We start from the raw sequence: 57,671 nt of genomic DNA on the forward strand, positions 1-57,671 counted from the left end.
CGACGAAGCCTCCCGCAAAATGGCCCTCGTCATCTCCGGCAAAGGCCGCGCCGCCGGCATGACCCGCACCACCACCTTCCACCCCCCGGAGGCCTGAAACCGGACCGACGGCAGGCGGGCCGGGCCGAGGGAACGCGAACCGGCGGCATGCGGGCCGAGGCGACGCGAACCGGCGGCATGCGGGCCGAGGCGACGCGAACCGGCGGCATGCGGGCCGAGGCGACGCGAACGGAACGGGACGCGGACCGAGGCGACGCGAACCGGCGGCATGCGGGCCGAGGCGACGCGAACGGAACGGGACGCGGACCGATGTGACGAGAAGCGACGAGGCGTGGCCCGACCGCGCCCGACCGGCCGTCCCACAGGGTCGTCCGGCCGTCTCCCGAGACTTGCCATAGTCAACACCTATGACAACCAAAGCCATATCAAGGATTTACTGATGACCTCGGGGCGGCATAGCGTGCCGGTGAACGGGCCGCGCGGGACCTGTCCCCCACACCTGTCGGTCCGGCATACCGGTGGGACGTGCCCGGTCACCCGTGAGCCCACCGATCACAGCGATGTCCGGCCTCGCCACGGCCGGGCCCGGCACGGCCGAGCGGTCCGTCCCCGGATACAAGGAGGAACTCCATGCGTGACGCCGTCATCGTCGATGCCGTGCGTACCGCGGTCGGCAAGCGAGACGGAGCACTGTCGCAGGTCCACTCCGCGTCTCTGTCCGCCCACGCCCTCAACGCGCTGGTGCGGCGCACCGGTCTGGACCCGGCCCTGGTCGACGATGTCGTCTGGGGGTGCACCGGCACGGTCGGCATGCAGGCCGGCTGTATCGCGCGGGCCGCCGTACTCGCCGCCGGCTGGCCCGAGTCGGTGCCGGGGGTGACCGTCGACCGGCAGTGCGGATCCTCCCAGCAGGCCGTGCACCAGGCAGCGGCGGGTGTGATCTCCGGCCAGTACGACATCGCGGTCGCGGGCGGTGTCGAGAACATGAGCCGGATCCCGCTCGGTTCGACCCGCGCCGACGAACGGTTCGGCCGCCCCTTCGGCCCGGACGTACTCAAGCGCTACAACGGCACGGTCTTCACCCAGTTCGCGGGTGCCCAGCTGATCGCCGAGGAGTACGGCATCTCCCGTACCGAGATGGATCAGCACGGCCTGGACTCCCACGCCCGTGCGGCCCGCGCGATCGACGAGGGGCGCTTCACCGGGCAGATCGAACCCATGACGGTCACCGGTGAGGACGGTACGGCCCGGGTCTTCGACACCGACGAGGGCGTACGCCGGGGGTCCGCCCTGGAGACCCTGGCCCAGCTCAAGCCGGTCACCGAGGGCAGCGACATCAGCGCGGGCAACGCCTCACAGGTCTCCGACGGGACCGGAGCGCTGCTGATCACCACCAGCGAGACCGCCGCGCGCAACGGCTGGACCCCGATGGCCCGTATCCACACGGCCGTTGTCGTCGGCTGCGACCCGGTCACCATGCTCAAGGGCCCGATCCCGGCGACCGCGAAGGCACTGAAGAAGGCCGGTCTGTCGATCGGCGACATCGGCGCGTTCGAGATCAACGAAGCCTTCGCCTCCGTGAGTCTCGCGTGGCTCAAGGAGACCGGCGCGGACTACGAGCGGATGAACCCCCTCGGCGGCGCGATGGCCCTCGGCCACCCCATCGGCGGCTCCGGCGCGCGACTGATGACCACGCTCGTCCACCACATGCGCGACAACGGCATCCGCTACGGCCTCCAGTCCATGTGCGAAGGCGGCGGCATGGCCAACGCCACCGTCCTCGAACTCCTCTGAGAACCCCTCCGCCCCGCCGGGACCGGCAGCCACGCGGGTGGCCGGTGCCGGGGACGGGGACCGTCGGCCGACCTGGAGCGTCCTTGCACCACACCACCACCGCCACCCCCGAACCGGAATCCGGCACCGCCGCGCCCCGGGACGGCGCCGCCCCGGGTCCGGGCCCGGGCCCGGCGGTAGACCCCGGCGCGGGCTCGGTCGGCCGGGCCTGCTCCGATCTGGCCGGCCTCCTCACCCTGGAACGGATCGACCGCGACCTCTTCCGCGGCTGGTGCCACGACGGCACACCGCTGCGGGCCTACGGCGGACAGGTGGCGGCCCAGGCGCTGACCGCCGCCGGCCACACCGTTCCCGGCGGACAGGTCGCGCACTCCCTGCACGGCTACTTCCTGCGCGCCGGGGACACCCGGCGGACGATCGACTACCAGGTGGAGCGCCTGCGGGACGGCCGCGGCTATGTCTCCCGCCGGGTCACCGCGCTCCAGGACGGCGAGGCGGTCTTCACCCTGTCCGCCTCGTTCAAACTCCCCGAGGACACCGACGACCGCCAGGTCGCCATGCCCGACGTACCGGGGCCCGAGAACCTGCCGAACGCTTTTCTCGCCTGGGCCGACGCCGACCCGGAGTCCCATCGGCGCTCCGGAGTGACACAGGCGCTCGACGTGCGGCTGATACCCGCCCCCGAGGCCGAGAAGGGCGGAACCGAACAGCGGCTGTGGCTCAGGTCGTACGCCTCCCTTCCCGACGACCCGATGCTCCACATGTGCGCGCTGGCCTACGCCTCCGATCTGCTGCTCGCTCCCGTGGCGGCGCTCGACCGGGAGACCCCCGGGCCGCTCGCCAAGGGGCCCGGAACCACCGAAACCTTCCTCACCTCGCTGGACCACGCGGTCTGGTTCCACCGGCCGTTCCGCGCGGACGACTGGCTCCTGGTGGTCCAGCGCAGCCCGTCCGCGGGCGACGGACGGGGCATCGTGCACGGGGAGTTCTGGAACCGGGACGGCCGTCTTGTCGCCTCGGTCGTCCAGGAGACCCTTCTGCGCCACCGCAAGCCGGGATGACGCCCACCGCGCCCGTCCGTCACCCACCGCGCGGCTCGCCCGCCGGCCGACTGCGTACGCTGGTGCGCGCCCGGGTCTGACAACACCCCACCGCGCGGCCGGTGCGGGATCGGGATCGGTGCCACAAACGGAGGCAGCAGTGAAGTGCCCTGACACATCGCACGGTGCACGTGTCACCGCCCATGGTGCCGTCTCCACATCCCTGGCCCTGCACAGCGATCGCGCACTGGGCGAACTGGTGGACACGGCCGTGCCGATCGGCTCCGGCATCGGCGGGACGTCGGCCCTGCTGGAGATCGCCGGAACCACGGTCTTCGTGAAGCGGGTGCCCCTCACCGATCCGGAGAGGCGGCCCGAGCACGTCCGGTCCACGGCGAACCTGTTCGAACTGCCGGTCTTCTGCCAGTACGGCGTCGGCACCATCGGCGGGCCGGGCTTCGGGGCCTGGAGAGAACTCGCCGTGCACACCATGACGACGAACTGGGTACTCGCCGGGGAGTACGAGGGCTTCCCCCTGATGTACCACTGGCGAGTGCTGCCGGACTCGACGCCCCTGCCCGAGGAACTGGCCGACGTCGAACGGGCCGTTGCCTACTGGGGCGGCGGACCGCAGGTACGCCGCCGGATCGAGGCTCTCCAGCAGTCCTCGGCGAGCGTCGCGCTGTTCCTGGAGTACATTCCACAGAATCTGCACCAGTGGCTCGGTGAGCAGATGGACGCGGGCGGCGAGGCCGCCGACCGGGCCTGCGTCATGGTCGAGGAGCACCTGGAGACGGGGACCTCGTTCATGAACAGCCGGGGCCTCCTGCACTTCGACGCCCACTTCGAGAACATCCTGACCGACGGCCGACGCCTCTTCTTCGCCGACTACGGCCTTGCCGTCTCCTCCCGGTTCGAGCTGTCGCGGGAAGAGGCCGCCTTCGTCGACCGCCATCAGACATACGACCGCTGCTACTCGGCCGCCTATCTGGTGAACTGGCTGGTCACCGACCTGTACGGGTACGGACGAGACGACCGCGAGGCGCAGGTGCGGGCGTATGCCCAGGGCGAGCGCCCCACAGGGATCCCGGAGGTGGCCGCGAGGATCCTCGCCCGCCATGCGCCGCTCACGGCGGTGATGGCGGACTTCTTCCGCACGTTCCGGAACGAGAGCCGGGAGACCCCGTACCCGCTGGAGGAGATCCGCCGGACCGGCCGTGTGTGAGGGGTCCTTCCCGCGCGGCTGACGGGCCGCCGCGGGGCATCGGGCGCCCCCACGGCGACGGATGGCCGCTCCTGCTCCTCCCGTCAGAGCCCGGGCGTTCCCGGCACACGGGCCCCATCATGGACACCGGTCCCCTTCGGCGGTACGCGCCGCCCGGACACCCTCGCGTCCAGTGCCACCCGTGAACGGTCCGAGGCGAAGCCGGGCGCCGGGCACCCGTGTTGCTCCCGGTACGGACAGAAGCGGCTCCTGGCGTCGAGGGAACGGCCCAGGCGTCCGCCCCCGCTCCGGCCACCCGGACGGGCCCGCCGAGCGCCTGCTCACACCCTGTCCCGGGGAAACGGTTTCCGAGGGACCACGGGCATCGCGGAGGGTGCGTACGGCTGGATCCAAGGGGCCTCACAGACCCCGGCCCCGGGTACGGATCGGCGGCAACCGAACGGTTCCATCCGGGCCCGTTGCGCGGCCGGCCGCCGGCCCCGAACGGGCGCGGGCGACGGCGAGTACCGGCCTCCGTCGCGATATGGACATGGCCAACTGGCGAGACTACTCTCTGACTTGGTCTAGACCAACGCTGCTCCGAGCTCACCATCCCCCCCATGTCTGCAGCGCCCCCCACACTCCCCCCAGGAGCGAAGCATGCGCAGAAAGATCACCTCGTCGCTGCTCGGCCTCGGCATCGCCGGGGTCACCCTCTTTGCCACCTCCGGCAGCGCGCAGAGCCACGGCTACGTCGACTCCCCCATCAGTCGCTCGCAGCTCTGCGGACTCGGCACCGTCCAGGACTGCGGCCAGATCGAATGGGAGTCCTGGAGCGTCGAGGGCCCCCAGGGCTTCCCCGGCCGCGGCCCCGCCGACGGCACGCTCTGCTCCGGCGGCAACGGCCGCTTCTCCGAACTCGACGATCCCCGTGGCGGAGCCTGGCCCGCGACCCCGGTCAGCAGCGGAGAGAACCACACCTTCACCTGGCGGATGGTCGCCCGGCACGCGACGACCGACTTCCGCTACTACATCACCAAGGACGGCTACGACCCCAGCAAGCCGCTGACCCGCTCCGACCTCGAACCCCAGCCGTTCCTGACGGTGCCGTTCGGCGGGCGCCAGCCCGACTACACCGTGACCCACACGGGCACCCTGCCCCAGAAGTCCGGCAAGCACCTGATCCTCGGCGTCTGGACGGTCGCGGACACCGACAACGCCTTCTACGCCTGCTCGGACGTCCAGTACTGAGCAGCGACCGGCTTCCCGCGCCGAGACCGGTCTCCCCCACCGGGACCTGAACGGGCGCCGGGTCATCACCGGGCGCCGGCGACGCCTCCCGTACCTCCGGGTACGGAACCGGCCTCCTCCGGAACCCGGCCGACCGGGTCCAGCCGCACCCCACCCCCTGCGGCTGGACCCGAGTCCACACCGTGCCCCCGCGCCTCCCTCCCCGCCGACGGGACACCAGGGCCTCTCGTTCGGATCTTGCCGGGCTCGCGTGCCCAGGCACCACGCCCCTCCCCGTAGCCTCCGGGTACGGGTGGTCCCCCGGCACCGGAGGACCCCGCTCCCTGCCCCAGCCCGACCGGACGAAAGCCCCCAGCCCTCCGCCCCGGCTCCCTGACCACCCCAACGGCCCCGGGCCGTCGCGCGGATGTACGCCATCGACCGGAGTAACCCCTACACTCCTGAACCCATCCGCGAAACGACGGGGGTTGCCTCATGGCACAGGACGGCAGCGCGAGGGACCGGATCGATACAGGGCGCGCGCACTCGGCGCGCGTGTACGACTACATCCTCGGTGGAAAAGACCACTACCCGGTGGATGCCGAGGCGGGCGACGCGATGGTGGCGGCTCTGCCGTCGCTGCCGGTGACCATGCGCCAGAACCGGCTGTTCATGCAGCGCGTGACGAGGTATCTCGCGAAAGAGGCGGGCATCCGCCAGTTCCTCGACATCGGAACGGGCCTGCCGACCTCCCCCAACCTCCATGAAGTCGCCCAGCGGGAACGCCCGGACGCGTCGGTCGTCTACGTGGACAACGACCCCATCGTCCTCGCCCACGCCCAGGCGCTCCTCACCAGCTCCCGCCAGGGCCGTACCGCCTATGTCGACGCCGACATACGGCGTCCGGAAACCCTCCTCGAATCCGAGGCGTTCCAGGAGCTGCTGGACCTGAAGGAGCCCGTCGGCCTCACGATCATCGCGATGCTGCACTTCCTGCAGATCCCCGAGGGCTACGCCCTGGTCCGGCGGCTGCTCGAACCGCTTCCGCCCGGGAGTTGTCTCGCCATCGCCACGGGGACGGCCGACTTCGCCCCGCCGGAGGCCGCCCGCAAGATGGTCGCCGAGTACGAGAGCCGGGGCATCCCCATGGTCGCCCGCAACCGTGACCAGGTCGCCGCCTTCTTCGACGGCCTGGAACTCGTCGAGCCGGGCCTGACGCAGGTTCACCGCTGGCGGCCCACCGAGGAACAGAAGTCCGTCGACGACCGCGAGGTCGCGATGTACGGGGCGGTGGGCCGCAAGCCCTGAGTCAGGGTGCCGGACCGGGCGAAGACGGCCGTCCCGGGACGGTCCGCCGCCTCGTCGGGACGACGCCTGCCGAGCGGGCAGCGGCACGGCGTCGTCGATGGCGGCTTCCCCGGTCCAGTGGCCCTCGCCGCTGTCCCGTGCGTCACCCCGCAGCTTCTCCAGGCGCCGCCGCCCGACGCCGCTGCCGGGCCCCTCCCACCGGGACGAACCGTGTCCCGCCACCCGGGCGTCACCCGGTCGGCGGGCGGTGACGGCGACCCGGTGCCCGGGGCCCGCCCCGGACCGGGGCGCGGGCGGGTGAGGCGGTCGGCCGTACCGCGTCGCCGGAGTCTCCCGGCGGACGGCGGATCCACTTCCGCGGGCGGGCGTCAGCGGGATCCGCGGTTCCGGGTGAGGGGGCCGGAGGCCCGGACACGGAGACGGCGTGTCGTGAGGAAGCCGAGCGCCAGGAGCACCGGACCGGCCACGACCGCCCAGCGCAGTTCCTGGACGCTTCCCTGGTCGAGGACCGCCAGGACCCCGGTGAGGGTGAGCAGGAGGCCGACGGCCAGGACGGCCCGGGCGCCGAATCCCTGGAGCCGTCGCAAGGAAAGCGGAAGCTCCCCGATCCGGCCGGCCGTCTTCCTGCTCTGTGGCCGGGGTCCGCACGGGGCCGCCGCCGGAGAGGGCCTCCGGAAGGTGACGGGCCTGGTGACACCGCCGGCTCCGACGACAAACCTCCGCAGCAGATAGTCGCCCGGCACGACGTACCAGCTCGTGCGCGGTGTGTGCACGGAGTAGAGACCGCCGTTCCGCAGGCTTTCGGCCGCGCGGGCGCAGTCCTCGTCCTCGCGCGCACGGGACTCCAGATACCGCTGGAGTTGGACCTGGGTCTCTCGTGAGGTGCCGAAGGTCCGGGCGTGGAAGGCAACCCTGAATCCGTACGGCGAGCGTGTGTCGGCCGTGACCTGTACCCAGCCCCAATCCCCCATGACCCCACCCCGATCGGTCCCGCCTCACCACCGCCCGCAGCGCGGAGCGGACTCCCGTGCCGGGCCCGGCCGCCGCGCCCTGTACCCGCACGGGCAGGCAGAGTGCGGGCCGGAGCCCGCCGGGGTCGTACCCCGGTACTACCCCTCCCACCCCATGAACCGTCCACGGTCCGACGTCCCGCCCCCGTTCGCGGACGAGTATCGGGAACGTGATCGAAGTACAGGGACTCACGAAGAGATACGGCAGGAGGACCGTCGTCGACGGCCTCGACTTCACCGTGGGCGCGGGCACCGTCACCGGCTTCCTCGGCCCCGACGGCGCCGGCAAGTTCACCACCATGCGCATGATCCTGGGACTGGACACGCCCACCCGGGGCCGGGCCACCGTCGGTGGCAGAGCGTATGCCGGCCACACCGCGCCGCTGACCGAGGCCGGCGCGCTGCTGGAGGCCCGCTCGGTCCATCCGGGACGAAGCGCGTACCACCATCTGATGACGCTGGCGCACACCCATGGCATCCCGCGCGGTCGCGTCGCCCAGGTGCTCGATCTGGCCGGGCTCACCTGCTTGTCGCGGCTGCCGTGCTGCTGAAACGGCGTGACGTGTGAACGTCCGCAGGCGAGGATGACCGGATGACCGAGCAGCCGAAGGAGAGCGGTGACCCCCGCGACCAGCGCGGATTCACGGCAACCCGTCCCGGGGGCCCGGGGGCGGTGACCCCGCCCGAGACCGTGCGGGCCGCCCGTTCCGGGGACTGGCAGCGGTCCGCCGGGGTGGGGCCGACGGTGGCACCTGTACCGGCCGGGGCGAGCCCTGTGCGGGCCGGGAGCGCGGGGGCTCAGCTCCGGGCCGGGGAGACGCGGGACTTCGTCCCGCGCGGGCAGGAGCCGGGGGGTGCGCCGGACGAGCAGACGCCCGGGGATCCGGACGCGCCGGCCGACGGTGCCCCGGCCGGGCACACGAGGACAGCGACCGGTGCCCCGGCCGGGAGCCCGTCTCCCGGAGCGCAGCCGCTGACCGGGTGGCTGAACCGGCTCACCCGGCGGATCCGTGCCTTCGACGCCCGGCGACCCCTGGTGTGGGATCTGCTGCTGACGACGTTCTGGGTGCTCGCGGCGCTCATCGATGTTCTGAGCACGGGCTGGCGCACGACCGCCCACCGTCCGGACACACCGGTCTGGCTGGTGACGGTGATGACCTTCGGCTTGGCGCTGCCCCTGCTCGTACGCCGTCGCCATCCGCTCGCCGCGCTGCTGGTCACCCTGCCGTTCGCCCTGGTCAACAACTGGTCCGGTGCCGTCCTCCAGGCCGCGCTCCTGCAGTTGGTCCCCGTCTTCCACATCGCCCTGCGGCTGCCGCTGCGGACCCTGGCCGTGGCGCTCGCGGTGGTGGCCGTGCCACGCGCGGTGGAGACGGTCCTCTATCCGGTGGGCGACGGCGACCCGCAGTTCCTCCCCACCCTCTACTCCTTCGCCATCGTCGCCCTGCTCGGCATCGCGGTCCGCTCCCGCCAGGAGTACACCGCCTCCCTCGTCGAACGCGCCCGCCGCCTCGAAGTCGAGCGCGACCAGCAGGCACGGCTCGCCGCCGCGGCGGAACGCACCCGGATCGCCCGCGAGATGCACGACATCATCGGCCACAACCTCTCCGTCATCACCGGCCTGGCGGACGGCGGGAGGTACGCGGCGGCCAAGTCGCCGGAGCGTGCGGCCCAGGCCCTTGACGCGATCTCCACCACCAGCAGGGCGGCCCTGGCCGAACTGCGGCGGCTGCTGGGTGTCCTGCGCGAGGAGTCGCCAGCCCGCCCGGATCGCGCCCCGCAGCCCACCCTCACCGACCTGGACCGGCTCGTCGAGGGTGTGCGGGCGGCCGGCCTCCCGGTCCTGATGACGACCAGCGGCCGCCCGGCACCGCTGCCGCCCGGCCAGGAGCTGACCGTGTACCGCGTGGTCCAGGAAGCACTGACCAACACGCTCAAGCATGCGGGTCAGGGCTCCCGCGCGGCGGTCGACCTCGCCCACACCCACGACGCGCTCACCGCGACCATCACCGACACGGGCCCGGGCAGCAGTACGCGCACGGGCACGGTTGTTGCCGGGAACTCCAGCGCCCGCCCGGGCCCAGGCGCGGGGGCTGCCGGGGACCACACACCGCCCGCCGAGGGCCGTGGCGTCACGGGGATGCGGGAACGCGCCGCCCTCTACGACGGCACCCTCGAATCCGGCCCGCTCCCCGGCGGCGGCTGGCGTGTCCGCCTCCGGCTCCCTCACCTTCCCCACCTCCCCACGACCGAGGACACCCCACAGTGACGACCGTGCTCATCACCGACGACCAGCCCCTGCAGCGCCTCGGCTTCCGGATGCTGCTGGAGAGCCAGGACGACCTGACGGTCGTGGGCGAGGCCGCCAACGGCGCCGAGGCGGTACGTCTGGTCGACCGGTTCCGCCCCGATGTCGTCCTGATGGACATCCGGATGCCCGGCCTCGACGGCATCGAGGCCACCCGGCGGATCGTCTCCGCCGGAGACCGCACACGAGTGCTGATCCTGACGACGTTCGACCTGGACGAGTACGCGTACGACGGTCTGCGCTCGGGCGCCTCCGGCTTTCTGATCAAGGAAGCGCTCCCCGAGGAACTGCTGGCCGGCATCCGCTCGGTCGCGTCGGGCGACGCCGTGGTGGCCCCGGCCCTGACCCGCCGGCTGCTGGACGCCTTCGCCCACCGTCTTCCGGCGGGAGCCACCCCGGCCCTTGCGCAGCAGGACAGGAGGATCGCCGCGCTCACCGAAAGGGAGAGGGAGATCCTGACCGTCGTCGGCCGGGGCTGGACGAACACCGAGATCGCGGAGCGTCTGCATCTCGCGGAATCGACGGTGAAGACGCATATGTCGAGGATCCTGGCGAAGACGGGCGCGCGGGACAGGGTGCAGGCGGTGATCCTCGCGTACGACACCCGGCTGGTACGCCCGAACTGAGGGACCACGGCGATCCGGAGCTGCCCCGCCGCGCCCGCCGGACGCGGGGCCCGGGCGCATCGGGATCATTCCCGCGCTCCGATGACATCCGCCGGCCTGCCGGCCAGACCGGCGCGGGCCGAGATCATCGTCGTGGCCAGCGCCAGGAACGCGGCGAACGCCACGATGCCCAGATAGGTGAGCGCCGGTGCATGAGGGGAAGCGCTGCCGGTCATCCCGACGGCGAACGCGGTCAGCGTCGCCCATGCGATCGACGTCCCCAGTACCACGGCCAGCAGCACGATCGTGAGCGACTCCATCCGGAGCATCCGCAGCACCTGACGCCGGGTCGTGCCGGCCAGCCGCAACAGCGCGAACTCGCGGACACGGCCGCTGGTGGACATCGCGAGGGTGTTGGCGACCGCGATGGCCGTGAAGGCGATGATCAGGCCCATCGCCACATAGTTGACGGCGGCATGGGACTGCTGCTGGCCGGCCTGGAGCGAATCCACCTGGTCGCGGTCGAGAACCTTGACACCCGGATAGCCCCGTACGGCTGCCGCCACGGCCGCCTTCGTCAGTTCGGTCCTGACGAGCACCGCCAAACCGAGCGGATTGTCGACATGCGCGGCGACCACGTCGTGGGCCATCGTCAGATCGCCGAAGCCGAGCCCCCGTTCGTACACCGCGACCACGGTGAGCGGCACACGGGTTCCGTCTCCCATGGTGACCCGGACCTTGCTGCCGACGCCGCCCAGGGCGCCGGCGGCCACATCGCTGACGGCCAGGCCGCCTGCGCCCAGGCCCTCCAGGGAGCCGGAGGTGACGTCCGGGTCGAGCGTCTCACGCAGCCCCTCGGGGGTGACGCCCTGGACCTGGTACTTGTCCAGGCCCACGCGCACCGTACTGCGGACGACCTCGGTGGCCGTGCTGACGCCGGGCAGGGCGCGCACCGCGTCAGCCGCCGGGCCGGGGACACCCGGCCCGGACGAGGCGATCGTGTAGGTCGCGATGTTCCCGGCTTTCGCCTGGCTTCGCGCCGCGTTCCCCAGGGTCGATTGGACGAAGACGATGGTGCACGCCATGGCGACGAGCAGGGTGAGGGGGGTGACCGCCCCGGCGAACCTCCGGGTGTTGGTACGGGTGTTGGCCAGGGCGAGGTATCCGCTGACGCGGGACAGCCGCAAGGGCGCCCCCAGTACGGTGGTGCCGATCCGAGCGATGACCGGTCCCAGCAGCGCCACCGCCGAGGAGAGCACGATCACACTCAGATAGGTGACGGGGGAAGCGGCCGGTTCCGTGCGCAGGGCGCTCAGCACTCCCACCAGGACGACGCCGGCGACCAGGAGGACCACCCCGGCGACCACCCGCCCGCGGGCGAGGCGCCCGGTCTCCGTCGCGGCCTCGGACAGTGCTTCGGCGGGACGGATCCGGGCCACGCGCCGCGCCGACACCCTGGCCGCCGCCCAGGCTCCGAGGACGGACGCGGCCACGGCGGCGAGCATCGGATAGGGGCTGAGCGACAGTTCCAGTGTGTCGGGGATGGTGCCGAAGCCGATGAACCTGCGATGCAGCCAGAAGGCGATCGGCACTCCGGCGACCGCGCCGACGGCACCGGCGAGGAGGCCGATGACGGCGGCTTCGCGGCCGATGAGGCCGCGGATCTGTCCGGGGGTGGCGGCCACGGCGCGCAGCAAAGCCAGTTCGCGGTAGCGCTGCTGGATGGAGAGCGCGAAGGTCCCGACCACGACCAGGACCGCCACCAGCAGGGAGATCGCCGCGATGGCTCCGCCCATGCTGATCAACTGGACCCGTGCCTTGCCTGCGTCGAGGAACTCCACGGCTCCCCGGTCCCCGGGGCCGTGCACCTGTGCCGTCGTACCGGCGAGGGCGCGGGTGAGAGCGCTGTGAAGCTCTCCGGGGTCGGCGCCGCGGTCGGCGATGACGCCGATGACGGCCACCCGGCCCGCCCGTCCGCTCAGTCGCTCCGCCTCCCGGTCCGAGAAGAACAGGGACGACTGCTCCCTCAGGTCACCGTCGCGGGGCGCGGCGATACCGGACACACGATAAGAGGTGGGTGCGCCCGTGGACTGCACGGTGATCCGGTCGCCTGTGCCGACGCCGGCCCGGGAGGCGAGGTCCCGGTCGAGCACCACCTCGCCGGCCGCGCCCGGGGCCCGGCCCGCGACCAGGGTGAACGGGGTCAGGGAGGCGGAGCCCCAGGAGTGGCCCCATGATTCCTTGCCGTCGGGACCGGGGAGGACCCGTCCCGCGGAGGTGACCGCGTAGGCGGGGAAGGTCAGTTCGGGCACGGCCGCCTCGACTCCGGGGACGGCGGCGACGGTGGCGGTGAGACCGGCGGGCAGCCAGACGCGCTCCGCGAGCGGTTTGGCCTTGTGCTTGATCTTCTTCTTGCCCTTCTTCTCCTTCACCTTCATCTGGTGGACGTTCTGATCGCCGGCGACCACGGCGGACGCCGCCGCGTAGCGCTCGGTCCTGATCTTGCCGGTCAGTCCGGTGACGAGGAGGGTGCCGCAGGCGGCGACGAGCGCTGCTGCGCACAGCAGTGCCAGGAAGGCCCCGATGAAGCCGCCCTTGCGGAATCGCAGGGTGCTCAGGGCGTACCGCATCATCGGGACCACGCTCCCAGGTGCGTCATGCGGTCGGCGATCCGGTCGGCCGTCGGATCGGCCATACGGTCCACCAGGCCGCCGTCCGCGAGAAACAGGACGTGGTGCGCGTACGCCGCCGCGACCGGGTCGTGGGTGACCAGGACGACGGTCTGGCCGGCCTCGTCCACACAGCTGCGGAGCAGGGTGAGGATCTCCTTGGCGGTCACGGTGTCCAGGGCGCCGGTCGGTTCGTCGGCGAAGACGACATCGGGGCGGGTGACCAGGGCGCGGGCGATGGCGACCCGCTGCTGCTGGCCGCCGGACAGCTGGGCCGGCCGGTGGCCCGCCCGTCCGGTGAGGCCCACCCGGTGGATGATCTCGTCCAGCCACCCCCGGGCGGGCTGCCGGCGGGCGAGGCGCAGCGGCAGGGTGATGTTCTGCCGGACCGTCAGGGACGGGACGAGGTTGAATGCCTGGAAGACAAAGCCGACGCGCTGTCTGCGCAGATGGGTGAGCCGGGTCTCGTCCATGCTGGTCAGCTCGGTACCGGAGATCCTGACGGAGCCGGAGGTGGGCTGGTCCAGGCCTGCCGCGCAGTGCAGGAAGGTGCTCTTGCCCGAGCCGGAGGGACCCATGACGGCGGTGAAGCTGCGGTGGGGGATGGTGACGGAGACATCGTCCAGCGCGGTGACGGCATGGGCACCGCGGCCGTGGACCTTGCTGACGGCTTCGAGTTGTACGGCGTGGCCGGCCGCGGATTCCCGCTCCGCCTCCGCCGCCCTGTGCCCCCTCATGGCCGCTCGTCTCCTTCCGGGGTGGCCCCGGGCCCTGCGGCCGCGGACTGTTCCTGGTCGGGCGCCGGCAGGGCGAAGAACCGGGTCAGCACGGTCCGGGCGCCCTCCGGGGCCTCGTCGCCGGTGCGCTTGTAGCGGTTGACCAGGGCGATGTACTCCTCGAAGAAGGAGCGGAGCTCGTCGAGGGTCAGCCGCATCGAGCCGCGGGAGTGGAGGAATCCGTCCATCCACTCCCCGAGGTCGTCGCTCTGGCGCAGCAGCCGCTCGAACATCTCGGCATCCGCGGCATAGGCCCGCCGGTGCATCTCGTCGACAACGAGGCGCACCTCGCCGCTCTGTCTGCTGCGCTCGGGAAAGCGAAGATCGGCGCGGACGACCCGCCACCACCGCTCACGTCCGTGCCCCTCCTCCTTCAGGTCCTCCTCGATGAAGCCGTGGCGCGCCAGCTCCCTCAGGTGGTAGCTGGTGGCGCCCGTATTGAGGTCGAGCTCCCGCGCGAGCATCGCCGACGTGGCCGATTCGAGCAGTGTGAGCTGCTGGATGATCTGGTACCGGCGCGGATGGCTGAGCGCCTTCAGCGCGGCGAGATCGTCGATCTTTCGTGGCTCGGGTGCGTGCGACATGGGTACACAATTTCATGTGCACAGAGAATTGTGCAATCACTCGGAGGGGTGAATGCCCGGAATCTCTCCCGACGGCCACAGAGTCCCGTGGACCGGTGTCAGCGGTGCGCCAGGACGCCGCCCGGCGGATTCGGGCAGCGCGGACCCACCGACTGGCCCCGGGCCAGGCACCGGCGGTGATGCGCGTAGGAGATCAGCCGGAGGGCGCGTCCTCGCGGTCCTGCGCTCTCGCCCGCAGAACGCGGGCGGCCGCCGATACCGGCACGGCGCTGGTGCAGTAGTCGTAGTGGGTGGTGTCACGATCGGGCGGTCGCAGGGTCACGGAGTAGCCCCGGGGGCTCGGAAGCCCGGGCGGAAGGCCGACTCCCGGTGGCAGGCACACCACCACCGGGAACTCCGTGAACAGCGCCGCCAGCCGCGCGCGGACGGACGGGGAGGTGAGGGCATCCGGCGCGATCTCGATCTGGAACAGGACCACCCCGGCCTCCGTCAGCCGCCGCAGCGTGTCCGTGGCACCCAACAGGCTCCCGTCGTCGGACTCCAGGAAGAACCCGTTCGCGATCTTCGGCAGCGGAAGCCTCGCGAGGCGTGCGAGGTCGTGCGCGAAGGCGTCCCGCTTCTCCGGGTCAGCCGGGGTGAACTCGTAGTAGTCGGCCCCCAACCGCTCCAGTGCACCGGCCATCTCGTTCTCGGTGAAACCGTCCGTCTTCTCGAACGAGACGGCCACGGAGGCCGGTCCGACCGCGTCCAGCACGGCGACGGCGGCCCGCTCGTCCACACGCCCCCGCTGTGGCGCGTGCCGCCGGGCCACGGTGAGGCCGACCAGGTTCGCACCGCGCAGCGCGGTGAACCGGGTCGAGGGCACCGCCTGATTCACCTTCAGTACGGGCCCGGACCGCCGGTCCAGCAGCACCAGGAGTTCGGCGGCCCGGCGGCGCTCCGCATCGGCCGTCCCAGCGGCGCCTGTCTCATCGGGCACATGCGTGACACAGGGTGCGTCAGGCGCCTCCGGCGCACCCTTCGTAGCGCCCGGATCGCCCGGATCGAGTCCCCGGGGCACGGCGAGATGTCGGCGCCGGACTTCGCCCGCTCGTGGCTCGCGGCCCGCCGTGAGGCCCTGCGGCGGAAGGAGCGGCCGCGGGAACCCCTCTCCTCGGCGCTCGACCGGGTCTTCTCGGCGCTGGAGGACTACTCCATCGATCCCGCCCTGCGCGACGAGACCGATCTGACGGACGAGGAACTGGTCGCGTCCGTCCGCGCGGTCCTCACCGGGATCGACCGGCTCGGCTGACCGGCAGCCCGCGCGAAACCGGTGGATCACCGAGCAGGCCGGCTTGCGGCTCTCTTGCGACCAGACGCTCCTGACGCACGCCGGATGCGTGGACGAGCCGTAGGACGTCCGGCGAGTCCGCGAAACCGGCTCCGCAGCGGACGAGGATCACCGAGCCCCGCCGCCGATTGACAGGTACACCATCGGAAGGGCACGCATCCGCCGGCCGGGCTCCACCCCGCGGTCACCCTCACCCGGACCGCACGGCGAGCCGGAGGAGCAGCCTAGCCGGGCAGGGTGATCGCGTACGCCTTGCGGAGCGTCTCGTGGACGGTCCACGTCGTACGGTCACCCCGGCGCAGCACTCCGAGATCGCCCGGACCGATGTCGAGCGTCGGGCCGCCTTCGATCTCGATGGTGGCACGGCCGCTGACGACGACGAAGAGTTCGTCCTCCTCCGTGTCGGTCACCACGCCCGGAGTGATCTGCCAGATACCGCGCAGCTGCCGCCCGTCCCGGGACTCCCAGAGCAGCTTCCCGGTGACCTCGGGGGTACCGGAGACGATCTGTGAGAGGTCGAGAGGATCGGGTTCGAGCGAGGCGTCGGGGATGTGCACGGCGAAGCTCTGGTCCATGACCGGGGCAGTACCTTCCGTTGCGTACAGCTGTGTTTGGCCGGATCTTTTCGCCGACGATCTCACATCGGGAGAACACGGCCCCGGCCGGGCGGCCTCAACCGCCCCCCTCCTGCGACCCCGGCCCCGGACCCCGGCACAGCATCCGGCCCCGGCCCGAGCCGCCACCCGGAGCCCAGCCCACGGCCCCGCGCCGGAACCTCAGCCCCGTTCCGGCCCCGTCGCCACCGGGCGTGACGGATCGCGGGACCACTCCGACCAGGAGCCCGCATACAGGGCCGATGGGAAGCCCGCCAGTTCGAGGGCGAGTGCCAGTTGGGCACCCGAGACACCCGAACCGCAGTAGACGCCGATCTGCTCACCGGCTCTGCCCTCACCATCAGTCACATCAGCCCCACCAGGCCCTCCGGCAGCACCTGCATCGGCTGCTCCCGATCCACCCGGGCCACCCGCCCCCCTCGCCCCACCGGCGCCCAGCGCGACGAAGCGCGACGCCAGCACCTCGGCCGGCAGAAAACGGCCGTCCTCGTCCAGGTTCTCCGTGGTCGGCGCCGACACCGCGCCCGGGATATGACCGGCCACGGGGTCGATCGGCTCCACCTCGCCCCGGTAGCGCTCCCCCGCGCGGGCGTCCAGCAGCAGCCCCGTACGGGCGAGCGCCGCAGCGGTGCCGGCCGTCAGCAGCGGGAGGGCGCCGGGCACCGGCTTGAAATCACCCTCCGCCGGGTCGGGAGCGCTGCTCTCCAGCGGGCCGGTCCACGCCGCGAGCCCGCCGTCCAGGACCCGTACATCCTGATGGCCGGTCCAGCGCAGCAGCCACCAGGCGCGCGCCGCTCCCCAGCCCTTGTCGGCGTCGTAGACCACCACGGAGGAGTCCGACGAGACCCCGGCGCGGCGCATCACCGCGCCGAACGCCTCGGGGTCCGGGAGCGGGTGGCGGCCGCCGTCGCCGGGCGGTCCGGCCAGTTCGGCGTCCAGGTCGACGAAGACCGCGCCGGGGATGTGCCCGGCGTCGTACTCGGGCCGCCCGTGCGGCCCGCCGAGCCGGTAGCGGACGTCGAGCAGAATCGGCGGGCGGGGCCCGGCCAGCGCACTCGCGAGACCGGCCGCGGAGATGATGGGCTTCATGGGTGCCATCCTCGCGCAGTGACGGGCCGTCCCATAATGACTACGAACCGGATCTGCCTCGCTGGAACGGGTATCCCTTCATCGGGAACCCGCCAATTGCGGCGCGGCCGGGGCGCACCCGGCACCGGGGGGTGGAACCATGCGCACGGGGCGCATCGCTATCCGCACGAGAATCGCCCCGTCCCCCCGTACGGCCACCACGATGGTCCGAGGAGAGAGTGACGATGACCGAGGCGACTCGGCACACACCCGGCGCACCCTGCTGGGTGAGCTTGATGGTGCACGGCCTTGACGCGACCCAGGCGTTCTACGGTGAACTGTTCGGCTGGGAGTTCTCCCCCGGCCCGCAGCAGCTCGGCCCCTATGTCCGGGCCCTGCTCGACGGCAAGGAGATCGCGGGGATCGGGCAACTGCCCGCCGACCGGCGGCTGCCGGTCGCGTGGACGCCGTATCTGGCGACGGACGATGTGAACAGCACGGCCGAACTGCTCCGGTGCTGCGGCGGCACAGTGGGAGTGGGACCGCTGGACGCGGAGGACGCCGGGCGGCTGGCCATCGTGACGGACCCGGCGGGCGCGGTGTTCGGGCTGTGGCAGGCCGCCGCGCATCGCGGCACCGCCGCGCACGGCACTCATGGGACGCCGGTCTGGAACGAGTTGCTGACGACGCAGACCTCGTCGGTCGCCAAGTTCTACCAGACCGTGTTCGGTTATGAGCTGGAGTCCGTCGAGACCCCGGGCCACGACCATGTGACCCTGCGGCTCGCGGGCCGTCCGGTCGCGGCTCTGCACGGCGTCGGCGCCGCGCTCCCGCGTGACCGGGGGACGTACTGGACGACCTTCTTCGAGGTCGAGGACCCGGACGCGGCCGCTCGCCAGGTGGCCGGGCTGGGCGGCCATGTCCTGAAACCGCCCCAGGAGAGCCCGCACGGCCGGATCGCGACCGTCGCCGATCCGGAGGGCGCGGTGTTCACGGTCGTACGGTCGAACCGGTGACGGGATCGGGTCCGGCGGGCCGCGCCGCGGTGTCCACGGGCAGCACATCCGGCGACAGGGCCACGGCCCGGGCGCTCGCGGCCGTCATCCGGCGCCGGTGGTGGCGCCGGCACACCACCTCGTAGCCGACCGATGCGTCGAGTCCGCCCGCGTCCACGTCCCCCACCACGACCTGGGCCCCTTCGACGACCATCGCCCCGCCGACCGTACGGGCATTGTGCGTGGCCCGCGCACCGCACCAGCACAGGGCCTCGACCTGGAGGGCCTCTATCCGGTCCGCCAGTTCGACCAGCCGCTGCGATCCGGGAAAGAGCTTGGAGCGGAAGTCGGTGGTGATGCCGAAGGCGAAGACGTCCAGGCCGAGGTCGTCGACGACACGGGCGAGCTGGTCGATCTGCCCGGGGGTGAAGAACTGAGCCTCGTCGGCGATGACGTAGTCGCAGCGCCCGCCCCGGGAGAGGAGCTCCACCAGATACGCGTAGACGTCGAAGTCCTCGGTGGTCTCGACGGCGTCGGTGACCAGGCCCAGACGGGAGGACAGCTTCCCCTCGCCCGCGCGGTCGTCGCGAGTGAGGATCACGCCCTGCAGACCGCGGGCGGACCGGTTGTGCTCGATCTGAAGAGCGAGGGTGCTCTTTCCGCAGTCCATCGTTCCGGAGAAGAACACCAATTCGGGCATGGGGAGTTGGGGACCTTTCACAGCAAAATCAAGTCGGTCGATACGGCGGGCGACGCGAGGGGAGCCGTGTGCGGCGCCCTGGACGACCCCGGTGAACGGCTCTACGACCGTACTTCGAGCAGTGGGACGAGCTGCTCGGCGGGGGTCATCGAGCCGTGCATTCCGTTCATCGCCGACTCATGGGGCTCCCGCTCGGACGCGGTGATCACCACATCGTCGCAGGCCGCGGCGACGACATCGCCGATACGGCCGACGACCCGCTCGTCCACCTCGGGCCCGAACCAGCCCGCCGCGATCGCCTCGGCGCGGCTCGCCACCCAGAAGCGGTCACCGAGCACCTCGCTCCAGACCGCCAGGACGTCGGCCTCCGCGCCCGGTACGGCGTACACATGCCGGGCCCGGCCCTCGCCGCCGAGCAGGGCGACCCCGGCACGCAGCTCCCAGTCCTCGTCGAAGTCGATGCGCGACTCCTCGTCGAAGGGGATGTCGATCATGCCGTGATCTGCGGTGATGTACAGGGCCGCGCGCGGCGGCAGCTGCTCGGCGAGGCGCTGCGCCAGCCGGTCGACGTACATCAGCTGGCCGCGCCAGGCGTCCGAGTCGACGCCGTACCGGTGGCCCATGCCGTCGACCTCGCTGTAGTAGGTGTAGACGAGGGAGCGGTCGCCCTCGGCGAGCTGCTGAGCCGCGAGGTCCATCCGCTCCTCGCCGCCGAGCCGCCCGTGAAACGTTCCGCCACTGAGCGCGATCCGGGTGAGCGGAGTGTGCTCGAAGACCGGGGAGGACACCTGGGCGGTGTGGACCCCGGCCCGGTCGGCGAGGTGGAAGACGGTCGGGTGGGGCTGCCACCGCTGGGGGTCGGTGTGCGGCTTCCAGCGCAGCTGGTTCATCAGCTCACCGGTCTCGGGGTTGCGCACGGTGTAGCCGGGCAGCCCGTGCCGACCGGGCGCGAGACCCGTGCCGACCGAGGCGAGCGAGGCGGCGGTGGTGGCAGGGAAGCCGACGGTGATGGGCCGGCCGGTGCCACCGCGTGAGCCGGACAGCAGCGAGAAGAGGTAGGGCGCCTCGTCCGGGTGGTCGCGGATCTGCTCCCAGCCGAGCCCGTCGACCAGGAAGACGCAGTTCCGGTCGGCGGGGGTGAGTTCGGGGATCGCCGCGGTGAGCCCGGGGACGCCCTGGCCCGCCGCGAGTGTCGGCAGAAGATCGGCGAGCGATCCCGTGCCGTACTCGGGCACGGGCGCGGTGGCGAGCGCGAGGGGAACGGGGTCGTCGGGCAGGGCCGCGGACGTCGCGGGCTGCGCCATCAGTTCGCGGCCGGGGTGGCCGCCGTCGCCGCCGTCGCCTCGGAGAGCGCCTGGGCGAAGACCAGCGTCTGACGGACGGTGTCCGGACCGTCACCGGCCTCGCTGACCCGCAGGCTCAGATCGTCCGCGGTGGAGTTGCCGGTGTAGCCGTGGTCCGCCTCGCAGTTGGGGTCGCCGCAGGCGGCGGGCTCCAGATCCAGCCGGGACACCGCGCCCCAGCCGATGGTGAGGACGACCTCGCGGGGCAGGGTGCCCGGAGTGTACGACTCCGGATTGGCGACCACCCTGCTGACGACGACCGACGAGATCCGGTCGAGCTTGACCGATTCGGTCGAGGTCGTGGCGAACGGTGTCGGAGAACTGGAGTCCGCGGTCTGCTCGTCGGTGTGGCTGACGATGAAACGGTTGCCTGTCAGCACGAGCACGGTGACATGGCGGCGCACTTCGTTGGCGTCGAACGTGGTCTCCTGGTGGACCAGATACGAGGCGATCTGCTCACCTCCGACGGCGGCCTCCACCGCCTCGGCCACGAGAGCCGGGTAGTAGCCGCTGCGCTCGATCGCCGCGCGCAGCCCCTGGGTCGTCGTACCGGTCTTCGCCATGTGGTCCATCCTACGGGCCCCGGAGGGCGTCGAACGCTCAGTCGTGCCGAGCGGTGCTCAGTAGCTGGGGAGTCGGCGTGGGCCGAGGTCGGTGTGGGTGCCGGACGGCGCGAGCCGTACGGAAGCGCCGAGAACGGAGAGCCCCCGTTGAGCGACAACGACTGGTTCCAGACTGATTCCGATCACTTCTGGGTGATCGTCGACCAATCGTGATACACGCAACAGCAACTCCTCAAGCGCGGCGGTATCGACCGGCGCTGAGCCGCGCCAGCCGAAGAGCAGGGGGGCGGTCCGGATGCTCCGGATCTGCTCGGCGGCGTCACGTTCGGTGACGGGCACGAGCCGGTGCGCGGTGTCCCCGAGGAGCTCGGAGGCGGCGCCCGCGAGCCCGAAGGAGAGATACGCGCCGACGGCGGGGTCGACGACGGCCCGGACGACGGTGTCCACCCCGCGCGGCGCCATCGCCTGCACCACCGGCTGCAGCTCGGCGGGCTTGCCGAGAAGCTCGGTCAGCTCGCCGTACGCCTGCCGCAACTGCGCCTCGTCGGCCAGATCGAGGCGTACGCCTCCGAGATCGGCGCGGTGGCGCAGATGGGGTGCCGTCGTCTTGAGCGCCACCGGGTACCTGAGCCGCCGGGCCGCGGACGCGGCGTCGTCCGGCCCCGGCGCCGGCAGCGTCGGCCGCACCCGGATGCCGTACGCGGCGAGCAGTTCGCGCGCGTCCGCGTCGGGGAGCGTGAGTCCCCGGGTGTCCGCTGCGGCGCCGAGCAGGGTGTCGATCCGGGCGGCGGCACCGGCCTCGTCGATGTCGTCGTACTCGGGCACCTTTCCCGGCTCGGCCGCGTCCTTGCGCCAGCGCGCGTACTTCACGGCCTCGGAGAGCGCCCGGACGGCGCGCTCGGCGGCGGGGTAGGCGGGGATCCGGCGCGTGGAGGCCGACGGGGTGTCTCCCGGAAGCCGGGGTCGCGGGGTGGAGCCCGCCGGGGTGGCGCGGGTCGGCGCGCCCGGTGCCGCGCCCGGTGGTCTGGCGCCGGCCGGTGCCCCGGTACGGGTGCTGCTCGCCGCAGCGAGCGCGTCCGCCAGGCCGCCCAGCTCGACATGGACCACGGCCACCGGTTTCGCGGGGGCGGACGCGGCGGCCTCGTGGAGCGCGGTGGCCAGGACCTCGCCGTCGCCGGATTCGGTGGTGCCGTTGTCACCGACCCAGGGGATGGCCGTGACGATCACCGCGTCGCAGCCGCTGTCCGCCAGGGCCGACGCGAGGGCCGCACGGAAGTCGGCGGGGCTCGCGGCGGTCGTCAGATCGAGCGGCGGCATCGGACGGAGACCTTCCGCGAGGCAGGCGTCGTACGCCAGCAGCCCCAGGGACTCGGAGTTACCGAGGATCGCCACCCGCGGTCCCGCCGGGAGCGGCTGGCCCGCGAGGAGGAGGCCCGCGTCGACGAGTTCCGTGACGGTGTCGACGCGGATGACGCCCGCCTGCCGCAGGAGCGCTCCGACCGCCGCGTCCGGAATGCGGGTGGCCGGTACCGCGTGGCCGGGGGGCTCGCTGCCGCTGTGGCGCGCGCCCTTGACCACCACGACGGGCTTCACCGCGGCCGTACGCCGGGCGAGCCGGGTGAACTTCCGCGGGTTGCCGATGGATTCGAGGTACAGCAGGGCCACATCGGTGTCCGCGTCCTCGTACCAGTACTGGAGGAAGTCGTTGCCGGACACATCCGCGCGGTTGCCCGACGAGATGAACGTCGACAGGCCCGCGCCCCTGCCGTGCAGACCGGAGAGGAGCGCGATGCCGATCGCCCCGGACTGGGTGAAGAGGCCGATCCGGCCGGCCGCCGGGGCCTCGGGAGCGAGCGAGGCGTTGAGGCGGACGGACTCGGCGGTGCTGATGATGCCGAACGAGTTCGGGCCGATCACCCGCATGCCGTACGACCGCGCCCGGCGCACCAGGTCCCGCTGCCGCACCCGTCCTGCCGCGCCGCTCTCCGCGTATCCGGCGGTGAGGACGACCAGTCCCCGTACCCCGTGCTCACCGCAGTCGGCGACCGCCTCCGGCACCTGCTCGGCGGGCACGGCGACGACGGCGAGATCGACCGGCTCCCCCGTCGCGGCGACGATCTCGCCGACGGAGCGGAAGGCCGGGACCCCGTCGATCTCGCGCTGCGAGGCGGGGAACGCCCGGTTCACCGCGTAGGTACGGCCGGTGTACCCCGCTCCGGTGAGATTGCGCAGTACGGTCCGGCCCACCCCGCCGACGGCCCGTCCGGCGCCGACGACCGCGACCGCCCTGGGCGCCAGCAGCCGCTGCACGGAGCGGGCCTCCGCGCGCTGCTCCCGGCCGCGCTGCACCGCGAGGGACTCGGCGGTCGGTTCGAGATCGAGGGTCAGATGGACGGAGCCGTCCTCGAAACTGCGCTTCTGGGTGTACCCGGCGTCCCGGAAAACCTTGATCATCTTGTTGTTCGCGGGCAGCACCTCGGCGGCGAACCGCCGGATGCCCCTCTCGCGCGCGACGGCCGCGATGTGTTCGAGCATCGCGGAGGCGATCCCGCGCCCCTGGTGGGCGTCCTGGACGAGGAAGGCGACCTCCGCCTCGTCCGCGGGCGCGCTCGCCGGGCGCCCGCGCTCGTCGATCCGGTCGTAGCGGACGGTCGCGATGAACTCCCCGCCGACCGTGGCCGCGAGCCCCACCCGGTCCACATAGTCGTGATGGGTGAAGCGGTACACGTCCTTGGGGGACAGATGGGGGTAGGGCGCGAAGAAGCGGTAGTACTTCGACTCGTCCGAGACCTTCTCGTAGAAGCCGACCAGACGGTCGGCGTCATCGACGGTGATGGGCCTGATACGGGCGGTGGCGCCGTCGCGCAGCACCACGTCCGCTTCCCAGTGGTCGGGGTAGGCGTGGTCGGACTCCGTCGGCATGGCAGAAAGCGTACGGCGCCGTCCGCCCTCGCGGAGGGCTCTCCGGGATGGTCACTGGGCGCTGCGGGAAGGTCACAGGTCGCGGCCGGTCCCCGGGCACGGCAATCTGGGAGCTCCGACGGGTCCCACCTCGGGAAACCGGCCGGTACGGGCTCCGCGGCCCGTCGTGAGAGACTGGTCTAGACAACCAATGATGACTTGAAGGGCAACACCATGGCTGAGCGCCGCGTCAACGTCGGCTGGGCCGAGGGCCTTCACGCCCGCCCCGCCTCCATCTTCGTCCGTGCCGCCACGTCGTCCGGCGTTCCGGTGACGATCGCCAAGTCGGACGGCACTCCGGTGAACGCCGCCTCGATGCTCGCGGTCCTCGGCCTGGGCGCGCAGGGCGGCGAGGAGATCGTGCTCGCCTCCGACGCGGACGGCTCGGATGTCGCCCTGGACCGGCTGGCCAAGCTGGTGGCCGAGGGACTGGAAGAGCTCCCGGAGACGGTCTGAGGGCACGGCACCCCTCGGACGGCGCCCCGCGCCGCACCGCCGCTTCACGGAACACCCGGAAGAACGGCAAACCGGGAGCACCGGATATCCGGAACGGTCGTACGGCCCCGGCGGCCCGCTCCGCCGTTCTCGGCCTTCACCGCACGGCATACAGGCGCCGTCCCGCATCACGGGACCGGCGCCTGTCGCCGTATCAGGGGAAATCCCCGCTCCCACGGGTGACGCGTTTCCGGGGAGAGGTCACTTCCGGTGAAAGGGAGTCGGCACCCGGCACGGCCCACGCCGAAGGCCCCGGCGTCGGAACGCCGGGGCCTTCGGAAGCGGTGATCGCCGCGCGGGCGGTGGTCGCCCGTGTCAGACCTTCACGCCGTGCGAGCGCAGATACGCGATCGGGCTGATGTCCGACCCGTACTCGGCGTCGGTGCGGACCTCGAAGTGGAGGTGCGGTCCGGTGGAGTTGCCGGTCGAGCCCGCGAGCCCGATCCGCTGCCCCGGCATGACCTCCTGGCCGACCGAGACGCTGATGGAGGACAGATGGCCGTACTGGGTGTACGAGCCGTCGCGCATCTTGATCACGACGTTGTAGCCGTACGCACCGCCCCAGCCCGCCTCGACGACCGTTCCGGCTCCCACGGACACCACCGAGGTGCCGGCGGGGGCGCGGAAGTCGACGCCCGTGTGCGTGCCGGAGGACCACAGCGAGCTGTTGGCCTGGTACGCGGTGGAGACATGCGAACCGGCGACGGGCAGCCGGTAGGTGTTGAGGAGCTTGCGCTCGGCCTCGCGGGCGGCGCGCTCCTCGGCCTCACGGGCGGCCTTCGCACGGGCCTCGGCGGCGGCCTGTGCCCTAGCGGCGGCCTCGTCGGCCTCCTTCCGCTGGACGACGGCCTGATCGGCGACCGTGTCGGCCATCCTCTCGGAACCCAGGGCCTCGATGACCCCGGTGTCCTCGGCGCTGAGGCCGGGCTCCGCGGGCTTGGCGTCGGAGTCCGAGTCGGCGGCGAACGCCGGGGCGGCGATGGTTCCGATGACACCGGTGGTGGCGAGGGTCGCGGCTCCGGCGATGCTCGCGCTCTTGCGCGACATCCGGCTCGGGGCGCGGTGTTTCCCGGCGGGGCGGGTGAACGCCATGTAGGGGCTTGTCCTTTCCTTCCCTCTCGCCTACCGGGTTAGCTGACGGGTTCGGAGCAGGAAGGTCTCCTACGGGCTCCTCCGCGGGATGCGAAGGGGTCCGATTCACCCCTGTGGGGATCTTGCCCCTCCGGGCGCGTGGACCGCGGCAGGAGGGAGGGTCCCCGGCTCCCCCGGCTCGCGCCTGACGGGGATTCGGCGATGACTGTCCGTGCCGCGGGTGCGGCGTACTCCCGACGAACAGCCGGGTCGACGCTAGGCCGGAGAGCTCTCGATCACCAAACAGACGGCCGATTTTGTTGCTTACGCCACAGGACGTGTCACCCAACTTCCGTCCAATCTGGACATATAGCGGGTCTGAGAACGAGCCAACAGGAGAGCCCCGGTGTCACCCGGACACCGGGGCTCCGCTCCACCCGCGGGGCGCGGACGGACCCAATCAGCCCGTGACGACCGTCACTTCGCCGATGCCGAGCTCCTTCACCGGCTCGGCGATCTCCGAGGCGTCACCGACGAGCACGGTGACGAGCCGGTCCTCCGGGAACGCGCTGACCGCCGCGGCCGTCGCCTCCACGGTGCCGGTCTCGGCGAGGCGTACGTACAACTGCGCCTGGAAGTCGTCCGGGAGGTGCTGTTCCACCTGGTCGGCGAGGGTGCCGGCGACGGACGCCGCCATCTCGTACCGCAGCGGGGCGACACCCACCAGGTTCTGCACGGCGACGTCGCGCTCGGCATCGGTCAGCCCCTCGGACGCGAGCGTCCGCAGCACCTGCCAGAGGTCCTTCAGCGCCGGACCGGTGTTCGGTGTGTCCACCGAGCCGCTGATGCCGAGCATCGCGGCTCCCGACCCGTCGGGGGCGGAGCACAGGACCTGGCCGAAGGCCCGTACGCCGTAGGTGTAGCCCTTCTCCTCGCGCAGCACCCGGTCCAGCCGGGAGGTGAGGGTGCCGCCCAGGCAGTACGTGCCGAGCACCTGGGCGGGCCAGACGCGGTCGTGGCGGTCGGGGCCGATCCGGCCGATCAGCAGCTGGGTCTGCACCGCTCCCGGCCGGTCCACGATGACCACCCGCCCGGTGTCGTCCGCGGTGATCTCCGGCGCCGGACGGCGCTCGGCGGTGTCACCGGTCCAGTCGCCGAGGGTCTCGGCGAGCACGGCGTCGAGATCGACCCCGGTGAGATCGCCGACGACGACCGCGGTGGCGGTGGACGGCCGTACATGCGCCTCGAAGAAGGCCCGCACGGCCGCGGAGTCGATCCGGGCCACGGTCTCCTCCGTCCCCTGGCGGGGACGGGACATCCGCAGCGAGGACGGGAACAGCTGGCGGTACAGCTCCTTGGCCGCGCGGCGGCCCGGGTTGGCCGTCTCGTGCGGGATCTCGTCCAGCCGGTTGCGGACGAGCCGCTCGATCTCGGTGTCGGCGAAGGCGGGCGCGCGCAGGGCCTCCGAGAGCAGCCCGAGCGCCTTGGGCAGCCGGGAGACGGGAACCTCCAGGGAGACCCGCACGCCGGGGTGGTCCGCGTGGGCATCGAGCGTGGCGCCGCAGCGCTCCAGCTCGGCGGCGAACTCCTCGGCGGAGCGCTTGTCGGTGCCCTCGGACAGGGCGCGCGCCATGATCGTGGCGACGCCGTCCAGACCCTCGGGCTCGGCGCCCAGCGGGGCGTCGAGGGAGATCTCGACCGCGACGACCTGCTGGCCGGGGCGGTGACAGCGCAGCACGGTCAGGCCGTTGTCCAGCGTGCCGCGCTCGGGGGCGGGAAACGCCCAGGGCGTGGGCTCGCCCGCCGTGGGCCGGGGGTGGAAGTCCATCGTGGTCAACGGCTCAGCGGCGTCGGTCACCGGTCCGCCCCCTCTTCTGCGTCACTCGCGTCGTCCTGGTCGGTCTGCTCGGCCGGGCCGGCCAGCGGTTCGTACACCAGCACCGCCCTGTTGTCGGGGCGCAGCCTGGCCCGGGCGACCGCCCGCACCTCGTCGGCGGTGACGGCGAGCACGCGCCCCACCGCGGTCAGCGCGAGCTGCGGATCGCCGAACAGCACCGCGTACCGGCACAGTTCGTCGGCGCGGCCGGCGACGGTGCCGAGCCGGTCCAGCCACTCCCGCTCCAACTGGGCCTGGGCCCGCTCCATCTCCTCGGGAGTCGGCCCCTCCTCGGCGAACCGGGCCAGCTCCTCGTCGACGGCGGCCTCGATCTGCGGGACCTCGACGCCGCCGGACGTCTTCACGTCCAGCCAGCCGAGCGACGGCGCGCCGGCCAGCCGCAGCAGCCCGAATCCGGCGGCGACAGCCGTCTGGTCACGGCGTACCAGACGGTTGTGCAGCCGGGAGGACTCCCCGCCGCCGAGCACGGTCAGCGCCAGGTCGACGGCGTCGCACTCGCGTGTGCCGTCGTGCGGCAGGCGGTAGGCGGCCATCAGCGCACGCGCCGGGACCTGCTCCTCGACGACCTCGCGCAGCTCCCTGCCGATGTTCTCGGGGAGGGAGCCGTCGCGCGGGGGCTGCTTGCCGTCGTGGGAGGGAATGGAGCCGAAGTACTTCTCGACCCAGGCGAGCGTCCGCTCCGGGTCGATGTCGCCGACGACCGACAGCACGGCGTTGTTCGGCGCGTAGTAGGTACGGAAGAAGGCGCGGGCGTCCTCCAGGGTCGCCGCGTCCAGGTCGGCCATGGAGCCGATGGGCGTGTGGTGGTAGGGGTGGCCCTCCGGGTAGGCGAGCGCGGTGAGCTTCTCGAAGGCCGTGCCGTACGGAACGTTGTCGTACCGCTGGCGGCGCTCGTTCTTGACGACGTCGCGCTGGTTCTCCATCGACTCCTCGTCGAGGGCGGCGAGGAGGGAGCCCATGCGGTCGGCCTCCAGCCAGAGCGCCAGCTCCAGCTCGTGCGCCGGCATCGTCTCGAAGTAATTGGTGCGCTCGAAACTGGTGGTGCCGTTCAGCGAACCGCCGGCGCCCTGCACCAGCTCGAAGTGACCGTTGCCCTTGACCTGCTTCGAGCCCTGGAACATCAGGTGCTCGAAGAGGTGGGCGAGTCCTGTACGGCCCTTGACCTCATGACGTGAGCCCACGTCGTACCAGAGGCAGACCGCGGCGACCGGGGTCAGGTGGTCCTCGGAGAGCACCACGCGCAAGCCGTTGGCCAGGCGGTGCTCCGTCGCTGTCAGGCCGCCCGAACCGGCCTGCGCTGTGGCCGTGTGACCCATGGGCATGTACGTCCCTTCGATCGCGATGCTGTCGGTTGTTTTCCCAGCACTGCCACTGTATGCAAGCGCGCTGACAGGTGGCGAAGTTCCCGTTTCGCGGCAGGCGAAGTTCCGGGAGCGCGGTCGGCGCTTTCGGGGTGGCGGAAGACGTGTTCACGGGTCGCGGTCCGTGTTGTCAGTGGGACGGGCCACAATGGTCGGCGTCAGTTCCCGATCCGGTACGTGAGGAGCAGCAGCCGCGATGGCCCGCCGCAGCACGAAAACCCCGCCGCCTGGGGGTCGCCCCGACCGAGGGTCAGGGGGAGATTTCGAGGAGCGGATCCTCGACATCGACGTCGTCGACGAGATGCAGGGCTCCTTCCTCGAATACGCCTACTCGGTGATCTACTCGCGTGCCCTCCCGGACGCCCGCGACGGCATGAAGCCGGTGCAGCGCCGGATCGTGTACCAGATGAACGAGATGGGGCTGCGCCCCGAGCGCGGCTATGTGAAGTGCGCGCGTGTCGTCGGTGACGTCATGGGCAAGCTGCACCCGCACGGCGACCAGTCGATCTACGACGCGCTGGTGCGCATGGCCCAGCCGTTCTCGATGCGGGTCCCGCTGATCGACGGCCACGGGAACTTCGGCTCGCTGGGCAATGACGACCCGCCCGCCGCCATGCGGTACACCGAGTGCCGGATGGCCGACGCGACCTCGCTGATGACGGAGTCGATCGACGAGGACACGGTCGACTTTGCACCGAATTACGACGGGCAGGAGCAGGAGCCCGTCGCCCTGCCCGCCGCCTACCCGAATCTGCTGGTCAACGGCTCGTCCGGGATCGCCGTCGGCATGGCGACGAACATGCCGCCGCACAATCTGGGCGAGGTCATCGCCGCCGCCCGCCATCTGATCAGGCACCCGGGTGCCGATCTGGACACCCTGATGCGCTTTGTGCCGGGTCCTGATCTGCCGACCGGCGGCCGGATCGTGGGTCTGGCGGGGATCAAGGACGCGTACGAGACGGGCCGGGGCACCTTCAAGATCCGTGCGACGGCGACGGTGGAGGACGTCACCCCGCGCCGCAAGGGCCTGGTCGTGACCGAACTGCCCTTCACGGTCGGCCCGGAGAAGGTGATCGCCAAGATCAAGGATCTTGTCGGCTCGAAGAGGCTCCAGGGAATCGCGGACGTCAAGGACCTCACCGACCGGGCCCACGGCCTGCGCCTGGTCATCGAGGTCAAGAACGGCTTCGTCCCCGAGGCCGTCCTGGAGCAGCTCTACAAGCTGACGCCGATGGAGGAGTCCTTCGGTATCAACAATGTGGCGCTGGTGGACGGCCAGCCGCTCACCCTGGGGCTGAAGGAGCTGCTGGAGGTCTATCTCGACCACCGCTTCGAGGTGGTGCGCCGGCGCAGTGAGTTCCGGCGCGGCAAGAAGCGCGACCGGCTGCACCTGGTGGAGGGCCTGCTCGTCGCGCTGGTCGACATCGACGAGGTCATCCGGCTGATCAGGTCCAGCGAGAACTCCGCGCAGGCGAAGGAGCGCCTGATCGAGCGCTTCTCGCTGTCCGACATCCAGACGCAGTACATCCTGGACACCCCGCTGCGCCGGCTGACCAAGTTCGACCGCATCGAGCTGGAGAGCGAGCGGGACCGGCTGACCGCGGAGATCGCGGAGCTGACCCGGATCCTGGAGTCGGACGCCGAGCTGCGGAAGCTGGTCTCGGGCGAGCTGGCGGCGGTGGCGAAGAAGTTCTCCACCGAGCGGCGGACCGTACTGCTGGAGTCGGGAGCCGCGCCGGTCGCGGCCGTTGCGCTGGAGGTCGCGGACGATCCGTGCCGGGTGCTCCTGTCCTCCACGGGTCTGCTGGCGCGGACGGCGACGGGCGAGCCCCTGCCGCAGAGCGGGGGCAGACGCACCAAGCACGATCTGATCGTCTCGGCCGTCCTGGCGACCGCGCGCGGCGATGTGGGGGCGGTGACCTCGGCCGGGCGGGTGCTGCGACTGCCGGTGATCGACCTTCCGCAGCTGCCGCTGACCGCGACCGCGCCGAACCTCTCGGGCGGTGCGCCGCTGGCGGAGTTCCTGTCCTTGGAGACGGGCGAGACGGTGGTGTGTCTCACGACGCTGGAGGAGTCGTCGCCCGGTCTGGCGCTGGGGACGCTCCAGGGTGTCGTCAAGCGGGTGGTCCCGGACTATCCGGCGAACAAGGACGAGCTGGAGGTCATCAGCCTCAAGGAGGGTGACCGGGTCGTCGGCGGAGTCGAGCTGCGTACGGGCGAGGAGGACCTGGTCTTCATCACCTCCGACGCCCAGTTGCTGCGCTATCAGGCGTCCCAGGTCCGGCCGCAGGGCCGGGCGGCGGGCGGTATGGCGGGGATCAAGCTGGCTGAGGGCGCCCGGGTGATCTCCTTCACCGCGGTCGATCCGGCGGCGGAGGCGGTGGTGTTCACGGCCGCGAGCGCCTCGGGCACGCTGGACGACGCGATCACCTCGGCGAAGCTCACTCCCTTCGACCAGTACCCCCGCAAGGGGCGGGCGACGGGCGGTGTGCGCTGTCAGCGCTTCCTCAAGGGCGAGGATGCGCTGGTCCTGGCCTGGGCGGGAGCGACCCCGGCCCATGCCTCCCAGAAGAACGGGTCCGCGGCACAGCTGCCGGACCCGGACCCGCGCCGCGACGGTTCGGGCACCCCGCTGACCTCGGCGGTCGCGGTGCTGGCGGGCCCGCCGCAGTAGCCGGGGTCCGCCGGTCCGCCGCAGCCCCGTGGGCGGCAGGAGTCGTACGGTCCGGGGCGTACGGCTCCCTGCGTACGGCTCCCGGTCGCACCGCTTCAGGGCTTACGGCTCGGCCTGTGCTCGTGTCCCGTGCCCCATGATGTACGGGTCACGGGCACGGGGCCATGACCCAGGGGGCATCCGTCGTGGATCGGGCGGGGTGAGGGAGCGTGGTTCCGGAGCCGGCCGGACCCCGCCCCGTACCGCAGGGGTACGGGGCGAAGTGCGGCACCAAGGCACGCGAGCCCTTGCAGGATCCGAACCAGAAACCGTGGCCCCATGGGGTACGGCGAGGAGCGAGGCCGGTACTACGGAGTGGGCGGCCCCTCCTCGTACAGCCCGGGGGTCTCCGGGAAGCCCGGCTCACCGTACTCGTCGGGCTCGACCGCACCGTCGGCGCCGCCGGGGCGGCCCCAGTCCCCGGGATCGTCCGACGGCTTCGGCACATATCGCAGGACGCCCCACATGCTCCGCTCGTCGGGTGCGTGCTGCGGGCCGCTCACCCGGGCCGCGTCGAGCGCCTTGAGCAGGGCCGCGCTGTCGATTCCGGAGCCGATGAGCACCAGCTGGGTGCGCCGTTCGGCATTCCCGGGCCAGGGCTCGGGGTAGAAGCGGAGAAACCGGCCCACCGCGTGGACGGCGTACCGATGGTGCGGATCACAGGCGCCGAAGTCGACACATCCCTTGATCCGGTAGAGCCCTTCGGGCCGCGAGTCCAGGAAGGCGAGCAGTCCCCGGGGATCCATGGGCTCGTACGCGGTGAAGTCGGTGCTCTCGTATGCGGCGTGCAGATGCGCGGAGTGGTCGTGGTCCGTGTCGTCGAGGAGATCCTCGAAGGCGAGCTGGCCGACCCGTTCCGTGCTCGGGCGGCGGTCGAAGAACAGCTCCGGATCGACCCGTCCGTACACGGACTCGACGACGGCGGCCGTTCCCGCGAGACCGGCCCGGCCTCCGAGCGCGGCCCGGAGCCGGGTCAGCGCGGGGCCGTCCACCCGATCGGTCTTGTTGAGCACCACCAGATCGGCGACAGCAAGATGGCGGTCGATCTCGGGGTGCCGCTCGCGGGTGGCCTCGAACTCGGCCGCGTCGACGACCTCGACGAGCCCTCCGTACACGATCCGTTCGTTCTCGCTCGCGAGCAGCATCCGCACGAGTTCCCAGGGCTCGGCGAGGCCGCTCGCCTCGATCACGATCACATCGAGCCGGGCGGCGGGCCGGGCGAGCTTGTCCAGGAAGACATCCAGTTCACTGGCGTCGACGGCGCAGCACAGACAGCCGTTCCCGAGGGAGACCGTGGAGTCACCGAGCTGCCCGGCCACGGTCATGGCGTCGATCTCGATGGCGCCGAAGTCATTGACGATCGCACCGATCCGGGTGCCCCTGCTGGCCCGGAGGAGGTGGTTGAGCAGGGTGGTCTTGCCCGAGCCCAGGAACCCGGCGAGGACGACGACGGGGATCTGCCCGCGCGCCGGGCTCGGCGGACCCGGCTCGCCCGGCCCACTCGATTCGCCCGGCTCGATCGCCGGGGTCGACTCAATCGCCGCGGTTGCCGGGGTCGACTCGATCATCGCCTGGGTCGGCGGGGTCGCCGGGGTCGATTCGTACGGCCCGCTTTCCGAGACCGACTCGCACGGCGGGTTCGACGGATTCGACGTGCTCGGCTCGCTCGGCGGGTTGGTCGGGCTCACCTGGGACCTTCCTCGTAACGCGGACACCTACCGCCGGCCGTATGCTCCCCGAGCCCGCGGGCCGCTCCAGGATATGGGCGCTCCGGGAGCGTTCCCGAACCGGGCGGGGGCCTGGCGCGAACCATGCGGGGCCGCCGAATTCCGGCCGCCACGGCCGGGAGGAGCGCGGGTTCGGCGTCTCACCCCGCACCGCAATTTCGGAAAGCCCCCCTCGCCCCTTACCGTTCCTAGTCATGAGCCCCGAACCGACCACCCCGGCCCGCCGCCGGTTCGGCTGGCCGCAGCGGGTCTTCTCCCAGGTCCTGCTGATGCAGCTGGCCATCGCCACCGGTGTCACCGTCCTGGCCACCGGCCTCTTCCTCGCGCCGCTCAGCGCCCAGCTCGACGACCAGGCCATGCGCAGGGCGCTCGCCATCGCCCAGACCACCGCGTCCGCCGAGGTCGCCGAGAAGCTCCTGAACAGCCGTCCCTCGCTGGACGGCCCGGTCCAGGCGGACGCCGAGCGCATCAGGAAGGCCACCGGCGCCGAGTACATCGTGATCATGGACATGGGTGGAGTGCGCTGGTCCCACACCTCGCCGGAGGAGATCGGCCGGGTCGTCTCGACGGACCCCAGCGTTCCGCTCGCGGGCCGGGAGATCATGGAGATCGACAGCGGCACGCTCGGCCGCTCCGCCCGGGGCAAGGTCCCGCTGCGCGACCGCAGCGGCACGATCGTCGGCGCGGTGTCGGTCGGCATCGAGTACGACAGCGTCCGCGACCGTCTATTCTCGGCCATCCCCGGTCTGGTCGCCTACGCCGGGGGCGCCCTCGCCGTCGGCGCGCTGGCCGCCTATCTGATCTCCCGCAGGCTCCAGCGGCAGACCCACGATCTCGCGTTCTCCGATATCTCCTCGCTGCTGGCCGAGCGTGAGGCGATGCTCCACGGCATCCGCGAGGGAGTCGTCGCGCTCGACGCGGCGGGCAGGGTCCGGCTGATGAACGACGAGGCACAGCGGCTCCTCGGCCTCGGGTCCGACGGCAAGGGCCTGCCGCTGGAGGTGGTCCTGGGAGCGGGTCGTACGACCGATGTGCTCGCCGGCCGGGTCACCGGTGAGGACCTCGTGACGGTACGCGGTCACCGCGTCCTGGTCGCCAACCGGATGCCGACCGACGACGGAGGTGCCGTCGCCACCCTGCGCGACCGCACCGAACTGGAGCAACTCGGCCGGGAACTGGACTCCACCCGGGGGCTCATCGACGCCATGCGCGCCCAGGATCATGAGCACGCCAACCGGATGCACACCCTCCTCGGTCTGCTGGAGCTGGAGATGCACGACGAGGCGGTGGACTTCATCACGGAGGTGGTCGGCGTGCACCGGGCCACGTCCGAGCAGGTCACGGAGAAGGTCCACGACCCGCTGCTCGCATCGTTGCTGGTCGGAAAGGCGACGGTGGCCGCCGAACGCGGGGTGTCGCTGCGGATCGCGCCCGAGTCGATGCTGCCCGACCGGGTGGTGGACCCGCGCGAGCTCGTGACGGTCGTCGGCAATCTCGTGGACAACGCGATGGACGCTGCGTCCGGCTCCGAGGACGCCCGGATCGAGGTCGAGCTGTACGCGGAGGGCAGCACGGCGATCATCCGGATCACCGACAGCGGCCCCGGCGTCCCCCTCGGACAGCGCGAGCTGATCTTCACCGAGGGCTGGACCACCAAGGAACTCCCGGTCCACGGCAAGCGCGGACTCGGACTCGCGCTCGTCCGCAGACTGGCCGAACGGCAGGGCGGAAGCACCGAAGTGCGCGACGCGCCGAACGGAGGCGCCGAATTCATCGTGGTACTCCCTGAGGCACTGTCCGAACTGGCAGAGCCCGTACCGGCCACCGCCGCGGAGGTGCGATGAGCGAGGGACAGCAGTGCGGGAACGGACCGGCCGGCGGCGGCGAAGGCGCCGGCCGGGACGATGTGATCGACGTCCTCGTCGTGGACGACGATGTCCGGGTCGCCGGGATCAACGCGGCCTACGTCGCCAAGGTGCCCGGCTTCCGCGTCTCGGCGAAGGCGCACTCGGCCGCCGAGGCACTCGCCCGTATCGCCGACTCCCCGGTGGACCTGGTCCTCATGGACCACTATCTGCCGGACGGGAACGGGCTCGGTGTCGTACGGGAGTTGCGCCGACTCGGCCACCAGACCGATGTGATCATGGTCACGGCGGCCCGCAATGTGGCGACCGTCCAGGCCGCGATGCGCCATGGAGCGCTCCAGTATCTGGTGAAACCCTTCAACTTCGCCGGGCTGCGGTCCAAGCTGGAGGCGTACGCGGGCCTCCGCCGCACCCTCGGCAGGGGCGGTGAGGCCGAACAGGCCGAGGTGGACCGGATCTTCGGCGCACTGTCGGCCGGTGCGATCACCCCCGATCTGCCCAAGGGGCACTCACCGGCCACCGCCGAGGCCGTACGCCAGGTGCTGCTGTCGGCGAAGGACCCGCTCTCCACCCAGGAGATCGCCGAGCGCGCCGGGGTGAGCCGGCAGACCGCACAGCGCTATCTGAAGCTGCTGGAACGGGCGAGCCGGGTCAGGCTCAGCCTGAAGTACGGCGAGACGGGCCGTCCGGAGCACCGCTATCTCTGGTCCACGAGCGGCTGAACCCTCCCCGCAACCGGCGGTCATACCGCGCCCGCTCCCGTGAGCGCCCTCACCTCCGTCTCCGCGTGCTTCGCCTCGTCCGGGGGCTCGGCCGAGGCGACCGTGCCGATCCAGCCCGCCAGGAAGCCCAGCGGGATGGAGACCGCACCCGGGTTCTGCAGGGGGAAGACCTGGAAGTCGACCCCCGGGAACAGCGAATCCGGACTGCCCGAAACGACCGGGGAGACCAGGACCAGGAGCACGGACGGAATCAGCCCTCCGTAGACCGCCCAGACGGCGCCGCGGGTGGTGAACTTCCTCCAGAACAGCGAGTAGAGCAGTACGGGCAGATTGGCGGAGGCGGCGACCGCGAAGGCCAGGCCCACCAGGAACGCCACATTCATGTCACGCGCGAGCAGCCCGAGCGCGATCGCAGCGGCCCCGATCCCCGCCGCCGCGACACGGGCGACGGCGACCTCACTGCGCCGCCCGGCACCACGGCGCCTGAGCGAGGCGTACAGATCGTGGGCGACCGAGGCGGACGAGGCGAGGGTGATGCCCGCGACAACGGCCAGGATCGTCGCGAAGGCCACGGCGGCGACCACGGCGAACAGCACCGTACCCCCGGTGGAACCCGCTCCTCCGCCGAGATCGAGGGCGAGCAGCGGCACCGCGGTGTTGCCTGCGGCGTTCGACGCGCGGACCTCTTCAGAGCCCACCAGGGCGGCGGCACCGAAGCCGAGCACGATCGTCATCAGATAGAAGCTGCCGATGAGACCGATCGACCAGACGACCGAGCGGCGGGCGGCCCGCGCGGTCGGCACGGTGTAGAAGCGGGACAGGATGTGCGGCAGTCCGGCCGTGCCCAGGACGAGGGCCAGGCCCAGGCTGATGAAGTCCAGGCGCGCGGTCCAGTCCCCGCCGTACTTGAGGCCGGGCGACAGGAAGTCCCTGCCGTGGCCGCTGCGGTCTGCGGCCGTGTTGAGCAGTTGGTTGACGTCGCCGTGGAACCTGGTGAGTACGAGCACGGTCAGGGTGACCGCGCCCGCCATCAGCAGCACGGCTTTCACGATCTGGATCCAGGTGGTGGCTCGCATCCCTCCGAACGACACATAGATGACCATCAGTGCGCCCACGCCGACCACGGTCCACGAGCGCGCGGCTTCGCTCGTACCACCGAGGAGCAGCGCGACGAGGCTTCCGGCCCCGACCATCTGCGCCACCAGATAGAGAACGGAGACGGTGACCGAAGAAGTTCCCGCGGCGATGCGGACCGGGCGTTCCTTCATCCGTGAGGCGACGACATCGGCGAGGGTGAACCGGCCGCAGTTGCGGACGAGTTCGGCGACGAGCATCAGCACCACCAGCCAGGCGACCAGGAAGCCCACGGAGTAGAGCAGTCCGTCGTAGCCGTAGAGAGCGATGAGGCCGGAGATACCGAGGAAGGACGCGGCGGACATGTAGTCGCCCGCGATGGCAAAACCGTTCTCCATCGGGGAGAACAGCCGCCCGCCCGCGTAGAACTCCTCGGCGGAGCCACGTCTGTTGCGGCTGACCCAGGTGGTGATGCCGAGGGTGACCGCGATGAACGCGCTGAACAGCACCAGCGCCAGCGTCTGGTGGTCGCCGCTCACCGCTCGCTCCCGCCCCGCACCGCCACGGCACCCGGCACCCGGGTGCCCCACGGGATACCCCTCGGCCTCCCCGCTCCGGGCTTCGCGGCCTCCGGCACCACATCCGCGGGCGCCGCGGCCGCCGACGACACGTCGGCCTCCGGCTCCGTGGCCACCGGCATGACGGCCCCGGGTTCCCCTGCTACCGGATCGGTGGCCCCGGGCTCCGCCCGGACCGGTCGCACCCCGACCGGTCGCACCCCGACCGGTCGCACGTCGCAGGTCCGGGCTGCCGACGGCTCCCGGAGCCTCGCCCGGTCGAAGACCGTCCAGCGCAGATCGAGCGCCGCACGGTCCCTGCGCAGCCGCGCATGACGGGAGTAGGCCCAGGTCAGCAGAAAGGTGGTGAGGAACTGCGCAAGGCCCGCGAGCATTGCCACGTTCACCGCTCCGGCGACCGGTCTCGCCATCAGTCCGGGTGCCGCCGTCGCCGCCACGACATAGGCCAGGTACCAGAGCAGAAAGGCCAGAGCGGCGGGAACGACGAACCGCCGATAGCGGCTGCGCACCTCCTGGAAGGCCGCGCTCCGCTGCACCTCCAGGTAGATGTCCATGACATCGGCATCGCCGCTCGCCCGGTCCGCCTCCCGTTCACCGGCAGACCACTCATCGGCGGACCACTCACCGGCGAACACGCCATCGGTGAACAGCCGCCCACCGGTGCATCGCCTCTCCGCGAACAGGCCGTCGTCCGCGGCCCGGTTGTCCGTGTTCGTCCCGGGCCGTGCGTCGGCCCCACCGTCCGTAGCATCCGGTTCGCCCCAGCCGGAGGCCCGCGCGTCGTCCCAGGGGTCGTCGAGCCGCACTGCCGCGGCGTCCTGCCCTTCCTGCTTCTCCACCGCTCAACTCTCCTTGTCAGCGAACCGTTTCGGCCGCGTGCACAAGGATGGACAGAGCAGGAAGATCCCGGACTCTTCTCCCTGCGGGCTTCACCCCATCAGGTGACGCTGGTCCCGGGTGGCTGCGCGAGACCCTCCCGGTAGGCGTACCGCACCGCCTGGGCCCGGTCGTGGAGTCCGGCCTTGGCGAAGAGATTGTTGATGTGGGTCTTCACCGTGGCGGTGGAGATGTGGAGCCTGCGGGCGATCTCGGCGTTGGTGAGGCCGTCCGCGATCAGCGCCAGCACCTCGCCCTCCCGCCCGGTGAGGCCGTCGGGCAGCCGGGCGGCCGCCGGTTCGGGCGCGGCGGTCACCCTTTCGAGCAGTCTTTGCTGGACGACCGGGGACAGCCCGGCCCGGCCCGCGACGACGTCCTGGATGGCCCGGACGATCTCCCCGCCGTCGGCGTCCTTGGTGAGGTAGCCCCGCGCGCCCGCCCGAAGGGCGGGGAAGAGTGAGTCGTCGTCCGCGTAGGTGGTGAGCACGACCACCTGGGTGCCGGGGTACTCGGCGCGGATCCGGCGGGTCGCCTCGACGCCGTCGCAACGCGGCATCCGCAGATCCATCAGGACGACATCGGGGGCGAGTTCGGCGACCAGGGCGACGGCTTCCTCACCGTCCCTGGCGGATCCGACCACCTCGATGCCGGGCAGCAGCCCCAGGAGCATGACGATGCCCTCGCGCACGACGGCCTGGTCGTCGGCGACGACCACCCGGGCATCGGCACCGACCTCGCCGGAGCCCAGCCCGACACTCGCACCCGCGGCCGTTCCCGCCCGCACTCCTGTCCCCGTCCGTCCGGCCGATCCCGCGTCCAGACGGGTCCCCGCGCCCGCCCCGGTGTCCGCAGGCGCTCCGGTGTCCGAGCCCGTGCTCGCTCCCGTATCCGCGTCGGCGCTCCGTTCGGTCATGCCTGCACCCGCAGCCGCACCATGAAGCCCTCCCCCTCCGGTCCCGCCTCCAGGGCGCCGCCGAGCAATTCGGCCCGCTCGCGCATCCCCAGCAGACCGTACCCGGAGCCGGACGCCCCCAGTTCCCCACCGGAAGCGGTCGTACCCCAGTTCCGTACCTCAAGGGTGACCCCGCCCTCCTCGTACGCGAACGTCATCCGCACCCTGGCGCCCGGTGCGTGCTTGCGCGCGTTCGTCAGCGCCTCCTGGGCCACCCTGCGTACCGCCTGCGACGCCTCGGCCGGCAGCGGCCGCCTCTCCCCCGCCACCACCGTCTCGGCTCCGTCCTCGGCGGCGATCTCCCGCAGATAGTCCTCGACCGGCACCATCTCTCCGCGCAGCGCGGAGAGTGCCTGCCGGGTCTCCGCGAGCCCCTCGCGGGCCATGCCGCGAGCGGCCACCACCCGCTCCAGAATCTGGTCGCGGAACGGCCCCTCGGGCCCCCGTTCGATCTGTATGCGCGCCGCTTCCAGGTGCACCAACTGCGCGGAGAGGCTGTGGGCGAGCACATCGTGGATCTCCCGGGCGATACGGGCCCGCTCCGCGAGGGCCGCGGAGACGGCCTCGGCCCGGCGAGCGGCCCGCTCCTGCGCGAGCAGCCGGAACCCCGCGCCCCTGGCCTCGGCGTCCTGCCGCAGCGTACAGCCGCCGAGGAGCATCCCGGCGGCCGTGATGACCGTCCCGAGCACGTCCCCCAGCAGCATCGAGAAGCTGCCGGCCATCAGCAAACCGGTGACCAGGCCGAAGACGATCGGGAGCCGTTCCACAGCGAGTGCGGACACCGTGATCCACAGCACCGCCGCGGTGATGGACGCCCCCGCCCAGTAGCCCGCCCACCCCAGCGCGGCGAGGACGGTGAGCAGGGCCAGGGACACGGACAGCCGGTTGTCCGTCGTCGTGCGGTGGAAACCGAGCACGGCGACGACACAGATCATCAGGCCCAGTACCGGGAGAACCGCGCGCCAGCCCCGGAAGACATCGGATGTATACGCGCTGGAGACCGCCCACGTCGCCAGGCCCGACAGCAGCAGGACGTCGACGGCGATACGGCTGCGCGGGACACCGATCCGTGACAGCGACTCCCTCGCCGGCCACTCGGCCCATCTGCTGATCGGCACGTCCCGCCCCCCTCGGTCGCCCCGATGCTACGGATCGGAGGGCGGGCCCGGAATCGGGTCAGGGGTGGAGGCGCCCGCTCCACCCCCGGGTGGGTGTCCACCCGGGGGCCCCGAAGGCGGGGTAGGGCGGGCCCCGGGGATCAGGCGTCGATGCGCGAGCGGTCGAGTGTCGCGGCGGAGCTGGTGATGAACTCCTTGCGGGGCGCGACCTCATTACCCATGAGCAGGTCGAAGACCTGCTCGGCGGACTCCAGGTCTCCGATGTTGATCCGCCGCAGGGTGCGGTGGCGCGGGTCCATCGTGGTCTCCGCCAGCTGGTCCGCGTCCATCTCGCCGAGACCCTTGTAGCGCTGGATGGAGTCCTTGAAACGGATGCCCTTGCGCTGGAACTCCAGCAGGGTCTGCCGCAGCTCGCTGTCGGAGTACGTGTACACGTACTTGTCCTGGCCCTTCTTGGGCTGAACCAGCTCGATCCGGTGCAGCGGCGGCACCGCGGCGAAGACCCGCCCCGCCTCCACCATCGGACGCATGTAGCGCTGGAAGAGCGTCAGCAGCAGACATCGGATGTGAGCGCCGTCGACATCGGCGTCGACCAGGAGAACGATCTTGCCGTAGCGAGCGGCGTCGATGTCGAAGGTCCGGCCCGATCCGGCTCCTATGACCTGGATGATCGCGCCGCACTCGGCGTTCTTCAGCATGTCCGAGACCGACGACTTCTGGACGTTCAGGATCTTTCCGCGGATCGGCAGCAGCGCCTGGAACTCGCTGTTCCGCGCGAGCTTGGCCGTGCCGAGCGCGGAGTCGCCCTCGACGATGAACAGCTCGCTGCGCTCCACGTCGTCACTGCGGCAGTCGGCGAGCTTGGCGGGCAGCGACGAGGACTCCAGGGCCGTCTTACGGCGCTGTGCCTCCTTGTGCTGACGTGCGGCGATACGGGTACGGGCGGCGGCGACGGCCTTCTCCAGCACGGCACGGGCCTGCGCCTTGGCGTCCCTCTTGGTGGAGGTCAGGAACGCCTTCAGCTCCTTGGCCACCACATTGGCCACGATCCTGTTGGCCGCCGAGGTGCCCAGCACCTCCTTGGTCTGCCCCTCGAACTGGGGCTCGGCCAAGCGGACCGTGACCACCGCGGTCAGGCCCTCCAGGGCGTCGTCCTTGACGATGTCGTCCTCGGCGACGCGCAGCAGCTTCGAGGAGCGGAGTACTTCGTTCATCGTCTTGGTGACGGAGCGCTCGAAGCCCGTGACATGGGTACCGCCCTTGGGGGTGGCGATGATGTTCACGAACGACCTGACCGCGCTGTCGTAGCCCGTGCCCCAGCGCAGGGCGATGTCGACACCGAGCTCACGGGTGACCTCGGTGGGGGTCATGTGCCCGCGGTCGTCGAGGACGGGCACGGTTTCCTTGAAGATCCCGTGTCCGGTGAGGCGCAGCACATCGCAGACGGCCTTGTCCTGTGCCAGGTACTCACAGAACTCGCTGATGCCCCCGTCGAAGCGGAAGATCTCCTGGCTCTTGCCCTCACCGGCCAGGTCCCGCTCGTCGCGCACCACGATGGTCAGGCCGGGCACCAGGAAGGCCGTCTGGCGGGCGCGCTGGTGCAGGTTCTCCAGGGAGAGCCGGGCGTCCTTGAGGAAGATCTGGCGGTCCGCCCAGTAGCGCACGCGGGTGCCGGTGCGGGTCTTGGGGACGCGCTTGCCCTTCAGCAGCCCGTTCGCCGGGTCGAAGGGGGCGTCGGGGCCCTGCTCGGTGAAGATGCCGGGCACCCCGCGCCGGAAGCTGATCGAGTGGGTGGCGCTGTTCCGGTCGACCTCGACGTCGAGGCGGGCCGACAGCGCGTTCACCACCGAGGCGCCGACGCCGTGGAGGCCACCGGAGGCCGCGTACGAGCCACCGCCGAACTTGCCTCCCGCGTGGAGCTTGGTCATGACGACCTCGATGCCGGAGAGGCCGGTCTTGGGCTCCACGTCGACCGGGATGCCCCGGCCGTTGTCCTGCACCTCGACGGAGCCGTCCTCGTGGAGGATGACCTCGATGTGGTCGCAGTAGCCGCCGAGAGCCTCGTCGACCGAGTTGTCGATGATCTCCCAGAGGCAGTGCATCAGACCGCGGCTGTCGGTCGATCCGATGTACATGCCAGGGCGCTTGCGGACCGCTTCGAGGCCTTCGAGGACGAGCAGGTGCCGCGCTGTGTAGTTGGAGCCGTCACGCTCCGCGGTCAGCAGCGCTGTGGACGGCACGGACGTTTCGGCGGTCACGCGGTTCGCTCCTCGCTGAATTTCACATGTGGCCCTGAGGGGTAGTGGCCCGGCGTCGGTCGCCGGTCAGAGCGTACCGAGCCCTGATAGAGCCGATGTAACGCCACCCTCGTGATTCCTCATGCTAGTCCAGCATCGCATACATGTTCGATCCCTCGATGGGGTGACGTGAACATCACGTTCCATTCGACGCATGAACCATTTAGGCTCCGGGCACGTCCTCATGAACAACCGGCAACCCAGCCGGGAGGGCCAAACGAGACAAGCAACGCGAAATCCGTAAAGCGAAGCAATACGGCTCATTCGCCGCCACCTGGTAGCAGACAGCCGCCTTGAGAAGAAGTTTCGAGGAAAAGCCCCGAGCGGGAACGTTTTCGGGCTGGTTGGATGTTGACCCTGGTACGACAGCTCGTCGAGCTAGAGAAGAGGCGACGTGACTACTGTTCTGACCCCCGCGAGCCCGCTGACGGCCGCTGACCGCTGCGACCGCTGCGGCGCCCAGGCGTACCTGCGCGTCGTCCTGACCAGCGGTGGTGAACTGCTCTTCTGCGCCCACCACGGGCGCAAGTTCGAGCCGGAACTCAAGAAGATCGCCGCGGAAATACAGGATGAGACCGACCGACTCACGGCCGTCCCGGCCGGTGCCGGAGAAGAGGATCACTGACACCTCGCATCCACGACGAGCCAAGGCCGGTCCCCGACCGGCCGACGGGCGGCACCCCTGAGCGTGACGGGTGACCGCCCGCTCTCGTCCGGTGACCGCACCGCGGGCCTCCCCGTCCGGCCCGCGTAGCCCGTATCGCAACGCCCGCCGGGGCCGGAGCCCCCAGGCGCTGCGGATCGCGGCCACCCGGCCCGTCCCGTAGCCGGTGGGCGGGGCTCCGAACGCGGCTGGCACACGGCCGGAGCGGAGCACGACGGCCTCGACGGCGCGTGAAGGCGCCCGCCGGGGTCGGCGCACGTCCCGCCCCGGCCGGCGGCTCCGCGCCGGCGTTCCGGGGCAGCCCGTCAGGGCAGCGCAATCCCGGAGACCCGTGTGTACACGCCCGGACTGTCCGCCCGGCCGCAGCCGCTGCCCCAGGAGACCAGACCGATGAGTTTCCCTTGGGCCACCAGCGGCCCTCCGCTGTCCCCCTGGCAGGCGTCACGGCCTCCTTGGGGGTCTCCGGCGCAGAGCATCGTCGAGGCCGTGTAGCGGCCGCCCAGGCCCCCTGGATAGGCCCTTTCGCAGTCCTGGTCCGGCAGCACCCTCAACTCGGCCGCCCGCAGTGCCGAGGCATAGCTGCCGTTGCCCTCCGTATCGCCCCAGCCGTAGACCGTGGCGCCCGTGCCCGGTGTGTACGCCGGGTCCCCGGCCGCCGCGGTGGCGATCACCGAGGACGCGGGAAGCGCCTCGGCGAGCGTGAGCACTGCCATGTCCGAACTGTTGGTGTCCGGGTCGTAGTCCGGTGAAATCCAGCTTCCGGCGACGGCGATCTCCCGCCCCTCGGCCGCGGCCAGTTCCGTACGCCCCGCGATGACCCGCAGATCCCGGACCTCCGACACGTCGCCGCCGAGCACGGTCTGGCTCAGACAGTGCGCCGCGGTCATCACTTTGGTGGGCGCGACGACAACCCCGCCGCAGAACTGGCCCCCGCGCGTTCCTCCGAACCGGTCACGGCTGGAGAGCGCGACGACCCACGGCGTATCGGCGACGTGTACGGGGAAGCCCCCGATGACCACGCTGTCGGCGGCCGCCGGTGGTGACGAGACCAGTGGCGCCACGGCCCCCGCGGTGACCAGGGCCAGCGCCCCGGTCAGGGTTCGGACGACGGGAGGGCGCATGTGGTCTCCTGACTCTGCGTGAACGGCGTCAACTCAGCGTCAGCCAGGACGCCCCCGTCCGCACCCTCGGATACTCCCGAGATGGTGAAGGGCCCGGAACCCTCGCGGGGTCCGGGCCCTTCACCGTGGTGATCTCGGACGGCATCCACGGCAGACGAGTCGGAATCTACGGCAGACGCTCAGGCGATCAGTCCAGGTAGTCGCGCAGCACTTGCGAGCGCGACGGGTGGCGCAGCTTGGACATCGTCTTGGACTCGATCTGGCGGATGCGCTCACGCGTGACGCCGTAGACCTTGCCGATCTCGTCCAGGGTCTTCGGCTGACCGTCGGTGAGGCCGAAGCGCATGGAGACCACGCCCGCCTCACGCTCGGACAGGGTGTCGAGCACGGAGTGCAACTGCTCCTGGAGGAGCGTGAAACTCACCGCGTCGGCGGGCACGACGGCCTCGGAGTCCTCGATCAGATCGCCGAACTCGCTGTCGCCGTCCTCGCCCAGCGGAGTGTGCAGGGAGATCGGCTCACGGCCGTACTTCTGGACCTCGATGACCTTTTCGGGGGTCATGTCCAGTTCCTTCGCCAGCTCCTCCGGAGTGGGCTCGCGGCCCAGGTCCTGGAGCATCTGGCGCTGCACACGGGCGAGCTTGTTGATGACTTCGACCATGTGCACCGGGATACGGATGGTGCGGGCCTGATCGGCCATGGCGCGGGTGATCGCCTGGCGGATCCACCAGGTGGCGTACGTGGAGAACTTGTAGCCCTTGGTGTAGTCGAACTTCTCGACCGCGCGGATCAGACCGAGGTTGCCCTCCTGGATCAGGTCCAGGAAGAGCATGCCGCGGCCGGTGTAGCGCTTGGCCAGCGAGACCACGAGCCGGAGGTTGGCCTCCAGCAGGTGATTCTTGGCGCGGCGGCCGTCCTCGGCGATGATCTCCAGCTCGCGCTTGAGCTTCGGCGCCAGCTTGTCGGAGTTCGCCAGCTTGTCCTCGGCGAACAGGCCGGCCTCGATGCGCTTGGCCAGCTCCACCTCCTGCTCGGCGTTGAGGAGGGGGACCTTTCCGATCTGCTTGAGGTAGTCCTTGACCGGGTCGGCCGTGGCTCCGGCGACCGCGACCTGCTGGGCGGGCGCGTCGTCCTCGTCCTCGTCGGACAGGACGAAGCCCTTGCTCTCGCCCTCGGCCTCTTCGTCGTCGCCCTTGCCACCGGGCTGGACGTCGTCGAGCAGCTCTTCGCCCTCGGCGGACTCGTCGGCGTCCTTCTTGGACGCGGCCTTCTTGGCCACGGTCTTCTTGGCGGCGGTCTTCTTCGCCGCCGTCTTCTTGGCGGCGGTCTTCTTGGCCGCCGTCTTCTTGGCAGGCGCGGTCGCCGCGACCTCTTCGCCGGCCTGTACGTCGACGGTCTCGGCCGTCGGCGCCGCGGTGGCCGCGACGGTCTTCGCCGCGGTCGTCTTGGCCGCGACGGTCTTGGTGGCGGTGCGCTTTGCCGGGCTCTTCGCAGCGACGCTCTTGCGCGAGCGCTTCGGCGACTCCGCGGCACTGACCATCAGCGTCACACCCTCTTCCTCGAGGATCTGGTTGAGGCTGCGCAGAACATTCTTCCACTGGGTTGGCGGAATCTGGTCAGCCTCGAAGGCCCGACGCACGTCATCGCCGGCGATCTGCCCATCAGCCTTTCCCCGTTCGATGAGCGCCATCACAGACTCGGACTCGGCGATCTCCGGCGGGAGCGTACGGGATGTGCTGGCCGACACGAACAACCTCTCGGAACGATGGAAACGGCTTCCGGCTCCACCCATGATCGGGCCGGAGCCGACGACCACCGGGCTGCGGATGTGCCGGTGGCGCGGGCGGTACCAGCCTAGGAACTGCACAGCGCCGTGAACGGCGGCTGTATTCCCTCCTCGGTGGTCACCTCTTAGGTCATCGCGCTGTTTCGACGAGTGTTACGCCCAATCCGCGTGGCCCGAGTCACACGACATCCTCGGCGAACCGGCCAGATCGGACGTTTGACACACAATCGTGCCGCCGGACCCCCGTGGAATCCGGCGACACGATGATGTGTACACCTCCGCCCGCCCGGCCCCACGGCCGGACGGTCAGTGCTCGCGCGGCGCGGGAACGACGCGCTCCACCTCCGGGTGGACGGTGAGCAGTTGGCGCATCGCGGCTTCGGCGGCGTGGGAGTCGCCGGTCGCGAGGGCGTCGACGATCCGCGCGTGGTGGGACAGGGAGACCTCGTTCGGCCGGTCACAGCCCGTGACCGGTCCTCCGGAAACCTGGAGGGCGGAGGAGACGATCCCGGAGAGGTGCTCCAGCATGCGGTTGCCCGCGAGCTGGATGAGCAGGTTGTGGAACTCCGTGTCGGCACGGGCGAAGGTGATCCCGTCACCCTGAGCGAGCGCGTGGCCCATGATCTCGACCATGTCGCCGATGCGCTGCTGGATGTCCTCACGGCCGTGGCCGGCGGCGAGGCGGGCGGCGAGGGGCTCGATGGTCCAGCGCAGCTCGAACAGCTCCCGGCGCTGGTCGTCGCGCTGGGGGCCGAAGGCACGCCACTCGATGATGTCAGGGTCCAGCAGATTCCAGTCACTGACCGGGCGGACGCGGGTGCCGACATTGGGCCGGGCACTGACCAGGCCCTTGGCCTCCAGGACACGCAGAGACTCGCGCACGACGGTGCGGGAGACCTCGAAACGCTGGCCGATCTCCTCCGGAACGAGCGGGCGGTCGGCACCCAGATCCCCCGAGACGATCATCTGGCCGAGCTGCTGGACGAGTTGTCCGTGCAGCCCCCGGCCCCGGCTTCCCGCCGCTCGGCGGCTGACCCGGCCGAGGTCGGCGTCGGCGCTGTCCCAGGCGGGCGGGGCGACGCGATCGGCGACGGGCGCGTCCCCGTAGGGGTATCGGTCGAGTTCGCCCGGACCGGCGAGGCCGGAGTCTGCGGGGCGGGCGGTCATCATGGTCTGCGCAAGGGTACTCACGCATCCTTTGTCGGCTCGCCCCTCTCAACCCTTGAGGTCTTTGGTGAAAAGCACACGAAAGGGTGATCAGCGCTTCCCCCACAATTGACGACTTATCGGATAGAAGCGGACATTTCTCCATGGGTTGGAGACCGCCTCACGCACGGCCGCGGTCGCATCACCGGCGATTCACTACTCAACCACCACCGAATCACCGCACCCCGATCGTTCGTGATCACCAAAGCACTCTGCGGCGAAGGACCGTGGACAAGTACGCGCAGATCAGAACCGACAACGACAACATGAGTGCCACACCGACGGGTTGAGCCGCCAGTTGCGCCCCGGGGGTCAGCCAGCGGTCGGCCTGATCCGGCAGTCGCACCCACGTCAGTTCGCGGAGCCTTGCGGGAAGTCCCTCGGCCGACCGGACCGATGGAACGACAAGTGCCTTCTGTACGAGGGGTGCGACGACGACCGGTACGGCGAGGACCGCGGCCACTCCCGCCGCCGCCACCCGGAAAGTCCCGGCCGCGAGCAGCCCGGCCCAGGCGCAGCCGACCGAGAGGGCGCCCCAACTGGCGGCCTGAGTGGGCCGGTTTCCGGATGGTTCCGTCATCTCGTCTCCGTACACGAGACGGAGAGCCTGGGCATCCGCCACGGCGACGAGCAGGGCGATCAGCAGCGCCGCGGCGCCCGTCACCAGGAGCTTGGCGAGCAGAAGTCCGAGGCGGCGCGGCACGGTTCCGCGGGCGGCGGCGAGCGCCGGATAGCGGAATTCCTCCCCGAAGGAGAGTGCTCCGATCAGCCCCGCGCCGAAGGCGGCGGGCGGCAGCGGAAGAAACCCGGGCCAGGCGGCGAGGGCGACCGGCACCGGAGTGCTCCCGGAACGTGCCAGCAGCAGACAGACGGCCACGGAGGTGAGCACCGAGGCGGCCACGATCAGGGCGGCCGTACGCACCCCGAGGAGCCGGCGCAGTTCGTAGCGCACCGGTCGCAGCGGGACGGCCATGGGGCGGGGGCCGGACGGGCTGTCCCGGGGTTCGGCGGCGCGCGGGAGTTCCGCGTCCCCGGCGGGGTGTTCCGTGTTCGGCGCGTGGTGATCCCCGCCGTCCCCGGCGGACTGGCCGGTGGTCGGCGGGGTGGGACCCGTGTCGCCGGTCTCGTCGGTGAGTCGGTGGACGAGCACTCCGTGCCGGAAGGCCGTTTCGCCCACCTCCGCGCAAGTGCTGCCGTACACGGACAGCAGTCCGCCCCCCTCCGTGACCACTTCGACCGAGCGCTGTGCGGCTCGCGCCTCCCGGTGGACGAGATCGGCGAGGCGTGCCGCGTGCGGCGTGCGGACGGCGACGCGAGGGCGCAGCCGGGTGCGGGAGAACTCCGCCGCCGCCTGGTCGGCGACGAGTCTGCCGGCGTCGAGGGTGACGACACGGTCCGCGATACGGGCGGCCTCCTTCGGGTCGCCGGTGGTGAGGAGAACCGTTCCGCCTCGGTCGGCACGGCTGCGCAGCACCCCGTACAGCCAGCCGCGTTCGGCCGGCGAGAGGCCTTTGGACGGCTCGTCGAGCACCAGTGACCGGGGATCGCCCAGCAGCGCGGAGGCGACCCCGAGCCTGCGGTCCATGGCCAGGGGGAGCACGCCGAGCCGCTCGTCGCCGAGGCCCGCCAGCCCCATGGCCTCGATCAACTCGTCCGCGCGCCCCGCGGGCACGCCCGCGGCGGCGCAGAGCATCCGGAGCTGCCCACGGACGGTCCGCGCGGGGTGGCCGGGTACGTCTCCGAGGAGGACCCCCACCTCCCGGGCGGGATGAGCGATGCGGTGGAGGCGATTGCCCCGGAAGTACGTCACGCCCCGGCCGGGTTCGAGGTCCAGCATCAGGCGCAGCGCGGTGGACTTGCCCGATCCGGCCGCCCCGAGCAGGGCGGTGATCTGTCCGGGGCGGGCCTGGAAGGAGAGATCGTCGACGGCGGGCGGAAGGTCTCGCCGTGGGGCGCTGGAAAGTCCGATGGCCTGGAGCATCGCTTCTCTCGCGTAGGGCGGACGGGAGACCGCTCGGCGGCAGTGCGGCTACCTCAGCAAGATAACGCGACATTTCGGACTTTTTGCGCAGCAGGACAGGCACGGGTGTCTCATCGGCCTCCATCCGGTCCCCACCACCCCCGACGTGCCCTCCGGCCCCCCTGGCCGCGTACGGGCCCGGTCCGGTCCGGCGACGTGCGGCGCCACCTCCCGAAGATGCCGGGCCCGCCGGGGTGGTCCGGCGAAACCGTCAGACCTCGGGGCGCAGCATCGGCGGGTTGAGCAGGGTGGCCCCGCCCGCCCGGAAGAGCTGGGCAGGCCGGCCGCCCTGGCGCGTGGTGGTCCCTCCCGCCGGGACCAGGAACCCGGGCGTACCGGTCACCTTCCGGTGGAAGTTCCTGGGGTCGAGAACCACGCCCCACACCGCCTCGTAGACGCGCCGCAGCTCACCGACCGTGAACTCCGGCGGGCAGAACGCGGTGGCCAGCGACGAGTACTCGATCTTGGAGCGGGCCCGCTCCACCCCGTCCACCAGGATCCGCGCGTGGTCGAAGGCGAGAGGCGTGGCCTGCTCTCCCTCCCGGCCGAATCCGCCCTCCTGTCCGAGCAGGTCCGCGACCGGGGCCCAGCGCGCGCTGTTGGCGTCGCCACCCGCCCGAGGCGCCGGCAGGTCGGGGGCCAGCACCAGATGCGCGACGCTGACGACCCTCATCCGGGGGTCCCGTCCGGGGTCGCCGTAGGTGGCGAGCTGTTCGAGGTGCGCACCCCCGTCGGCGGGGGTGGGGGAGGCCGGATCATGGGCGCACAGACCGGTCTCCTCGGCAAGCTCGCGCGCCGCCGCGGCCGCCAGATCCTCGTCCCCCCGCACAAAGCCCCCCGGCAGGGCCCACAGGCCCTGGAACGGCGGCTCTCCGCGGCGTACGACCAGTGCGCAGAGCGCATGACGGCGCACGGTGAGCACGACCAGATCGACGGTGACGGCGAAGGGGGGAAAGGCCGACGGGTCGTAGGGAGACATGCCCGCGATCATAGTCGTCTGCTTGACGATAAACACTCCTTTCGCCACCGGTGCTGCCTCTTTCTTCCCCCTCTCCCGGGGCCGTCGGCACCCCTTGTCCAGCCGGTGCCGACGCCCGCGCTCCTCCCCCGGATCGATGCCGACGAGCCCCGGGGCCGCGGCCCCTGACAACCAGTCGTCAGCCGTCTCCCGGAGCGTCCCGGCGAGCTCCGCTCCCCGACTCCTCGCCCGCCCGGCCGCGGCCGCCTGCGGACCTGTCGCGCGTCCCGGCGGGCCGGACCGACTTCTTCCCGGCAGGCGGCCGGACCCGCCGGCCACCCGCACGTCGCCCTGGAGGAGCGGCGGTCTCCGATGCGCGAGGACGCCGCCCGGGCGTTGCCCCTGCGATGCCCCAGACCTCCCCGCCCCCGGGATTCTCCTGTGTCCCCGGGCACAGCCCGGTCCCGGCTGCCCCCACGGGCGTCCCGGGTTGCGTGGACTCCTTCTGATACCCGGACCCCCCGGAGTGCGCGGGCTCGGCGGGCGGGGAAGGCCGTGCCTCCGAGGCGAGTGCGGCAGACCGGTCCGCCGTCCGTGAAGCCCGTTCACTGCGGAGGCACTGACGCAGCGTCTCCGGATCGAGGTTCTCGTTGCACGCCTGGTGGAGCAGGCGGGCGAACAGATAGTCGGGGTCCTTGCGCAGGGCGAGCCCGATCGCGACCCTCGCCGCCGGCTCGTCGCCGGTCGACCATGCGACCCAGCCCGCGAGGGTGAGCGGTGGGGCGGCGTGCTCGGCGTAGGAACGGACGCAGCGGCGGGCCAGTGCCCTCCACAGCCGCAGCGCGGGGGCCGCGTCCGGCCCCTCCATCCATTCCGCCGCACGGTCCCTGGTCTCCCGGTCCTGCAGTCCGAGGATCACCGCCGCGGCCTCGTCATGGGTGATGAGCCCGTCGTCCGCCGCGTCCGCCCCCGCCGGCCCCGGATCAGCAGACGACGCCTGGATGCGCCTGAGCAGCCCGAGGGCCAGGGCGATCGTCTCGTCGGCGACCTGCCGCCGCCCGTCCCCGGCGAGGATCCTCGGCACGATCACCGCGGCCGCGCTGTCGAGTGCCTCCTCCTGGGCCCGGGCGGCCGAGGTCGTCCAGGGTTCGAGCCGTGCCTCCATCGCCCGCAGCGATCCACGCACCTGGATCCCCGCGTAGGCCGCAGCCGCCGCCATGACGGACGTACCGGGGGCGACCAGGGCCGTTCCCTCCAGGGGGCAGCACCTCTCGTCGGGGCAGCAGTAGGACCAGTAGCGGCCGTCGGAGATACACAGCGCCTCGTACACGGGCACGTCGAGTGCGCCGCAGGCGGTTCGCAGCCGCTGCGCGAGGGGGCGCAGCCGCTCCATCACGAGACGGCTCGTCTCACCGTCTCCCGGATCCTGGCAGAGGAAGAGAACGATGCCGTCCGGGCGCGAGCCACGGCGTTCGCTGCCCTCGATCAGGGACTCCGCCAGCTGGCGGGCGACCGGCGGCCACTCCCCCGGCGAGCGCGGAATGCCCAGCCGCAACCGCCCTCCGAAGCGCCCGCTGCTGCCGTGCAGGGCGACCATCACGATCGAATCGGTCGGGTGATAGCCGAGCATGTACGGCAGCGCGTCGGCAAGTTCTCCTGGCCCGCGCAGGGTGATCTGCGGTTCGTCGGTACGGTCGGTGGGTTCGTAGTGCTTGTCCATGGCACGACGGTCTCGTGGCAGGTCCGGCTCCGCGACCCCCTGTGGACAAGTTGTCCACAGGCTTGCGGCTTCATTCGCGCGTTGTCGGTCCCATCGGGTTGCATGAGGGCATGACCAACGCAGACCACGCGGTTCCCGCGGATCTCAGGGCCTCGGCCGACGCCGTGCTCGCGCGCCTCGTATCGGACGGCACGGGCACCGCCCGGCTGCGGGAGGACCAGTGGCGGGCGATCGAAGCGCTCGTCGCCGACAGGCGCCGGGCGCTGGTCGTGCAGCGGACCGGCTGGGGCAAGTCCGCCGTGTACTTCGTCGCGACCTCGCTGCTGCGTCGGCAGGGCAGCGGTCCGACCGTGATCGTCTCCCCGCTCCTCGCGCTCATGCGCAATCAGGTGGAGGCCGCCGCCCGGGCCGGGATCCACGCCCGGACGATCAACTCGTCCAACACCGAGGAGTGGGAGACGATCCAGACGGAGGTGGCCGCGGGTGAGGTCGATGTCCTCCTGGTCAGCCCCGAGCGGCTGAACAACCCGGACTTCCGCGACCAGGTGCTGCCCGAGCTGTCTGCCGCGACGGGCCTGCTGGTGGTGGACGAGGCACACTGCATCTCCGACTGGGGGCATGACTTCCGGCCCGACTACCGCCGTCTGCGCACGATGCTGACGGACCTGCCCGCCGATGTGCCGGTGCTGGCGACCACCGCGACGGCCAATGCCCGGGTGACGGCCGATGTCGCCGACCAGCTGGGCACCGGTGCGGGCACCGACGCGCTGGTGCTGCGCGGTCCGCTCGACCGCGAGAGTCTCAGTCTGGGGGTGCTCCGGCTGCCCGACGCGGCCACCCGCCTCGCCTGGCTGGCCGACCACCTCGGCGAGCTCCCGGGCTCCGGGATCATCTACACCCTGACCGTCGCGGCCGCCGAGGCGGTCACCGCGTATCTGCGGCAGTGCGGCCATACGGTCACCTCCTACACCGGCCGCACGGAGAACGCGGACCGCCAGCAGGCCGAGGAGGACCTTCTCGCCAACCGCGTCAAGGCCCTGGTCGCCACATCCGCGCTGGGCATGGGGTTCGACAAGCCCGACCTCGGCTTCGTCGTCCACCTCGGCTCCCCCTCCTCCCCCATCGCCTACTACCAGCAGGTGGGCCGGGCGGGCCGCGGAGTGGAGCACGCCGAGGTGCTGTTGCTGCCTGGCAAGGAGGACGAGGCGATCTGGCGGTATTTCGCGTCCGTGGCCTTCCCTCCCGAGGAGCTCGTGCGGCGCACCCTCGATGTCCTCGCCGGGGCGGAGCGGCCGCTCTCGCTGCCGGCCCTGGAGCCCCTGGTCGAGCTTCGGCGGACGCGGCTGGAGACCATGCTGAAGGTCCTCGACGTGGACGGCGCCGTGCGCCGGGTGAAGGGCGGTTGGACGACCACGGGCGAGCCCTGGTCGTACGACTCCGAGCGGTATGCCTGGGTCGCCCGGCAGCGCGAGTCCGAGCAGCAGGCGATGCGGGAGTACGCGCGGTCGACGGTCTGCCGGATGGAGTTCCTGCGCCGGCAGCTGGACGACGAGGAGGCGGCTCCCTGCGGCCGCTGCGACAACTGCGCGGGAAGCCGGTTCAGCGACAAGGTCTCCGATGCGGCGTTGGACGCGGCGCGGGGGGAGTTGAGCAGGCCCGGCGTGGAGGTGGAGCCCCGCAGGATGTGGCCGACCGGGCTGCCCGCCGTCGGTGTCTCCCTCAAGGGCCGTATCCCCGAAGGAGAACAGGCGTTCCCGGGCCGGGCACTGGGACGGCTCTCCGACATCGGCTGGGGCAACCGGCTGCGCCCGCTGCTGACGCCCCAGTCGCCCGACGGACCGGTCCAGGAGGATGTGGTGAGCGCGGTGGTGACCGTGCTCGCCGACTGGGCCAGGGGGCCGGGCGGCTGGGCGTCCGGTGAGGCCGACGCACCCGCCCGGCCGGTCGGAGTGGTCACCGTGGCGTCGCGCGGCAGGCCCCGGCTGGTCTCCTCCCTCGGCGCGCGGATCGCCGAGGTCGGCCGTATGCCCCTGCTGGGCGCGGTGGAGTACGCCTCCGACAGTCCCGACGGTCGCCCCTCCCGGACGAACAGCGCCCAGCGGGTGCGTGCACTGCACGAGGCGTTCACCGTGCCGGCCGGTCTCGCCGAGGCGCTCACCAGGGCCGGCGGTCCTGTGCTGCTGGTCGACGATCTGTCCGACAGCGGCTGGACTTTGGCCGTAGCCGCGCGGCTGCTGCGCCGATCCGGAGCGAAGGGGGTGTTTCCCCTGGTCCTTGCGGTTCAAGCGTGACCCGAGGGTTGCACGGAAGAGGTCACCGTTGAAGTTGGTGGGCAGGGATATCAGCGGCATACCCCCCGATTCCTGTCAGTGGGATCGAATTGCTCGTTGCCGCAATCGGACGGGGCAGGAAGAATTGAAGTGCTCCCCGCACTGCCCGTCTGCGACCCGCATGGGCTGTGCCGTGGTGCGCCCTCACCCGACCCTGCCCGCACTGTGGGCGCGTATGCGAAGGGAGGAACGTGACCTTCGGATTCGCTTCGTCCGCAGCCACTTCGATGACCAACTCCGCCAACCGCCTCGCAAGGATGCTCGAACCCGCGGAGTGGGCGGCTGCCGGGATCCCGCTGCTGCGCAACCCCCGAGAGGTGGTCAGCGGGCTGCACACCCGGCACAGGCCCACGCCGACGACGGCGGTCGTCGCCGTGCTTGACCCCGAGGAACGGCTCGCCGCCAGCGCTTCGTTCGCCCGGCGCTCCGCACCGGTGGACGGCTGGGAGTTCCGGAATGCGCTGCTGGCACATCTGCGCCGCGTGATCCCGCACGATCTGCGCCGCCGCACTCCGGTACGTACGGCCGTGCTGCTCTACTGCCGCGAAGGCGACGAGCGGTGGACCGAGGAGGACGGCGCCTGGATGTGGGGACTGCGCGACGCCTGCACCCTGCACGGGCTGCGCTGCGGCGCGTACATCACGCTGACACGCGGTGGCTGGCAGGTCCTGGGCGAGGGGCGGGGCGGTCGGCGCCCCAACTCGACCTCGTCGCCGGGCGATCTCGTCGGCACCGTGGCGAGTGAACCGCTGGAGCTCCGTACGGCCAGCGGTGCGCCGGAAGCCCTCCGTCGCTCGGCTGCGCGCTGACCACCTCCGGTCCGCCCGGAGGTGCCCTGCTGGTCCCGACGACGACGGCGGCCATTCCCCGGCCGGGGGCACCCGGCCGGGACCGTCGCCGATCACCGCTCCGGCATGCCCGCCGGCGTTGCCGGTGCCGACCGGGGCACGGCGGTGCGGACCCAAACAGTGCAGCAGCCACCGCGCACGGCAAAGCGCCTCCGTACCCTTGCCCTGCCGTCCATCGCCAGGGCAGCCGGTGGCCGCCCGACCATGTGCTGCGGTCCGGCGTGGCCGTTCGGGTCAGACGCTCGCGCCGAGCAGGGCGTTGATCCGTTTGGGGTCCCCGCACACGATGAGCAGCGCGGACGCCTTCGTCATCGCTGTCGGCAGGACGCGGGCCGCGTCGTCGTCGGTACCACCGTTGAGCGCGACGACGACCACGGGACGCGACGAGGCACGGTCCACGGCGGTGGCATCCGCGTAGAACACGTCGTCGCCGACGTCGTGCTGGGCCCAGTACGCGGCCTCCCCGAAGGAGAGTTCATGGGCGGCCCACGGATGCTGTTCACCCGTGGTGAGCACCAGAACGTCACTCGGTGCGCGGCCTGTGTCGAGCAGCAGGTCGACCGTCTCGTCGGCGGCGTCGAGCGCGCCGTCCACGGGAGCGGGGATCAGCTGAATCTGCGGCTGGGAACGATTCTCCGGGCGGGATGCCTGCGGCTTCCCGGCGGAGGCGGGCGTACGCTGCGGCGGCGCGGGCCGGGCCGCACCGGGCCCCGGCTGTCCGGGACGCGGGGTGGCGGTGGAACGCGGGCCAGGTACGGGACGAGGGGTCGGCGCGGTACGGCCGGCGGCCGGCGTGGCGCGGGGACCCTGGGCGCTCTCGTGAATCTGAGGCTCCTCGGGGGTGAGAGGCATGGGTGGATGTCTATCAAATGCCGGTTCGGACGGCATAGGCGGGTGGGCACAAAACCCCGACTTCCCTGTCGGCAGGGCCACTTCAGAAATCGAAGCCGAGCTGCCCCCCGCTCTCCAGCGCTGCCGCCTCCGCGGGAAGCCGGATCTTCTTCAGATGCCGCCACTTCGGCAGTCCGTCGAGGTAGGCCCAGGAAAGCCGGTGGTACGGAGTGGGCCCCAGCTCCGCGAGGGCGGCCTTGTGCACGGGCGAGGGATAGCCGGCGTTGGCGGCGAACGCGTAGTCGGCGAACCGGGCCGGCAGTTCCGCCATCATCGCGTCGCGGCGCACCTTGGCGATCACCGAGGCCGCGGCGACCGCGACACAGGACTGGTCGCCCTTGATGACCGTACGAACGCGCCAAGGGTCACCGAGATAGTCGTGCTTGCCGTCCAGGATCACGGCCTCGGGGCGCACGGGAAGGGCGTCCAGGGCCCGGGAGGCGGCCAGCCGCAGTGCGGCGGTCATCCCCAGTTCGTCGATCTCCTCGGGGGAGGCGTGTCCCAGCGTGTACGCCGTGACCCACTTCTCCAGTTCGACGACAAGCTCCTCACGGCGCTTCTGTGTGAGGAGCTTGGAGTCGGTGAGCCCGGCGGGAGGGCGGCGCAGTCCGGTGATCGCGGCACACACCGTGACCGGACCGGCCCACGCCCCGCGCCCGACCTCGTCGACACCGGCGATGATCTTGGCGCCGGTGGTCGCCCGGATCGACCGCTCGACTGTGTGTGTGGGTGGTTCGTACGCCATGGCGCCAGCAAGGTTACGCCGCCCTCCCCCGCCTGTGACAACCGGATTCCGCTCGGGGCCGGGTATCGCCCGCCCCGGCGACCGAGGCCGACGAAGCAGGCGCTCCGGAAAGGGGCCGCCTGGAAGCGCGACCGCGGAGGTGATCACTCCTCCCGGGGCCTGAGGAGGGGGATCAGCACCTGATCGATCATCTCGGTGATCTCCGGATCCGGCCATTCGCTTCCGCACACTTTCGAGCGATACAACATCAGCCCCGGAATCACTTCGAAGACCATGTCTCCGGTCACGTCGGCACGGACATCACCTCGTACGACACCACGGCAGACCACCTCACGGAAGAGCCTCATGGAGGGCTCGACAACCTGGCACCTGATCACGGCATGGAACCTCTCGGCCGTGGAGGTATCACATTCGTGAAGGACCGAACGGAGTGCGAATCCCGGCCGCGAGTACATCGCGTCCCGCATCCGGCGGCACAGCTGGACCAGATCCTCACGGATGCCCCCGTGGTCGGGAACCTCGTCCAAGGGCGGC

At 71.4% G+C, this 57,671-nt stretch carries 45 protein-coding genes, 1 pseudogene and 1 riboswitch (1 of these 47 running past the window's edge); of the genes and pseudogenes, 17 read left to right on the top strand and 29 right to left on the bottom strand.

Features of this window, described 5'->3' with window-relative positions; translation table 11 throughout:
- The first annotated feature begins 630 nt into the window (after positions 1-630).
- The 5 genes from ACFYT4_RS22990 to ACFYT4_RS23010 all read left to right on the top strand — a co-directional run bounded on the left by ACFYT4_RS22990 (position 631) and on the right by ACFYT4_RS23010 (position 6,576).
- Positions 631-1,794, top strand: a complete 1,164-nt coding sequence (locus ACFYT4_RS22990) for a thiolase family protein (protein ID WP_389271986.1) — start codon at positions 631-633, stop codon at positions 1,792-1,794.
- A gap of 83 nt (positions 1,795-1,877) precedes the next feature.
- Positions 1,878-2,855 carry an acyl-CoA thioesterase gene (locus ACFYT4_RS22995; protein WP_389271989.1) on the top strand — a complete coding sequence of 326 codons (978 nt, stop codon included), beginning with the start codon at positions 1,878-1,880 and terminating at the stop codon, positions 2,853-2,855.
- Between the two features lie 139 nt (positions 2,856-2,994).
- Positions 2,995-4,059: a protein kinase family protein gene (locus ACFYT4_RS23000; RefSeq protein ID WP_389271992.1), complete on the top strand. Its 1,065-nt coding sequence runs from the start codon at positions 2,995-2,997 to the stop codon at positions 4,057-4,059.
- 639 nt (positions 4,060-4,698) lie between these two features.
- Complete coding sequence (locus tag ACFYT4_RS23005) at positions 4,699-5,289, top strand: lytic polysaccharide monooxygenase (RefSeq protein ID WP_389271995.1); 591 nt, start codon at positions 4,699-4,701, stop codon at positions 5,287-5,289.
- Positions 5,290-5,763: 474 nt separating this feature from the next.
- On the top strand, positions 5,764-6,576 hold the full coding sequence (locus ACFYT4_RS23010; RefSeq protein WP_389271998.1) for an SAM-dependent methyltransferase: 813 nt from the start codon (positions 5,764-5,766) through the stop codon (positions 6,574-6,576).
- 368 nt (positions 6,577-6,944) lie between these two features.
- Here ACFYT4_RS23010 and ACFYT4_RS23015 read toward each other — a convergent pair whose 3' ends face one another.
- Positions 6,945-7,547, bottom strand: coding sequence for a hypothetical protein (locus ACFYT4_RS23015; protein ID WP_389272001.1), 603 nt, complete (start codon positions 7,545-7,547; stop codon positions 6,945-6,947).
- Between the two features lie 209 nt (positions 7,548-7,756).
- Between ACFYT4_RS23015 and ACFYT4_RS23020 the strand changes: the two are divergent.
- From ACFYT4_RS23020 to ACFYT4_RS23030, 3 genes and pseudogenes are all read left to right on the top strand, one after another.
- A pseudogene (locus ACFYT4_RS23020) lies at positions 7,757-8,110 on the top strand (ATP-binding cassette domain-containing protein); the annotation flags it as partial.
- Between the two features lie 68 nt (positions 8,111-8,178).
- Positions 8,179-9,855 carry a histidine kinase gene (locus ACFYT4_RS23025; RefSeq protein WP_389272004.1) on the top strand — a complete coding sequence of 559 codons (1,677 nt, stop codon included), beginning with the start codon at positions 8,179-8,181 and terminating at the stop codon, positions 9,853-9,855.
- Positions 9,852-10,520 (top strand): response regulator, encoded by a 669-nt coding sequence (locus ACFYT4_RS23030; RefSeq protein ID WP_389272007.1) that lies wholly within the window; start codon positions 9,852-9,854, stop codon positions 10,518-10,520. The genes ACFYT4_RS23025 and ACFYT4_RS23030 overlap by 4 nt, the downstream gene beginning before the upstream one ends.
- A gap of 65 nt (positions 10,521-10,585) precedes the next feature.
- On the opposite strand, the gene ACFYT4_RS23035 is transcribed toward ACFYT4_RS23030, so the two are convergent.
- The 4 genes from ACFYT4_RS23035 to ACFYT4_RS23050 form a co-directional block, all read right to left on the bottom strand.
- Complete coding sequence (locus ACFYT4_RS23035; protein WP_389272010.1) at positions 10,586-13,132, bottom strand: ABC transporter permease; 2,547 nt, start codon at positions 13,130-13,132, stop codon at positions 10,586-10,588.
- Positions 13,129-13,905, bottom strand: a complete 777-nt coding sequence (locus ACFYT4_RS23040) for an ABC transporter ATP-binding protein (RefSeq protein WP_389272013.1) — start codon at positions 13,903-13,905, stop codon at positions 13,129-13,131. The genes ACFYT4_RS23035 and ACFYT4_RS23040 overlap by 4 nt, the downstream gene beginning before the upstream one ends.
- Entirely contained in the window at positions 13,902-14,528 is a 627-nt protein-coding gene (locus ACFYT4_RS23045) for a helix-turn-helix domain-containing protein (protein WP_389272016.1), read from the bottom strand. Before ACFYT4_RS23045 ends, ACFYT4_RS23040 begins: the two co-directional genes overlap by 4 nt.
- Before the next feature lie 193 nt (positions 14,529-14,721).
- Positions 14,722-15,507, bottom strand: coding sequence for a hypothetical protein (locus ACFYT4_RS23050; RefSeq protein WP_389272019.1), 786 nt, complete (start codon positions 15,505-15,507; stop codon positions 14,722-14,724).
- On the opposite strand from ACFYT4_RS23050, the gene ACFYT4_RS23055 reads away from it, so the two are divergent.
- On the top strand, positions 15,508-15,819 hold the full coding sequence (locus tag ACFYT4_RS23055; RefSeq protein WP_389272022.1) for a colicin immunity domain-containing protein: 312 nt from the start codon (positions 15,508-15,510) through the stop codon (positions 15,817-15,819).
- Positions 15,820-16,082: 263 nt separating this feature from the next.
- Here ACFYT4_RS23055 and ACFYT4_RS23060 read toward each other — a convergent pair whose 3' ends face one another.
- Positions 16,083-16,433, bottom strand: a complete 351-nt coding sequence (locus ACFYT4_RS23060; RefSeq protein ID WP_389272025.1) for a cupin domain-containing protein — start codon at positions 16,431-16,433, stop codon at positions 16,083-16,085.
- Between the two features lie 201 nt (positions 16,434-16,634).
- Positions 16,635-17,561 (bottom strand): sulfurtransferase, encoded by a 927-nt coding sequence (locus ACFYT4_RS23065; RefSeq protein ID WP_389272028.1) that lies wholly within the window; start codon positions 17,559-17,561, stop codon positions 16,635-16,637.
- Between the two features lie 224 nt (positions 17,562-17,785).
- Between ACFYT4_RS23065 and ACFYT4_RS23070 the strand changes: the two genes are divergently transcribed.
- Complete coding sequence (locus ACFYT4_RS23070) at positions 17,786-18,556, top strand: VOC family protein (protein WP_389272031.1); 771 nt, start codon at positions 17,786-17,788, stop codon at positions 18,554-18,556.
- On the opposite strand, the gene ACFYT4_RS23075 is transcribed toward ACFYT4_RS23070, so the two are convergent.
- From ACFYT4_RS23075 to ACFYT4_RS23090, 4 genes are all read right to left on the bottom strand, one after another.
- Positions 18,531-19,235 (bottom strand): thymidine kinase, encoded by a 705-nt coding sequence (locus ACFYT4_RS23075; RefSeq protein ID WP_389272034.1) that lies wholly within the window; start codon positions 19,233-19,235, stop codon positions 18,531-18,533. The two genes, ACFYT4_RS23070 and ACFYT4_RS23075, sit on opposite strands and share 26 nt — an antisense overlap.
- Positions 19,236-19,336: 101 nt before the next feature.
- Entirely contained in the window at positions 19,337-20,539 is a 1,203-nt protein-coding gene (locus ACFYT4_RS23080; protein ID WP_389272037.1) for an alkaline phosphatase family protein, read from the bottom strand.
- Positions 20,539-21,141: a DUF5998 family protein gene (locus tag ACFYT4_RS23085; protein WP_389272040.1), complete on the bottom strand. Its 603-nt coding sequence runs from the start codon at positions 21,139-21,141 to the stop codon at positions 20,539-20,541. The genes ACFYT4_RS23080 and ACFYT4_RS23085 overlap by 1 nt, the downstream gene beginning before the upstream one ends.
- Positions 21,142-21,198: 57 nt before the next feature.
- Positions 21,199-24,063, bottom strand: a complete 2,865-nt coding sequence (locus ACFYT4_RS23090; protein ID WP_389272043.1) for a GNAT family N-acetyltransferase — start codon at positions 24,061-24,063, stop codon at positions 21,199-21,201.
- A 213-nt stretch (positions 24,064-24,276) separates the two neighbouring features.
- Between ACFYT4_RS23090 and ACFYT4_RS23095 the strand changes: the two genes are divergently transcribed.
- The gene (locus tag ACFYT4_RS23095) at positions 24,277-24,558 is read left to right on the top strand and encodes an HPr family phosphocarrier protein (protein ID WP_389272046.1); all 282 of its coding nucleotides are present in this window, start codon (positions 24,277-24,279) and stop codon (positions 24,556-24,558) included.
- A gap of 354 nt (positions 24,559-24,912) precedes the next feature.
- Here the strand turns inward: ACFYT4_RS23095 and ACFYT4_RS23100 are convergent, their stop codons facing one another.
- From ACFYT4_RS23100 to ACFYT4_RS23110, 3 genes are all read right to left on the bottom strand, one after another.
- Positions 24,913-25,689, bottom strand: a complete 777-nt coding sequence (locus tag ACFYT4_RS23100; RefSeq protein ID WP_389272049.1) for a M23 family metallopeptidase — start codon at positions 25,687-25,689, stop codon at positions 24,913-24,915.
- A gap of 12 nt (positions 25,690-25,701) precedes the next feature.
- Positions 25,702-25,900, bottom strand: a riboswitch (cyclic di-AMP (ydaO/yuaA leader).
- A gap of 228 nt (positions 25,901-26,128) precedes the next feature.
- Complete coding sequence (locus ACFYT4_RS23105; RefSeq protein ID WP_389272052.1) at positions 26,129-27,526, bottom strand: M16 family metallopeptidase; 1,398 nt, start codon at positions 27,524-27,526, stop codon at positions 26,129-26,131.
- Complete coding sequence (locus ACFYT4_RS23110) at positions 27,523-28,881, bottom strand: M16 family metallopeptidase (RefSeq protein WP_389272266.1); 1,359 nt, start codon at positions 28,879-28,881, stop codon at positions 27,523-27,525. The genes ACFYT4_RS23105 and ACFYT4_RS23110 overlap by 4 nt, the downstream gene beginning before the upstream one ends.
- A gap of 241 nt (positions 28,882-29,122) precedes the next feature.
- Between ACFYT4_RS23110 and ACFYT4_RS23115 the strand changes: the two genes are divergently transcribed.
- Positions 29,123-31,600: a DNA topoisomerase (ATP-hydrolyzing) subunit A gene (locus ACFYT4_RS23115; protein WP_389272055.1), complete on the top strand. Its 2,478-nt coding sequence runs from the start codon at positions 29,123-29,125 to the stop codon at positions 31,598-31,600.
- Positions 31,601-31,947: 347 nt separating this feature from the next.
- Here ACFYT4_RS23115 and ACFYT4_RS23120 read toward each other — a convergent pair whose 3' ends face one another.
- The gene (locus tag ACFYT4_RS23120; RefSeq protein WP_389272058.1) at positions 31,948-33,327 is read right to left on the bottom strand and encodes a CobW family GTP-binding protein; all 1,380 of its coding nucleotides are present in this window, start codon (positions 33,325-33,327) and stop codon (positions 31,948-31,950) included.
- Between the two features lie 233 nt (positions 33,328-33,560).
- Between ACFYT4_RS23120 and ACFYT4_RS23125 the strand changes: the two genes are divergently transcribed.
- On the top strand, positions 33,561-35,210 hold the full coding sequence (locus ACFYT4_RS23125) for an ATP-binding protein (RefSeq protein WP_389272061.1): 1,650 nt from the start codon (positions 33,561-33,563) through the stop codon (positions 35,208-35,210).
- A 62-nt stretch (positions 35,211-35,272) separates the two neighbouring features.
- A complete protein-coding gene (locus ACFYT4_RS23130) occupies positions 35,273-35,953 on the top strand; it encodes a response regulator (protein WP_389272269.1) in 681 nt (226 codons plus the stop codon).
- A gap of 20 nt (positions 35,954-35,973) precedes the next feature.
- Here ACFYT4_RS23130 and ACFYT4_RS23135 read toward each other — a convergent pair whose 3' ends face one another.
- The 5 genes from ACFYT4_RS23135 to ACFYT4_RS23155 all read right to left on the bottom strand — a co-directional run bounded on the left by ACFYT4_RS23135 (position 35,974) and on the right by ACFYT4_RS23155 (position 42,809).
- On the bottom strand, positions 35,974-37,566 hold the full coding sequence (locus ACFYT4_RS23135; RefSeq protein WP_389272064.1) for a cation acetate symporter: 1,593 nt from the start codon (positions 37,564-37,566) through the stop codon (positions 35,974-35,976).
- Positions 37,563-38,444: a DUF485 domain-containing protein gene (locus ACFYT4_RS23140; protein ID WP_389272067.1), complete on the bottom strand. Its 882-nt coding sequence runs from the start codon at positions 38,442-38,444 to the stop codon at positions 37,563-37,565. Before ACFYT4_RS23140 ends, ACFYT4_RS23135 begins: the two co-directional genes overlap by 4 nt.
- Positions 38,445-38,542: 98 nt before the next feature.
- Entirely contained in the window at positions 38,543-39,229 is a 687-nt protein-coding gene (locus ACFYT4_RS23145; RefSeq protein WP_389272272.1) for a response regulator, read from the bottom strand.
- 161 nt (positions 39,230-39,390) lie between these two features.
- Positions 39,391-40,551 (bottom strand): sensor histidine kinase, encoded by a 1,161-nt coding sequence (locus tag ACFYT4_RS23150; RefSeq protein ID WP_389272070.1) that lies wholly within the window; start codon positions 40,549-40,551, stop codon positions 39,391-39,393.
- 140 nt (positions 40,552-40,691) lie between these two features.
- Positions 40,692-42,809 carry a type IIA DNA topoisomerase subunit B gene (locus ACFYT4_RS23155; protein WP_389272073.1) on the bottom strand — a complete coding sequence of 706 codons (2,118 nt, stop codon included), beginning with the start codon at positions 42,807-42,809 and terminating at the stop codon, positions 40,692-40,694.
- A 433-nt stretch (positions 42,810-43,242) separates the two neighbouring features.
- On the opposite strand from ACFYT4_RS23155, the gene ACFYT4_RS23160 reads away from it, so the two are divergent.
- Positions 43,243-43,473, top strand: coding sequence for a hypothetical protein (locus ACFYT4_RS23160; RefSeq protein ID WP_250918724.1), 231 nt, complete (start codon positions 43,243-43,245; stop codon positions 43,471-43,473).
- A 344-nt stretch (positions 43,474-43,817) separates the two neighbouring features.
- Here the strand turns inward: ACFYT4_RS23160 and ACFYT4_RS23165 are convergent, their stop codons facing one another.
- From ACFYT4_RS23165 to ACFYT4_RS23190, 6 genes are all read right to left on the bottom strand, one after another.
- Positions 43,818-44,633 (bottom strand): S1 family serine peptidase, encoded by an 816-nt coding sequence (locus ACFYT4_RS23165; protein WP_389272076.1) that lies wholly within the window; start codon positions 44,631-44,633, stop codon positions 43,818-43,820.
- Positions 44,634-44,820: 187 nt separating this feature from the next.
- On the bottom strand, positions 44,821-46,380 hold the full coding sequence (locus ACFYT4_RS23170; protein ID WP_389272079.1) for an RNA polymerase sigma factor: 1,560 nt from the start codon (positions 46,378-46,380) through the stop codon (positions 44,821-44,823).
- A gap of 345 nt (positions 46,381-46,725) precedes the next feature.
- On the bottom strand, positions 46,726-47,610 hold the full coding sequence (locus ACFYT4_RS23175) for a FadR/GntR family transcriptional regulator (RefSeq protein WP_389272082.1): 885 nt from the start codon (positions 47,608-47,610) through the stop codon (positions 46,726-46,728).
- Between the two features lie 214 nt (positions 47,611-47,824).
- Positions 47,825-49,606, bottom strand: coding sequence for an ATP-binding cassette domain-containing protein (locus ACFYT4_RS23180; RefSeq protein ID WP_389272085.1), 1,782 nt, complete (start codon positions 49,604-49,606; stop codon positions 47,825-47,827).
- A gap of 250 nt (positions 49,607-49,856) precedes the next feature.
- Complete coding sequence (locus ACFYT4_RS23185; RefSeq protein WP_389272087.1) at positions 49,857-50,624, bottom strand: NUDIX domain-containing protein; 768 nt, start codon at positions 50,622-50,624, stop codon at positions 49,857-49,859.
- Positions 50,625-50,802: 178 nt separating this feature from the next.
- The gene (locus tag ACFYT4_RS23190) at positions 50,803-52,323 is read right to left on the bottom strand and encodes a DUF4192 domain-containing protein (RefSeq protein WP_389272090.1); all 1,521 of its coding nucleotides are present in this window, start codon (positions 52,321-52,323) and stop codon (positions 50,803-50,805) included.
- Between the two features lie 110 nt (positions 52,324-52,433).
- Between ACFYT4_RS23190 and ACFYT4_RS23195 the strand changes: the two genes are divergently transcribed.
- Complete coding sequence (locus ACFYT4_RS23195; protein ID WP_389272092.1) at positions 52,434-54,614, top strand: RecQ family ATP-dependent DNA helicase; 2,181 nt, start codon at positions 52,434-52,436, stop codon at positions 54,612-54,614.
- Positions 54,615-54,844: 230 nt separating this feature from the next.
- Positions 54,845-55,462, top strand: coding sequence for a hypothetical protein (locus tag ACFYT4_RS23200; protein WP_389272095.1), 618 nt, complete (start codon positions 54,845-54,847; stop codon positions 55,460-55,462).
- A 273-nt stretch (positions 55,463-55,735) separates the two neighbouring features.
- Here ACFYT4_RS23200 and ACFYT4_RS23205 read toward each other — a convergent pair whose 3' ends face one another.
- The 3 genes from ACFYT4_RS23205 to ACFYT4_RS23215 all read right to left on the bottom strand — a co-directional run.
- Positions 55,736-56,353, bottom strand: a complete 618-nt coding sequence (locus tag ACFYT4_RS23205) for a hypothetical protein (protein WP_389272098.1) — start codon at positions 56,351-56,353, stop codon at positions 55,736-55,738.
- Positions 56,354-56,435: 82 nt separating this feature from the next.
- Entirely contained in the window at positions 56,436-57,137 is a 702-nt protein-coding gene (locus tag ACFYT4_RS23210) for a ribonuclease HII (protein WP_389272101.1), read from the bottom strand.
- A gap of 143 nt (positions 57,138-57,280) precedes the next feature.
- A protein-coding gene (locus ACFYT4_RS23215) for a TetR/AcrR family transcriptional regulator (protein WP_389272104.1) crosses the window boundary here: on the bottom strand, positions 57,281-57,671 show its 3' portion. 236 nt of this gene lie beyond the right edge of the window; the window shows 391 of its 627 coding nt (coding positions 237-627); its start codon lies beyond the right edge, outside the window — the gene reads right to left on this strand; its stop codon occupies positions 57,281-57,283.

The sequence above is a fragment of the Streptomyces sp. NPDC004609 genome (assembly GCF_042873655.1).
Classification (GTDB): domain Bacteria; phylum Actinomycetota; class Actinomycetes; order Streptomycetales; family Streptomycetaceae; genus Streptomyces.

Excerpts from the sequence above, each read along its gene's own strand:
- ACFYT4_RS22990 (WP_389271986.1), top strand. The coding sequence starts at position 631 with ATGCGTGACGCCGTCATCGTCGATGCCGTGCGTACCGCGGTCGGCAAG.
- ACFYT4_RS23005 (WP_389271995.1), top strand. The coding sequence starts at position 4,699 with ATGCGCAGAAAGATCACCTCGTCGCTGCTCGGCCTCGGCATCGCCGGG.
- ACFYT4_RS23010 (WP_389271998.1), top strand. The coding sequence starts at position 5,764 with ATGGCACAGGACGGCAGCGCGAGGGACCGGATCGATACAGGGCGCGCG.
- ACFYT4_RS23015 (WP_389272001.1), bottom strand. The coding sequence starts at position 7,547 with ATGGGGGATTGGGGCTGGGTACAGGTCACGGCCGACACACGCTCGCCG.
- ACFYT4_RS23025 (WP_389272004.1), top strand. The coding sequence starts at position 8,179 with ATGACCGAGCAGCCGAAGGAGAGCGGTGACCCCCGCGACCAGCGCGGA.
- ACFYT4_RS23035 (WP_389272010.1), bottom strand. The coding sequence starts at position 13,132 with ATGATGCGGTACGCCCTGAGCACCCTGCGATTCCGCAAGGGCGGCTTC.
- ACFYT4_RS23040 (WP_389272013.1), bottom strand. The coding sequence starts at position 13,905 with ATGAGGGGGCACAGGGCGGCGGAGGCGGAGCGGGAATCCGCGGCCGGC.
- ACFYT4_RS23045 (WP_389272016.1), bottom strand. The coding sequence starts at position 14,528 with ATGTCGCACGCACCCGAGCCACGAAAGATCGACGATCTCGCCGCGCTG.
- ACFYT4_RS23055 (WP_389272022.1), top strand. The coding sequence starts at position 15,508 with ATGCGTGACACAGGGTGCGTCAGGCGCCTCCGGCGCACCCTTCGTAGC.
- ACFYT4_RS23060 (WP_389272025.1), bottom strand. The coding sequence starts at position 16,433 with ATGGACCAGAGCTTCGCCGTGCACATCCCCGACGCCTCGCTCGAACCC.
- ACFYT4_RS23065 (WP_389272028.1), bottom strand. The coding sequence starts at position 17,561 with ATGAAGCCCATCATCTCCGCGGCCGGTCTCGCGAGTGCGCTGGCCGGG.
- ACFYT4_RS23070 (WP_389272031.1), top strand. The coding sequence starts at position 17,786 with ATGACCGAGGCGACTCGGCACACACCCGGCGCACCCTGCTGGGTGAGC.
- ACFYT4_RS23075 (WP_389272034.1), bottom strand. The coding sequence starts at position 19,235 with ATGCCCGAATTGGTGTTCTTCTCCGGAACGATGGACTGCGGAAAGAGC.
- ACFYT4_RS23080 (WP_389272037.1), bottom strand. The coding sequence starts at position 20,539 with ATGGCGCAGCCCGCGACGTCCGCGGCCCTGCCCGACGACCCCGTTCCC.
- ACFYT4_RS23085 (WP_389272040.1), bottom strand. The coding sequence starts at position 21,141 with ATGGCGAAGACCGGTACGACGACCCAGGGGCTGCGCGCGGCGATCGAG.
- ACFYT4_RS23090 (WP_389272043.1), bottom strand. The coding sequence starts at position 24,063 with ATGCCGACGGAGTCCGACCACGCCTACCCCGACCACTGGGAAGCGGAC.
- ACFYT4_RS23095 (WP_389272046.1), top strand. The coding sequence starts at position 24,277 with ATGGCTGAGCGCCGCGTCAACGTCGGCTGGGCCGAGGGCCTTCACGCC.
- ACFYT4_RS23100 (WP_389272049.1), bottom strand. The coding sequence starts at position 25,689 with ATGGCGTTCACCCGCCCCGCCGGGAAACACCGCGCCCCGAGCCGGATG.
- ACFYT4_RS23110 (WP_389272266.1), bottom strand. The coding sequence starts at position 28,881 with ATGGGTCACACGGCCACAGCGCAGGCCGGTTCGGGCGGCCTGACAGCG.
- ACFYT4_RS23115 (WP_389272055.1), top strand. The coding sequence starts at position 29,123 with ATGGCCCGCCGCAGCACGAAAACCCCGCCGCCTGGGGGTCGCCCCGAC.
- ACFYT4_RS23125 (WP_389272061.1), top strand. The coding sequence starts at position 33,561 with ATGAGCCCCGAACCGACCACCCCGGCCCGCCGCCGGTTCGGCTGGCCG.
- ACFYT4_RS23165 (WP_389272076.1), bottom strand. The coding sequence starts at position 44,633 with ATGCGCCCTCCCGTCGTCCGAACCCTGACCGGGGCGCTGGCCCTGGTC.
- ACFYT4_RS23180 (WP_389272085.1), bottom strand. The coding sequence starts at position 49,606 with ATGCTCCAGGCCATCGGACTTTCCAGCGCCCCACGGCGAGACCTTCCG.
- ACFYT4_RS23185 (WP_389272087.1), bottom strand. The coding sequence starts at position 50,624 with ATGTCTCCCTACGACCCGTCGGCCTTTCCCCCCTTCGCCGTCACCGTC.
- ACFYT4_RS23190 (WP_389272090.1), bottom strand. The coding sequence starts at position 52,323 with ATGGACAAGCACTACGAACCCACCGACCGTACCGACGAACCGCAGATC.
- ACFYT4_RS23195 (WP_389272092.1), top strand. The coding sequence starts at position 52,434 with ATGACCAACGCAGACCACGCGGTTCCCGCGGATCTCAGGGCCTCGGCC.
- ACFYT4_RS23205 (WP_389272098.1), bottom strand. The coding sequence starts at position 56,353 with ATGCCTCTCACCCCCGAGGAGCCTCAGATTCACGAGAGCGCCCAGGGT.
- ACFYT4_RS23210 (WP_389272101.1), bottom strand. The coding sequence starts at position 57,137 with ATGGCGTACGAACCACCCACACACACAGTCGAGCGGTCGATCCGGGCG.